50 protein-coding genes and 1 tRNA gene (1 of these 51 running past the window's edge) are annotated in these 57,671 nt (G+C 45.9%); 17 read left to right on the top strand and 34 right to left on the bottom strand.

All coding sequences use genetic code 11. The annotated features are described in order from the left end of the window. Positions 1 to 439 carry the start of a hypothetical protein gene (locus tag ACQY2W_RS02760; RefSeq protein ID WP_428049137.1) on the bottom strand. Its footprint begins 455 nt before the window's first position, so only the first 439 of its 894 coding nucleotides appear in the window; the start codon lies at positions 437 to 439; its stop codon lies beyond the left edge, outside the window. A 26-nt stretch (positions 440 to 465) separates the two neighbouring features. Beyond that, positions 466 to 1,101 (bottom strand): methyltransferase domain-containing protein, encoded by a 636-nt coding sequence (locus ACQY2W_RS02755; RefSeq protein WP_428049135.1) that lies wholly within the window; start codon positions 1,099 to 1,101, stop codon positions 466 to 468. Between the two features lie 116 nt (positions 1,102 to 1,217). Here ACQY2W_RS02755 and ACQY2W_RS02750 point away from each other — a divergent pair, with 116 nt between their 5' ends. From ACQY2W_RS02750 to ACQY2W_RS02740, 3 genes are all read left to right on the top strand, one after another. Continuing rightward, complete coding sequence (locus ACQY2W_RS02750) at positions 1,218 to 2,432, top strand: RecB family exonuclease (protein WP_428049133.1); 1,215 nt, start codon at positions 1,218 to 1,220, stop codon at positions 2,430 to 2,432. Positions 2,433 to 2,454: 22 nt separating this feature from the next. Next, a complete protein-coding gene (locus ACQY2W_RS02745) occupies positions 2,455 to 3,894 on the top strand; it encodes an FGGY family carbohydrate kinase (RefSeq protein WP_428049131.1) in 1,440 nt (479 codons plus the stop codon). Between the two features lie 115 nt (positions 3,895 to 4,009). Further along, on the top strand, positions 4,010 to 4,678 hold the full coding sequence (locus tag ACQY2W_RS02740; protein ID WP_428049129.1) for a type II secretion system protein: 669 nt from the start codon (positions 4,010 to 4,012) through the stop codon (positions 4,676 to 4,678). Between the two features lie 57 nt (positions 4,679 to 4,735). Here the strand turns inward: ACQY2W_RS02740 and ACQY2W_RS02735 are convergent, their stop codons facing one another. The 3 genes from ACQY2W_RS02735 to ACQY2W_RS02725 form a co-directional block, all read right to left on the bottom strand. Beyond that, positions 4,736 to 6,589, bottom strand: a complete 1,854-nt coding sequence (locus ACQY2W_RS02735) for an ankyrin repeat domain-containing protein (RefSeq protein ID WP_428049127.1) — start codon at positions 6,587 to 6,589, stop codon at positions 4,736 to 4,738. 280 nt (positions 6,590 to 6,869) lie between these two features. After that, positions 6,870 to 8,018 carry a hypothetical protein gene (locus ACQY2W_RS02730; RefSeq protein ID WP_428049125.1) on the bottom strand — a complete coding sequence of 383 codons (1,149 nt, stop codon included), beginning with the start codon at positions 8,016 to 8,018 and terminating at the stop codon, positions 6,870 to 6,872. A gap of 153 nt (positions 8,019 to 8,171) precedes the next feature. Next, on the bottom strand, positions 8,172 to 8,342 hold the full coding sequence (locus ACQY2W_RS02725) for an indolepyruvate ferredoxin oxidoreductase subunit alpha (protein WP_428049123.1): 171 nt from the start codon (positions 8,340 to 8,342) through the stop codon (positions 8,172 to 8,174). Positions 8,343 to 8,486: 144 nt separating this feature from the next. Between ACQY2W_RS02725 and ACQY2W_RS02720 the strand changes: the two genes are divergently transcribed. Next, the gene (locus ACQY2W_RS02720; RefSeq protein WP_428049121.1) at positions 8,487 to 10,421 is read left to right on the top strand and encodes a FeoB small GTPase domain-containing protein; all 1,935 of its coding nucleotides are present in this window, start codon (positions 8,487 to 8,489) and stop codon (positions 10,419 to 10,421) included. 67 nt (positions 10,422 to 10,488) lie between these two features. On the opposite strand, the gene ACQY2W_RS02715 is transcribed toward ACQY2W_RS02720, so the two are convergent. Next, positions 10,489 to 11,112, bottom strand: coding sequence for an ankyrin repeat domain-containing protein (locus ACQY2W_RS02715; protein WP_428049119.1), 624 nt, complete (start codon positions 11,110 to 11,112; stop codon positions 10,489 to 10,491). Between the two features lie 312 nt (positions 11,113 to 11,424). Then, positions 11,425 to 11,889, bottom strand: a complete 465-nt coding sequence (locus tag ACQY2W_RS02710; protein WP_428049117.1) for an LEA type 2 family protein — start codon at positions 11,887 to 11,889, stop codon at positions 11,425 to 11,427. Between the two features lie 67 nt (positions 11,890 to 11,956). Between ACQY2W_RS02710 and pepT the strand changes: the two genes are divergently transcribed. Next, positions 11,957 to 13,192, top strand: a complete 1,236-nt coding sequence (gene pepT / locus ACQY2W_RS02705) for a peptidase T (protein ID WP_428049115.1) — start codon at positions 11,957 to 11,959, stop codon at positions 13,190 to 13,192. A 65-nt stretch (positions 13,193 to 13,257) separates the two neighbouring features. Here the strand turns inward: pepT and ACQY2W_RS02700 are convergent, their stop codons facing one another. The 7 genes from ACQY2W_RS02700 to ACQY2W_RS02670 all read right to left on the bottom strand — a co-directional run bounded on the left by ACQY2W_RS02700 (position 13,258) and on the right by ACQY2W_RS02670 (position 21,579). Beyond that, positions 13,258 to 13,785 (bottom strand): type IV pilin protein, encoded by a 528-nt coding sequence (locus tag ACQY2W_RS02700; protein ID WP_428049113.1) that lies wholly within the window; start codon positions 13,783 to 13,785, stop codon positions 13,258 to 13,260. A 231-nt stretch (positions 13,786 to 14,016) separates the two neighbouring features. Next, entirely contained in the window at positions 14,017 to 16,680 is a 2,664-nt protein-coding gene (locus ACQY2W_RS02695; RefSeq protein ID WP_428049111.1) for a hypothetical protein, read from the bottom strand. 89 nt (positions 16,681 to 16,769) lie between these two features. Next, a complete protein-coding gene (locus ACQY2W_RS02690) occupies positions 16,770 to 18,332 on the bottom strand; it encodes a hypothetical protein (RefSeq protein WP_428049109.1) in 1,563 nt (520 codons plus the stop codon). Positions 18,333 to 18,341: 9 nt separating this feature from the next. Further along, positions 18,342 to 18,911 (bottom strand): cyclodeaminase/cyclohydrolase family protein, encoded by a 570-nt coding sequence (locus tag ACQY2W_RS02685; RefSeq protein ID WP_428049107.1) that lies wholly within the window; start codon positions 18,909 to 18,911, stop codon positions 18,342 to 18,344. Between the two features lie 11 nt (positions 18,912 to 18,922). Beyond that, entirely contained in the window at positions 18,923 to 19,777 is an 855-nt protein-coding gene (locus tag ACQY2W_RS02680) for an HAD family hydrolase (RefSeq protein ID WP_428049105.1), read from the bottom strand. After that, the gene (locus tag ACQY2W_RS02675) at positions 19,774 to 20,661 is read right to left on the bottom strand and encodes a DMT family transporter (RefSeq protein WP_428049103.1); all 888 of its coding nucleotides are present in this window, start codon (positions 20,659 to 20,661) and stop codon (positions 19,774 to 19,776) included. Before ACQY2W_RS02675 ends, ACQY2W_RS02680 begins: the two co-directional genes overlap by 4 nt. A gap of 39 nt (positions 20,662 to 20,700) precedes the next feature. Next, positions 20,701 to 21,579 (bottom strand): DMT family transporter, encoded by an 879-nt coding sequence (locus ACQY2W_RS02670; RefSeq protein WP_428049101.1) that lies wholly within the window; start codon positions 21,577 to 21,579, stop codon positions 20,701 to 20,703. 146 nt (positions 21,580 to 21,725) lie between these two features. On the opposite strand from ACQY2W_RS02670, the gene ACQY2W_RS02665 reads away from it, so the two are divergent. From ACQY2W_RS02665 to ACQY2W_RS02655, 3 genes are all read left to right on the top strand, one after another. After that, entirely contained in the window at positions 21,726 to 22,994 is a 1,269-nt protein-coding gene (locus ACQY2W_RS02665; protein ID WP_428049099.1) for a hypothetical protein, read from the top strand. Positions 22,995 to 23,015: 21 nt separating this feature from the next. After that, positions 23,016 to 24,284: a hypothetical protein gene (locus ACQY2W_RS02660; RefSeq protein WP_428049097.1), complete on the top strand. Its 1,269-nt coding sequence runs from the start codon at positions 23,016 to 23,018 to the stop codon at positions 24,282 to 24,284. Between the two features lie 138 nt (positions 24,285 to 24,422). After that, positions 24,423 to 24,504 (top strand) — tRNA-Leu (locus ACQY2W_RS02655). 290 nt (positions 24,505 to 24,794) lie between these two features. Here ACQY2W_RS02655 and secG read toward each other — a convergent pair. Continuing rightward, positions 24,795 to 25,118 carry a preprotein translocase subunit SecG gene (gene secG, locus ACQY2W_RS02650; RefSeq protein WP_428049095.1) on the bottom strand — a complete coding sequence of 108 codons (324 nt, stop codon included), beginning with the start codon at positions 25,116 to 25,118 and terminating at the stop codon, positions 24,795 to 24,797. 121 nt (positions 25,119 to 25,239) lie between these two features. On the opposite strand from secG, the gene ACQY2W_RS02645 reads away from it, so the two are divergent. After that, positions 25,240 to 25,737 (top strand): type IV pilin protein, encoded by a 498-nt coding sequence (locus ACQY2W_RS02645; protein ID WP_428049093.1) that lies wholly within the window; start codon positions 25,240 to 25,242, stop codon positions 25,735 to 25,737. Between the two features lie 316 nt (positions 25,738 to 26,053). On the opposite strand, the gene ACQY2W_RS02640 is transcribed toward ACQY2W_RS02645, so the two are convergent. From ACQY2W_RS02640 to ACQY2W_RS02625, 4 genes are all read right to left on the bottom strand, one after another. Beyond that, positions 26,054 to 27,247: a phosphoglycerate kinase gene (locus ACQY2W_RS02640; RefSeq protein ID WP_428049091.1), complete on the bottom strand. Its 1,194-nt coding sequence runs from the start codon at positions 27,245 to 27,247 to the stop codon at positions 26,054 to 26,056. 64 nt (positions 27,248 to 27,311) lie between these two features. Further along, the gene (locus ACQY2W_RS02635; RefSeq protein ID WP_428049089.1) at positions 27,312 to 28,109 is read right to left on the bottom strand and encodes a Bax inhibitor-1/YccA family protein; all 798 of its coding nucleotides are present in this window, start codon (positions 28,107 to 28,109) and stop codon (positions 27,312 to 27,314) included. A 123-nt stretch (positions 28,110 to 28,232) separates the two neighbouring features. Next, entirely contained in the window at positions 28,233 to 29,192 is a 960-nt protein-coding gene (locus ACQY2W_RS02630) for a hypothetical protein (protein ID WP_428049087.1), read from the bottom strand. 138 nt (positions 29,193 to 29,330) lie between these two features. Further along, entirely contained in the window at positions 29,331 to 30,218 is an 888-nt protein-coding gene (locus ACQY2W_RS02625) for a hypothetical protein (RefSeq protein WP_428049085.1), read from the bottom strand. A 198-nt stretch (positions 30,219 to 30,416) separates the two neighbouring features. Here ACQY2W_RS02625 and ACQY2W_RS02620 point away from each other — a divergent pair, with 198 nt between their 5' ends. Further along, positions 30,417 to 30,959, top strand: coding sequence for a type IV pilin protein (locus tag ACQY2W_RS02620; RefSeq protein ID WP_428049083.1), 543 nt, complete (start codon positions 30,417 to 30,419; stop codon positions 30,957 to 30,959). Between the two features lie 140 nt (positions 30,960 to 31,099). On the opposite strand, the gene groL is transcribed toward ACQY2W_RS02620, so the two are convergent. The 4 genes from groL to ACQY2W_RS02600 all read right to left on the bottom strand — a co-directional run bounded on the left by groL (position 31,100) and on the right by ACQY2W_RS02600 (position 36,331). After that, complete coding sequence (groL, locus tag ACQY2W_RS02615) at positions 31,100 to 32,737, bottom strand: chaperonin GroEL (RefSeq protein WP_428049081.1); 1,638 nt, start codon at positions 32,735 to 32,737, stop codon at positions 31,100 to 31,102. 17 nt (positions 32,738 to 32,754) lie between these two features. Then, positions 32,755 to 33,048, bottom strand: a complete 294-nt coding sequence (locus ACQY2W_RS02610; protein ID WP_428049079.1) for a co-chaperone GroES — start codon at positions 33,046 to 33,048, stop codon at positions 32,755 to 32,757. A 164-nt stretch (positions 33,049 to 33,212) separates the two neighbouring features. After that, on the bottom strand, positions 33,213 to 34,037 hold the full coding sequence (locus ACQY2W_RS02605) for a Stp1/IreP family PP2C-type Ser/Thr phosphatase (protein WP_428049077.1): 825 nt from the start codon (positions 34,035 to 34,037) through the stop codon (positions 33,213 to 33,215). Continuing rightward, positions 34,034 to 36,331 (bottom strand): serine/threonine protein kinase, encoded by a 2,298-nt coding sequence (locus ACQY2W_RS02600; protein ID WP_428049075.1) that lies wholly within the window; start codon positions 36,329 to 36,331, stop codon positions 34,034 to 34,036. Before ACQY2W_RS02600 ends, ACQY2W_RS02605 begins: the two co-directional genes overlap by 4 nt. Positions 36,332 to 36,481: 150 nt before the next feature. Here ACQY2W_RS02600 and ACQY2W_RS02595 point away from each other — a divergent pair, with 150 nt between their 5' ends. Next, a complete protein-coding gene (locus tag ACQY2W_RS02595) occupies positions 36,482 to 36,943 on the top strand; it encodes a transcriptional coactivator p15/PC4 family protein (protein WP_428049073.1) in 462 nt (153 codons plus the stop codon). A 171-nt stretch (positions 36,944 to 37,114) separates the two neighbouring features. Beyond that, the gene (locus ACQY2W_RS02590; protein ID WP_428049071.1) at positions 37,115 to 37,786 is read left to right on the top strand and encodes a type IV pilin protein; all 672 of its coding nucleotides are present in this window, start codon (positions 37,115 to 37,117) and stop codon (positions 37,784 to 37,786) included. Between the two features lie 84 nt (positions 37,787 to 37,870). Here ACQY2W_RS02590 and waaF read toward each other — a convergent pair whose 3' ends face one another. The 8 genes from waaF to ACQY2W_RS02550 form a co-directional block, all read right to left on the bottom strand. Continuing rightward, complete coding sequence (gene waaF, locus ACQY2W_RS02585; RefSeq protein ID WP_428049069.1) at positions 37,871 to 39,430, bottom strand: lipopolysaccharide heptosyltransferase II; 1,560 nt, start codon at positions 39,428 to 39,430, stop codon at positions 37,871 to 37,873. After that, positions 39,411 to 40,691 carry a 3-deoxy-D-manno-octulosonic acid transferase gene (locus tag ACQY2W_RS02580; protein ID WP_428049067.1) on the bottom strand — a complete coding sequence of 427 codons (1,281 nt, stop codon included), beginning with the start codon at positions 40,689 to 40,691 and terminating at the stop codon, positions 39,411 to 39,413. The genes waaF and ACQY2W_RS02580 overlap by 20 nt, the downstream gene beginning before the upstream one ends. A 48-nt stretch (positions 40,692 to 40,739) precedes the next feature. Then, positions 40,740 to 43,400 (bottom strand): hypothetical protein, encoded by a 2,661-nt coding sequence (locus ACQY2W_RS02575; RefSeq protein ID WP_428049065.1) that lies wholly within the window; start codon positions 43,398 to 43,400, stop codon positions 40,740 to 40,742. A gap of 108 nt (positions 43,401 to 43,508) precedes the next feature. Then, positions 43,509 to 45,716: an AsmA family protein gene (locus tag ACQY2W_RS02570; RefSeq protein ID WP_428049063.1), complete on the bottom strand. Its 2,208-nt coding sequence runs from the start codon at positions 45,714 to 45,716 to the stop codon at positions 43,509 to 43,511. Further along, entirely contained in the window at positions 45,713 to 46,045 is a 333-nt protein-coding gene (locus ACQY2W_RS02565; protein ID WP_428049061.1) for a YkvA family protein, read from the bottom strand. Before ACQY2W_RS02565 ends, ACQY2W_RS02570 begins: the two co-directional genes overlap by 4 nt. Continuing rightward, positions 46,042 to 47,787 carry a Na/Pi cotransporter family protein gene (locus ACQY2W_RS02560; RefSeq protein ID WP_428049059.1) on the bottom strand — a complete coding sequence of 582 codons (1,746 nt, stop codon included), beginning with the start codon at positions 47,785 to 47,787 and terminating at the stop codon, positions 46,042 to 46,044. The genes ACQY2W_RS02565 and ACQY2W_RS02560 overlap by 4 nt, the downstream gene beginning before the upstream one ends. 44 nt (positions 47,788 to 47,831) lie before the next feature. Beyond that, entirely contained in the window at positions 47,832 to 48,947 is a 1,116-nt protein-coding gene (locus ACQY2W_RS02555) for a hypothetical protein (RefSeq protein ID WP_428049057.1), read from the bottom strand. Positions 48,948 to 49,013: 66 nt separating this feature from the next. Continuing rightward, positions 49,014 to 50,183 (bottom strand): NAD(P)/FAD-dependent oxidoreductase, encoded by a 1,170-nt coding sequence (locus ACQY2W_RS02550; RefSeq protein ID WP_428049055.1) that lies wholly within the window; start codon positions 50,181 to 50,183, stop codon positions 49,014 to 49,016. A gap of 77 nt (positions 50,184 to 50,260) precedes the next feature. Between ACQY2W_RS02550 and ACQY2W_RS02545 the strand changes: the two genes are divergently transcribed. The 3 genes from ACQY2W_RS02545 (at position 50,261) to ACQY2W_RS02535 (ending at position 52,218) form a co-directional block, all read left to right on the top strand. Continuing rightward, on the top strand, positions 50,261 to 50,710 hold the full coding sequence (locus ACQY2W_RS02545) for a Fur family transcriptional regulator (protein ID WP_428049053.1): 450 nt from the start codon (positions 50,261 to 50,263) through the stop codon (positions 50,708 to 50,710). A 35-nt stretch (positions 50,711 to 50,745) separates the two neighbouring features. Then, positions 50,746 to 51,285 (top strand): rubrerythrin, encoded by a 540-nt coding sequence (gene rbr, locus ACQY2W_RS02540; RefSeq protein WP_428049051.1) that lies wholly within the window; start codon positions 50,746 to 50,748, stop codon positions 51,283 to 51,285. Between the two features lie 393 nt (positions 51,286 to 51,678). Continuing rightward, the gene (locus ACQY2W_RS02535; protein ID WP_428049049.1) at positions 51,679 to 52,218 is read left to right on the top strand and encodes a type IV pilin protein; all 540 of its coding nucleotides are present in this window, start codon (positions 51,679 to 51,681) and stop codon (positions 52,216 to 52,218) included. 169 nt (positions 52,219 to 52,387) lie between these two features. On the opposite strand, the gene rfbA is transcribed toward ACQY2W_RS02535, so the two are convergent. From rfbA to ACQY2W_RS02520, 3 genes are all read right to left on the bottom strand, one after another. Beyond that, positions 52,388 to 53,257, bottom strand: coding sequence for a glucose-1-phosphate thymidylyltransferase RfbA (rfbA, locus tag ACQY2W_RS02530; RefSeq protein ID WP_428049047.1), 870 nt, complete (start codon positions 53,255 to 53,257; stop codon positions 52,388 to 52,390). 8 nt (positions 53,258 to 53,265) lie between these two features. Continuing rightward, positions 53,266 to 54,348, bottom strand: coding sequence for a hypothetical protein (locus ACQY2W_RS02525; protein ID WP_428049045.1), 1,083 nt, complete (start codon positions 54,346 to 54,348; stop codon positions 53,266 to 53,268). 103 nt (positions 54,349 to 54,451) lie between these two features. Continuing rightward, positions 54,452 to 55,834, bottom strand: a complete 1,383-nt coding sequence (locus tag ACQY2W_RS02520; protein WP_428049043.1) for an MFS transporter — start codon at positions 55,832 to 55,834, stop codon at positions 54,452 to 54,454. Positions 55,835 to 55,954: 120 nt separating this feature from the next. Here ACQY2W_RS02520 and ACQY2W_RS02515 point away from each other — a divergent pair, with 120 nt between their 5' ends. Then, entirely contained in the window at positions 55,955 to 56,215 is a 261-nt protein-coding gene (locus ACQY2W_RS02515; protein WP_428049041.1) for a phosphopantetheine-binding protein, read from the top strand. A gap of 2 nt (positions 56,216 to 56,217) precedes the next feature. Continuing rightward, the gene (locus ACQY2W_RS02510) at positions 56,218 to 57,351 is read left to right on the top strand and encodes an AMP-binding enzyme (RefSeq protein WP_428049039.1); all 1,134 of its coding nucleotides are present in this window, start codon (positions 56,218 to 56,220) and stop codon (positions 57,349 to 57,351) included. The last annotated feature ends 320 nt before the right edge of the window (positions 57,352 to 57,671 follow it).

Raw genomic sequence — 57,671 nt, 5'->3', positions numbered from 1 at the left:
GATGGTGTCGGCGTACAAAATTATAACCCTCTAATTTGTAAAAAACTTGAGGAGTATTATCAGATGTTTTTACTGATTTGATAACATGAAGGAACTCTTCCCCTTCGGGAGAATCGTTTTCTGTATAAAAATCTGGGTCTGAAAAGAAATGGTAATTTGTATGCAGTTTAGGGAAATCTGGATGGCGTGGGAGTTGATTGACAGTAAAAACAATTTCGTTTTTAAGAGTAGAAAAGTCCACTTGTTTTAAAGAGGGGCCATTCCCCAGTATGAAACAACGTTTTCCAACATGACAATTGTAAAATTTTTTGTTTTCTTTAAGTAAATAGGAAATACGCCGATGACGTATAGTGTTGCGAGAGTTCCACAAGAATCGTTGAGCCATGGGAATGGTATTTAAATAACTGTCTATTTTTTGTATAGCTTCTCGTATTTTCATAAACTTTCTCTTAGCTGATCCAAGTATCAATACCCCCATTTAAGTAATTTGCGTAGTTTATGATAAAACATTCTGACCAGCTCCTTTATGGCTTCTTTAGAATTTTTTGACACTAAAATTTCTGCTTCATAACGATGAAATAAACTAGTGGGAATTGGAAAGGTTAACACGATGCTTAGCCATGGCCGTTTACCGGGAAGCACGGTTATATTCCTCCAATAGTTTTCAAATAAATGGTAATACCAAAAAATAGGTTTTACGGTGCAGTGTGCGTTTTGTCCATTTGGTAGGTAATTATACGCTAAAGCATGATGTAGGACAAAAAATACTTTATCAGAAAGGGAACGTATTTGTTCTAAGACCATAGGTAACTCTTGCTCTGGTATATGTTCTAATACGTCTGTGTTTATTATCAGATCAGCTTTTTTGACGGGAAGGTGGGCTTTGTCCGGTATGGCAGGATCATAACCATAAAATATAATGTCTGGATATTTAGATTGTAACAAGTCTATTAAGGAATTCTTTCCGCAACCAAAATCGAGCACAATTTTAGGTCTAAGATAGTCTATAACCAAACACACAGTATCACAATATTCGTAACCCGATGCTCCGTAAGAAGGGTTTTGTTTGTGGAGTTGTTTGTACAAGTCAATATAACTCATGGATATTTTCTCCCCAATCTGTTTCTCTATTCTACCATTTTTATCTATATACTAAAAGATTTTTCCCCATTCTAAAATGCTACAATAAGAAATACCTTGGTATCGGGGAGTAAGTCATGGCTAAAAATTTGTCGTTTTCATATTCCAAAATGGGGATGTATAAGGAATGTCCGCAAAAGTACAAGTTCCGCTACGTCCACATGTTGCCCGAGCAACCCAAATACTACTTTGCGTTTGGCTCGGCCCTGCACGCCGTGATGGAATTTATCTACAACCCCGCCAAGCCCGCTTTCCCCACGTTAGAAGAGGCACTCGCTTTTTTTGATACCACGTGGAACAAAACTTCCTTTGAACAAAAGGGCTACGCTAGCGTAGATAAAGAACTGGAAGGATACGCTGAGGGCCGCCGCATTTTGGAAACATATTACGCCGCCAATGCGGACAATTTCAAACATCCTCTTTCCGTAGAGACCAAAAGCACGTTAGATATTGACGGGCTAAGCTTAATCAGCATTTTGGACCGCATGGATTATTTGGGCGACGGAAAAATTAAAATTTTAGATTATAAAACGGGCAAAACCGTCCAACGCGAGCCGGACCAACTGTACATGTACCAAAAAGTAGTGGAAAACTCCCCCGTCATCAAAGCTATCGTGCAGGCCAAAGATCCGTCAGTAAAAACCGTACAAGTAGGCGAGTTAAGTTTCTATCACTTGCCTACGCTAACGGAACTGAAATTTGAGCGCGCGCCCGATAAAGAAATTTTTGAATTTTGGCAAGGCGTATTGCAAATTGCCGACAAAATCCGCGCCGGACAATTTTCCCCCACCCCCGGCGAAAACCAATGCCGCTGGTGCGATTACCGCAATATCTGCCCGGTGTTTACGGGCAAAGAGTACGACGGCCCGAGTGGTTATGGTGCGCGTAATTTAGCGGCTCCAAAACCCGTTTCACAACCGGCCGCGTTACCTAAAAGCGAGCCGGAATTGCTTGCCGAAAAAATTGACCGCTTGGGCGAAATTACCCAAGAACAACAAACATTGGAACAAGAAATTTTGGCCCTTTTGCAAAAAAATAAATTTGAGCGGCACTTTGGCAAACAATATAAAGCGGAACTTGTTTCCGACGATAAAATCACGCTAACCGATCCGGCCAAAGTCGTTGCTTTATTGCAAAAATTAAATTTGCTTAACAAAACGCTCGCGCCCACTAAAACCACCATTGCCCGTTTATTAACGGACGACAGCGTTTCGCCGCAAGATAAAGCACAGTTGCAAAAATTAGTACAAGTGGTCAAAGCGTGGCGCGTGCGTGTAGAAAAATCGTTGTAAATTTTCAAGGGAACAGCACCGTATGAAAAAAGAATATATTGTTTCGCTGGATATGGGCACATCGGGCTGTCGTGCGGCGGCGGTGCGGGCCGACGGTACGATTGGGGCGCAACATTATTTTCCGCTCGTTCCCGCGCGTCCCGCGCCCGGGCTGTCCGAATATAACGCCGAAGATTTATGGCACGCGGCCGAGCAATCACTTCGTGCGGTGCTGGATAAAATCGGCCCGCAAAACGCCGCCGCGCTCGCGGTAGCGTCCCAGCGTTCTACCGTGGTGTTGTGGGACACAAAAACGGGTGAGTCCGTTGGCCCGGTGCTTACGTGGGAAGACGGGCGTGCGCAAACACAAGTGCAAGATGCTACGGTCAGCCAAGAAGAAATCCATTTGAAAACAGGCCTTTATAAAACACCGTTTTTTTCCGCCCCTAAGATTACGTGGAGTTTACAAACCGTCCCACAAGCGATTAGCTTGCTTGCGCAAGGCCGTTTGGCGGCGGGACCGGTAGCGTCGTATATTATTTGGAAATTAACAGGGGCTCAGAAATTTGCTACCGATTATTCGCTGGCCCAACGCACACTCCTTTTAGATGTCCATTTGTTATCTTGGAGTGAAACGCTGTGCAAGGCGTTTAGTATCCCGCACGAGATTTTACCGTCGTTGCAAGCGTCCGCGGCCGATTACGGTTCGTATACATATCAAGGTGTTTCTATCCCGGTTTGTGCGTGTGTGGGCGACCAACAAGCCGCGGCGGTTTATTTTAAACTCGCTAAAAATAAAAGTTTAATCAATTACGGCACAGGTGCATTTTGGCTGTATAATACCGGTGATAGACCCGTTTTTTTGCCGGGCATGCTTACCTCGCTTTCGGCCGGTACGCAACCTCACACCAGCGATTATTTGTTGGAAGGTCCTGTCAATTCCGCCGCCAGCGCGCTGTTGTGGCTCAAAGCGCAAGGTATTTTGTTTGAAGACGGCGAAGTGGACGGACTCTGCGCGCAAGCCAACCGGCCGGTGTGGTTTTTGCCTGCCTTTGGGGGCCTAGGTGCGCCGTATTGGGACTTCCAAACGCCGACGGCGGTACAAGGTTTATCCCCCCATACCCGCAAGCCCGATTGGGTGGCCGGAGTGTTACGCGCGGTGGCCTTTTTGTTAGCCGATATTGCGGCTTATTTGCGTGCCAACGGTTGCGAGATAAAAGGCCCGGTACAAGTTTCGGGTGGACTCTCACACAGTAATTATTTGACTTCTTTTCAAGCAGATGTGTTGCAACTGCCGCTAGAAGTTTCTCATCAGGCCGATGCTACGCTACTGGGAGCGGCGATGCTGGCGGCTGAGCACATCGGGCAACCGGTTACGTGTGCGCCGGCCTACACAAAAGTTTCCCCCACCCTGACAGCTGTGCAAGCGGGCGAATTATACGCCGCGTGGCAACAGTTTGTTTCCAACGTACGTAAAAAATAAATAAAGTATTACTTCACTAATCTTTCCGATTTTTTCGTCGGTAAAAATTGCCTATTGACATCGTTTTTTTTTTTGATACCATTTAGTGAAACATAAACTAAATGGAGGTTCTTTTATGGAAAAAGGAAATCAAATAAGTTTGTCATGCCGGAAAGTTTTTATCCGGCATCTTCGTATTTTTGTTTCTGATGGGATGGTTAAGGGGCGAAAAAAAATCGGAAGATCCCGGATTACAAATTTCCGGGATGACAGACCTTTATGTTATAACGGCGACAACGGCGGCTTTACCCTTATTGAGCTTTTAGTAGTTGTTCTTATCATCGGTATTTTGGCGGCGGTGGCACTGCCGCAGTATGAAAAAGCGGTGTGGAAGGCGCGCTATTCCCAGTTAGTGACGGTGGCAAATTCGCTGGCCCAAGCCGCGGAAGTGTATTATTTGGCAAACGGACAAAACCCAACGGATATGGAAGAATTGTCTGTCAGTATGAATTGCGAGCGGGTATTAACCGGCGGCCGTTGGAAATGCGAAGACTTTTATTGTGATTTTAGAGCTAATAATACCATTACCTGTATGAACGAGCAGTTATTAAAAAACGGGTATGGCATAAGTATCAATTTTGCCAATTCTTCTTCTAGGCAACGCTATTGCTTGGCTATGGAGGGTGAGCCATACAATCAATTTTGTAAGACTCAAACAGGTAAAACAAATCATGCGTTTACCTACAGTATTTTGGACGGCAGCGGAGGGCTGTCATACAAAACAACTTACTGGTATGCTTATTAACCGGATCATAAAAACACCCCGGTAATAAACCGGGGTGTTTTATGTGTCATATACTTTTTAATTCAACAGCGGCGCGGTGGCTTGCGAAACCGTCTTTTGGGTGGAAACCGCTTGCGTCTTTACGGTTGTTTGTGTTTTTTTGACGGTTTGTTTAGCCCGGTTTGCCTTGTTGGCCGCTTTTGCTTGCGTTTGTTTGGCTTGCTTTTGGGCGGCCGTTTTGGTTTCCTGCGCTTGCTTTACTGCCGTATTTTTGGCGGCGGTGGCGCGGCCCATTTGCTCGTCCACTTTTTGGTCAATTTGTGCTTGTAAGTCGGCGGCTTTTTGGGCTTTAGCTTGTTCTAATTGTTGTTGTAAGCGTTGGATTTCCGGGTCTTCTTCCAAGGCCGCTTTTTGCGCTTGATATTCTTGGGTAACTTGTTCGCGGATAGCCGCTTCTTTTTGTTCGGCAGCCGCTTTAAGTTGGGCGGCTTGCTCCTCTTTTAATTCAAAAATAACAGCTTCTTCTTGCGCCAGTTGTTCTTCCAGTGCGCGTACCGCGGCTAGTTTTTGTTCTTCTACTTGCAGGGCTTGTTGTTCAATGGCTTGGCGTTTTACGTTAAGCACTCCCGCCGTAGCTGAGCTAGGCAAGAATTTATCCGTTAATGTAAACACGGTTTCGCCCGCTTGGTTGACGGAGGTTAAATCAGCCCCTTGTTGAATCAAATACACGGCCGTGCGGTCTTTTTTAGCTTTAATAGCGTTCATCAGCGGCGTATTGCCTTTGGCATCGGCGGTGTTGATATCGGCCTTGGCTTTGACCAATGCTTGTGTCGAAGCAACGTCCTCTGCGTACACCGCGTAGGCGACTACACTGCGTCCCAAATTATCCTGTGCGTTGACTTCAATGCCTTTTTGGCCCAGTAACATTTTTTGGATATCTTGTTTGTTTTTCGCTGACGCACGCATCAAAGGCGAAACACCCGCGTGATCTTTGGCATTGGGGTTGGCCCCGTTAGCAAGTAGGAAACGCAACGTTTCAACTTGGTCTTTTTCTAAGGCATAGAAAAGCGGGGTACGTCCGGCGGTGTCGGGCAGGTTGACGTCGGCATGTCCGTTTTTAACGAGGTATTTTACAACCGGCAAATGTCCTTCCGCCGCGGCCGCTGAAAGTGCGCTAAGCCCCGTAGCCGGATTGCGGTAATTAACGTTTGCGCCGTTGGCGAGTAACACTTTTACGTTTTCCAAATAACCGCGTTGGGCCGAATAGATAAGCGGTGTGTTACCGACGGCATCGGGGATATTCAGCGACGTTTTATCCAAGGAGGTTAAATCGGCTAATGTTTTGGCATCATCAAAGTTAGCCGCATAAATAAGAGCGGTTTTTCCCATATCATCTTTGACGGTAGAATCAGCCCCGTGTTTGATTAAGTAAGTAACGGCTTCGCCTTGTCCGGCCGCGGCGGCGGCAATTAACGGTGTAACGCCGTAGCTGGATTTATCATTTACATTGGCTTTGCCGTCTTCTACTAACATACGCAAAATTTCCATATTGCCTTTTTCCCCGGCAATGGTTAAGGGTGTAATACCGGCGTAGTTTTTTTCGTTGACGTCGGCATGTGCGTATAAAAGGGTGCGTACGCGGTCGGTATCGTTGATTTTAATAGCGCGAATGAGCGAAGTATCATATACTAATTTTGATTTTGCTTTCTCGCGAGCGCCGAGCACATCGCTGTGATATTTTTTTTGTTCAGCCCCAAAGACCGTACCGCGGTAAATGTCGCCGGGCTCGGTGGTGGCCTGCTGGGTAACGGCACTTGTTACCGAGCGGGAATTTGTTCCTAAGACCAAATCATTTTTTTGTGCGGGGGCTCCGAGGAGCGGTAGTGAAGTAAGTGATAAAGCTAACGTAATCGGTAATTTTGTGATTTTCATACGACCTCCTGTATGGATATATTATAGCAATACGCAACGTGTTTGCACGCATTTTTTTATATAATTCAAAATAATTAGCTGAAAATAAACCTTTATTTTAGTATAAAAAACTTGCAATTTTGGGGTCGTACAATGTATCATAAAAAATAAGGAAGTTGCAAATTTTATCCCCCCAGAACCTTCGATTTACCCCCCGAACGGTTCTGAAAAAAGAGTTGGGCTTACGCCCAACTCTTTTTCTTTAGGTGCAAAAACGCCCCGTCGGTTGACGGGGGATTGGTTAATGAAAATGTAAGCTTCTGTAAAAATTTATGACTTGTTGGAGTTGCTCTTTTCTGTAATTGGATAGGAAGGAGACGTTTTTTGCAGATAATGCCGCAGCGCACGGAGTGCGTTCGTTTCCCCAAACATCACGTGCAGTAACCCGTGGATTGGCTCCCAATTCTACTAAAAATTTTGTTTTTTCTAGGTTGGTTATCACTTCATGTAAGAGGGAACCCTCATGTCCGTTTGTGTTCAAATCGGCACCATATTTTTTGAGAATAGGGAGATACGTTGCCCATTTATCTGATAAGAGGAGTGTAGCAGCGGGTATAGGTCCCTCAAAACCGCGCACTGTTTGAATACGAAAATTGGGGTCGGATCCGTTTTCAAGCAAAAAGAGGACCGTTTCCATGTTGTCCGCTTCAATGTTTTCCCACAGGAGATTATTCTGTTGATTGATAGGATCTAAGGGGTGAGTGGCATTTAAATTTAGGTCTGGAAGCAATACTTTGGCTACCTCGAATTGTTTCATTTCCAACGCCAATTTAAACATATCTATTTTGGTTTCATAAGGAATATTTGATTTTTTCCGTAGCAGAGAGACCGTTTCACTGTAGCCGTTTCTAACAGCAGTCATATAGACAGCGTTGTCTTTAACAGTTGCCCCTCTATCCAAAGCGGATTTTACAATGGAAGGATACGCCAGATACTCGGCTAATACGTCGGACGGATTTGCCCCGTTTTTCATAAAGTAAGGTACGATATTAACTAGCCCGTGTTGGGCCGATTGCCGCAGAATTTCCCGCGGAATATTCTCCTCCCCGTATTGGGCCAAAATCTCGCGGGCGGTTTGCTCGGTGCGGGCTTGCATTTGGGCATACACATCCATTTGTTTTAATAGCGCGCTCACTTGCTCGCCCGCCGTGGCGGTGGGGGCAATTTGTTGATTTGTGAGTTGGTATACTTCGCGCAAAGACGCTACGTTAGCCCGTCTTAATTCAGCCACGTGACGCGTGACGGCTTGTTCTATTCCTTTAGGGACACCTGCCATTATGTCGCGGGGTTTTAATATAAGGGTTGCCGCTTTTTTGGCAGCCGGAAGTTGTGCAAAAGCGGTAGTGGTCGTAATAAGCCCGATACATAATAATGTCAATTTTTTTAGCATACATTCTCCTTGTGAGGCAATTAGTTTATCATACTGTAATAAAAAACCGCGCAATATCACAAGGGCCTTTGGACCCAAAATCATCTGGGCCTTTGGGGTATAAAAACGCCCCGCCTAATGCCGGGGCGTTAAATATTTGTTTGTGTTACCTTGTTACAGAGCAATCGCGCTGACCGGGCAGGTGCCGGCGCAAGCGCCGCACTCAATGCATTTGGAGGCATCAATGCAGCGTTTGCCGTCTTTCTCGCAAATAGCGGTTACGGGGCAGGCAGATTCGCAAGCACCGCAGTTAATGCAAACTTCCGGATTTACTTTATAAGCCATAGTATTTTCTCCTATAAATAAGATATTGAGTTACTTTTAAATTATACAAAAAAATCACACCCCGGGCCGGGACCGTCGGATAAAAGCCCTTGCCGAAAAAGGGTTAGAATGATACAATATAAAAGTAAGGAAAAACTAACTTTTATGGAAAAAAATAATTCTCGTTCTCTCTATCAATTAAAACCCGGGCAATCTGCCCAAGTCAAAGAAATTCAAACCGACGCCCACATGGCTGACAAACTAGCCGCTATGGGTATTGTGCGCGGACAGTTTGTCAAACGTCAGCCGGGCAACAGCCCCGTCGTTGTTAGTGTATCTGGCACGGACGTGGCGATCGGGCGCGAAACCGCCAAAAAAATTATTGTCACCTCTAAAAAAAATACCTTTTTGCTCGCCGGAAACCCCAATGTGGGCAAGAGTTTGATTTTCTCGCGCTTAACGGGAGTGGGTGTAATTTCGTCCAATTTCCCCGGCACCACCGTGGGGCTCAACTACGGCACCACCCAGTTTAATGGCGAATCGTATGATATTATTGATATTCCGGGTTTGTACCGCTTGGAAGAAGAATGGCAAATGGAAGGAAAAAAACACCATTTGTTTAAAGAATTAGAATATGATTTTATCGTCTGTGTGGCGGATGCTTCGCACTTAGAGCGTAACTTGTATTTTTTGCTTGAATTGCTGTCGTTAAATAAACCCGCGGTGCTGATGCTCAATAAGTTTGACGAAGCCAAACGCAAAGGTATTTTTATTGACGTGAAAAAATTATCTAAACTCTTGGGTTTGCCCGTAATTCCCACCGTAGCCACCACGGGCGAAGGGTTAAAAGAACTGGCTAATACGGTAGGCGAGTTGGACGCCAACACGCCGCAAATTTCTATTCCTAAAACCGACGAGGAAAAATGGCAAACGATCGGTAAAATTATCGGACAAGTGCAAGAGGTTAAACACAAACACCCGTCGTTTTGGGAACATCTGCAAGCGTGGGCGACCACGCCGCTAACCGGGTTGCCGATTGCACTGCTGGTGCTGATTATTTCGTTTTTTGTAGTACGTTTTGTGGGCGAGAGCATTATTAACTTTGTGGACCCACTGTATGAAAATTATTATTTTCCGTTTATGGAAAAATTGCTCGGCGCGTGGCGTGATAATTGGTTGGGTATGCTCTTAGTAGGCGACGGCGGCGAAGCGTATTTTGGTGTGCTTACCGACGGCCTTAAAATTGCACTTGTGGATGTGATGAGCTACGTGCTTGCGTTTTATGCGCTCTTTGGTTTTTTGGGCGATATCGGTTATTTGCCGCGTTTGGCTATTTTGCTAGACGGTATTTTGCATAAAATCGGCTTGCACGGCTACGGAGCTATCCCCATTATGCTCGGCTTTGGGTGCAAAGTGCCCGCGGTAATGGGCGCGCGTGTGCTAGAGACGCGGCGCGAGCGCGTGATTGCACTGGCGCTTGTGTTGGTGCTTGCGCCGTGTATTTCGCAAACGGCGATGATTATTTCCATTTTATCCCCCCACGGCTTAAAATATATGCTTTTGGTATTTGGGGTGCTTGTCATCAACGGAATTTTGGCGGGGAGTATTTTAAACCGTTTGTTAAAGGGCGAGGCGCCGGAACTGTTTATGGAAATTCCGTCTTGGCAAATTCCCAGTTTCCGCGCACTTGGGCGCAAATTGTGGTTACGCATGAAAGAATATTTGTGCGATGCGTTGCCGCTTATTTTGTGCGGGGTACTGTTTGTTGATTTAATGCAAATGTCCGGCGTGACAGATTTAATTACAAAAATCTCGCGCTATCCGGTGGAGTATATTTTAGGGTTGCCCGCCGATACGACGTCGCTGCTGATTTTAGGGTTCCTGCGCAAAGATGTGGCGATTGCACTATTAGAGCCGTTTAATCTTTCGGCGCAAATGCTTGTCGTGGCGTGCGTGTTTATGACGATGTACTTGCCGTGTATCGCTACGTTTTTTGTGATGTTGCGTGAGAACGGTTGGAAAGATACGTTGCGTGTGGTGGGCCTGACGCTGGGCCTTGCCTTGCTGACGGGTTTTATCCTACGGCTGATTTTGTTGTAAACATAAACACCGGGCTGAGAAAATTTCCTCAGCCCGGTTTTACTACACAACAAATTTGTTAATCAGTCTACATCCGACTTTCCATAATAGTATGGTATGCTTCATATATTTGTTGCTCTTCATCAATGAGGGTTTTGCTTAATGTCTTGACGGATGATGAATTGTCGGAGTTGACTTTTTCAAGCCATCCAAGGTGTGCTTCACGGAATGCTTCCTTGATTTTAGCTGTGCTGTCCGTGGGAAGTACACCGAGTAATTGATAGGCCTTGCTTACGCTCATAGTTTTTTCCGTATCGGGTTGCTGTTGGGGCAACGAGTTATCTTCCGTTCCGTTATCAGCCGTTACAACCTCGGTTTCTGACTCTCTGTTTAATATGGCTATTGTCGCTTGGGCACGTATTTGGGCATAATCGGCGGCTGTTTTACCCAGGTTATCTTGTATATCTTTATCTGCTCCTTTGGCTAACAGAAGTCGGATGATACTAAAACGCGCTCCTGTTACGGTGGCGACCATAAGGGGTGTCATGCCGGACGATGCTTCTCTCAAGTTGGGGTCAACGCCTCGTTCTAATAGGGCGGCAAGAGCTTCCTTATCATTGTTTGCAATAATTTGACGGAACTGGTTAAATACGGCGGTCGGGTCCGCTAATTGGCTATCAGCCGGGATAGCATGAGACACTAGCTTTCTCATTAGGGGTGTTTGTTGTACACTATCTGATTGTAGAACGGATGGTTGTTTGGGTTGTAGAGTACGTCTTTTTTGTCCCAAGACCGATTGCGGCAGTAACGCAATGGCCAGTAGTACACTGGCAGCGGTGAAAAACTTTTTCATACATTTATCTCCTTGATAATACTAACTTTATCTTTCTTTAATAGTTTAGTTGTTTTGTTTTCTTCTATCAAGTGGCATTTTGTGCCTAGCATTAAACTAGGGCTTTAGACCCATAAAAAAACCGGGCTGAGAAAATTCCCTCAGCCCGATATTCTCTATTAAATACTGAATTTATTTTCCGCTACCTAAACGGCCGATGTCCACCGGCACGGGTATTTCCACCCCCAACGGCCCTTCAAAATACATCGTACCCGTTAAGTGATAATCTAACGTAGCACTCTTCATGCTGAGTAGTCCTACCAATTTATTACTAAATGTCTGTAACGGGACAACAAATTTTGCTTTGGCGTTTTTGGTGGAGTCCGGCTCAATGTAAACATCTTTTAAAGTTACGTTAGCCATGTGTTCTTCGTTGACGGTCAGTTCCCCCTCAAAGCGTTTTAGTTTGGCCGCTTGTTTTTTATTCATATTCGTAATAGCTATAATGACCGTAAACCCAAGCGAATTTAAATTATAGTCCGTGAGTTCCACATTACGCAAAGCATATTTGCAATTTGCCAGATTTTGCGCTTGCTGTACGCCGGCGCACGCGCTTAGTAAAACGAGCCCTACTAAACCTGCCAGTATTTTTTTCATAGTCCCTCCGAAGAAATAAGCCCTCAAATAATTGTATAATAAAAAAAGAACAAATAGGAGAAAACTTATGAATCCGTTACAACAAAAAATTTATGACCGCTTTGTGCGTTACGTGGCCGTGGAAACGACCAGTGACCCGGAAAGCACCGCCGTTCCGACGACCTCTTCTCAAATTTCTTTCGCTCACAGCTTGGCGGCGGAAATGAAACAAATCGGTTTCCAAGACGTAGAAGTGGACGAATATGGTTTTGTAACGGGGCTGATCCCTGCTAATACCGATCAAAAAGCACCCACCATTGGACTCTTTGCCCACATGGATACCGTGTGTGATTACAACGGAAAAAATATCCGCCCCGTGTTGCACGAAAATTACGACGGCGGCACGCTCGTTATTAACGAAGAAAAAAAGATGTTTTTATCCCCCCAAACCGCGCCGAATTTGAAATTGTGCGTAGGGGATGATATCGTTACGGCTGACGGAAATACCCTGCTTGGCGCGGATGACAAAATCGGTATTGCGGTCATTATGACGCTAGCAGAGCATTTTATTTCCCACCCCGAAATTAAACACGGCCCTTTAAAAGCCGCGTTTACTATTGACGAGGAAACAGGCACGGGTATCGGATATTTTGACGTAGATCATTTTGCCGCTGATTTTGCCTACACGGTGGACGGTGCGCTACTGGGCGATATTGACTGCGGTAACTTTAACGCCGATTCGTTTGTGCTTAAAATTACCGGTAAATCGTGCCACCCCGGATCTGCCAAAGGATTTATGGCTAACCCGGTGCGTATTGCAGCAGACATTATTTCTTCGTGGCCGTCGGATAAACTGCCCGAAACGACCGACGGCGAGGACGGATTTATCTTGTTTAAAGATATTACCGGCGGGCTGGAAAAAGCCGAGATACAGGGTATTGTGCGCGAACACGATATCAATAAGTTTGAGCAATTTAAAAAAGATTTGGTGGCTTTGGTAAACGCCAAACGCGCCAAATATCCGGCGGCAACCATGGAGGTTATTTTTAAGAAACAATACCGCAATATGCGTGATGTCTTGCGCGATAAACCGCAAGCTATGGAGCTGTTAGAGGGCGCACTCAAAGAAAATAATGTGCAGTACCGCCTCACCCAAGCGCGCGGCGGCACCGACGGGGCGCAACTGTCCTTGCGCGGTCTGCCGACTCCGAACATTTTTGCCGGGTACGAAAATCCGCACGGTCCGTATGAGTGGCTGAGCATGAATTGGGCGGAGAAAGCATTTCATATTTTAGAAACGATTGCCCGCAACGCTGTGAAATAATTCTTATACGTAAGACGAAAACACCCCCGCATATTTTTTGCGGGGGTGTTTTACGTGTGGGGCAATTATTGAAATTGTTGTTGTAACCAATTACAAAGTTTTTGTCCGCGTGATGTGTTGTTGAATGTGCAGTTGGTAAGCACGCCGTCTTTTAATTGAAAAAGTGCCCTCATGATTCGGGTTGACGAACTATCCGATCCGCAGGTGGTACCGTCGGGACAATAAGACAGCGCAACCCATGGCTCATCTCCGTCGTTAAATACGATTACGTGACAAGGGTTTCCCCCTGCGTTTATATTGATTCCAAAACCGCCCGGGCAGTTATACAGTTCGTTGTGGCAAGCACCACTATTGGTGCGGCAAATTTTGGTTAAATCAATATCCAAGGCGGTAAAATCGGGTTGATAGTCTCCATTGGCCATTTTGTAAATTTGTTGGGCTTTAACAAGTTGTTGTATGTTTTGTACATATCCCATAACGCGTGTTTTATCTACGGCAAATTGATATTGCGGCAGGGCCACCGCCGCTAAAATTCCGATGATTAGCACGACGACTAACAGTTCAATAAGTGTAAATGCTTTTTGGTTGTTCATATTGTTTGCTCCTTAATACTATATTGTCATTCCAAACTTGATTTGGAATCTCACCTCTTTCTAAACCAGAAACAAGGTGAGATGCTGAATCAAGTTCAGCATGACGTCTTTATTTGATTTGTTTTTTCCATCCCTTTATTATTGTTTTTTTTTTTGATTTGTCAAGTGCTTTTTATCGGGTATAAAAAAACACCCGGACGGTTTGTCCGGGTGTTTTCTACTTAAAACCGCTTATTGGGCGGGCGCAGGTTGCGGCTGTTGTTGTTGCGGTTGGGCCGAGTCCAATAAGTTTTTGGCGTCAGAGATCGTTGGGTCTAACGCTTTGGTTACCGCGTTGTAATTAAAGCGGTAAGAGATTTTAAAGCTTTGCGGATTCTCCGGCGGTACTTTAACGAGGATAGAGTAATTATCCGGGTCAACCGCGGTGGAAATTTCCCACGTGATCAACTCCGTAGCGGCCGGGTGTTTGGACTCCACAAACGCTTTAAGCGTCATCCCGTTGGGAAGCATATAGTTTTTTACTTCTTCTAAAATAGCTTCTTGTGTGTTTTCCACGGCAACGGGTGTGTTTTCGTCTACGGTTTGCACCGGGAGTTGTTCTTCCGTCGGGCCGAGCATTTCATTTAACTGTTCTTCTTGTTGAGCGGCCACGGCGGCTTGTTTCTTGCCGGGCAATACGTTAAATTGCGGCGGAATTAAATCCATCCACGCCAACATACCGTAAATTGCTCCTGCCAGCAACGCCAATACCACCAGCCATACCGCGGCTTTGGCTTTCTTGCCGGCGGGCTCCACATCGGCACTTTTCAAATCGTGTTGGGCGTTAATGTCGTCCATCCCTTCCACTTGTAAGCGGTCGGAATCGGCCGGCTCGGGTACCATGGGTACCGTGCGAATATCTAACGCCGCACCGCGTTTGGCTTTAATCGTGTTTTCTAACACGATTTGCGATACCGTTACGTCCGGTGCGCCTTCTTCTTTTTTGTTACCTTGTTCTTGGTTATCAGAAGAAGACGGGACCATTTCTTCTAAGCCGGAATCATCCCCTTCGTTTTTACCGCCTTCGGAGGTAAGGGCTTGGCCCGGATCTGCATTGGGATTGGAAGCCGGAGGCACAAAGTCCGAAATTAAATAGGTAGACCCCGCCGTTAATTGTACTTCCGTCATATCGTTGGGGTTGCTGTTTTGGGCAGTTTGCTGCGATTGGGCCGACGTTTCGTTTGTTTGATCTAACGACGGCAAAATGTTTTCTTCCGGTTTGGACGGATCGGCTTGTTCGGCTGCAGCAACGGCGGACACAGCCGCTCCGGCACTGGCTAAACCGAATAATTGTTCCACCGATTTATCTTCTTGGTTTTTGTGTTCTGCAAACGCATCTTTTAAATCGGCATCGGTAATGATATCTTCCGGTTTATCTGCTTGTGCATTGGGTACTAATTCTTCCGGCGATTCATTATCAACTTGTTCTTGTTGGACGTCGGCCGCCGGAGCTTCAGACGCTTCTAACGAAGGCAGCGTTTCCGGAGCGAAGGGCTCGCCTTGCAGTTGCGCTTGTGTGTCGGCAAGCTCATCCTCGGTTTGTGCCGGTTCTTGCGCCTCGGCCGGGAACGGTTGCGGCTCTTCGGCAGAGATTTCTTGCACCGGGGCGGGTTCTTCTTGTGCAGCGGGTTCTGCTTCTTGTGAAGTTTCCGGTGTCGTACCCGCAACGGTTAAAGCCGGGGCATCTTCCATAGGTTGGTCAAACTCCAACGACGGTTTTTCTTCTGCCTTCGGTTCTTCGGCCGGGGCCGGCTCTTCGGCAGATTTTGTTTCCAACACGGGTAAATCTTGCTCGGAGGACACTTGCACTTTTTCTTCCGCTTTGTTGCTGTCGGCTTTTTTCTTCAAACCAACCAAAGCGGCCGCGCCCGACAAAATGCGCATCGTCATAGATTTTTTGTGTTCATCTTCTTCTTTTTCTTTGATGAGCTGGTCTACAACGTCTTCTTGTTTCTGATCGGTTAATTCAGCCAAAACTTCTTCTTTTTTATCTTCGGCTTTCGGCGTTGCCTCCGGTTGTTTCTCCTGTGCTTCTTTGGCTAAGGTTTGGGCTTGGGCCGGGGTCAATAAATCTTGGAACGTATCTTCTTTGTCGTCTTTGGACTGTAAAGGACCATGTACTTTGCTGTGTAACGAATCTAATGCCGAGCTCAACACAACATCGTCCCCTTCTTTGGTGCTTAACAGGTCATCTTCTGCCGCCGATGTGTTTTCTTCTGTCTTTTCCGCGGTGTCTTGCGCCGGTTCTTGTGCATCGGGTGTTTGAGTGGACGGCGTAAGATCTTCCGGTTGAGAAGATTGGGTTGTTTCTTGCAACGCCGGCTCAATGACTTGGTCGGTAGCCGGAATGGTGTGTTCCAAATCGTCTACTTGTTCGTCTAGGTTTTCGGTGGGAATATCCGTGACGGCTTTGGGTAACTGAGAAGCCAAATCGTGCTGGGTGGCCGCTAAGAAATTAAATTGTTCCGTCAACGCTTCGGCGCGTTCGGCAGATTCTTGCGCGGCTTTTTCTTGAGAGGAAATAGACTCATCTAATTTGGTTTGCATTCCCTCTAATTTAGACTGCATGCCGTTTAATTGAACGGTTAACGCGTCAATTTTAGCTAACAACATCGCTGTGAGCGCATCGTTACCGGCGTTAGCCGCAGGGGCAGCTGCCGCCGCAGCGGGAGCCGGCGCGGGCGCGGGTTGTTCAAATTCAAAAACGTTAGACGCTTTGACCCACTCTTGGTTGCCGCTATTGGCAGCATCTTCCGAGCAGATTAACGTGTCCGGGGTAAAGCCGTTAAGCGTTACCAGTTTGTCGGCTGTGAAAGGCCCTGTTACTTTGTCATTAAGATAGACCCAATATTTCATGATATTTCACCCTTAGCACATAAATATAAAACAGTATGATAACAGCATACCAAATTATGACCTGTTTTAACAGTATTTTTTTACTGTTTTTAAGATTTGGAAGATACCCGGGCTTGCTTATACAACTCAAGTAATTTATCCAGCTCTTCTTTGCTGGCCTTGCGGGTTTGGATATTGCTTAGCATATCCGTCATTAACTCTAACGACGAGCCGTTTTCTAACATATCCAATACAAATTGGGAAATTTGACGGTTGTAATCGCCGTTTAATTCCCCCACCAGCACGCGTAAAATAAACGCATGTTTATCACGATCGGATTTCCAAAATGTGTACGGAGCAAGCGTATCTTCAAAGAATTTCAAAATCTCATCAGCCGGTTTTGTTCCTAAATAACTTTTCATCAGCTCCGGGGCTAACCCTTGCGTAAGCGATTTGGCTTTCAAGTCCCGCAAGTATTGGGCTTGTTTGGCGGCTTCTTCGGGGCTGAGTGTACCGAGGAGTACTTTACAGGCCAGTTCTTTATTTTCGGTTTTATCTACGCAAAAAGGTAAATTTTTAAGCGTATCTTGCAACGAGTTGTCCAGTTGGGCGGCCGATTGTTTGCCGCCGAATTTATCGGATAAGTCATATTCATAGCCGGCGTATAAATCGTTTTTGGATAGCTCGCGGCGCAGAATTTCCCGCTCTTGGCGAAGTGTAGCCAAACGTACCGCGCGTTCAAAACTCTCAGATGTGCCGTCTAAAAAGACACGTACCGCCAACCCCAAATTCTCGGCAACATTATCTACATGCGGCAATTTGCTTAACACGGCATTAAAGGTGTTTACAATATCGGTAGGTGTTTTTGCTTTTAAATAACGGCAAGCGATGATACGCAAATCTTCTTCCACAATTTGCTCATTTAATAATTTAGAAACAAGTGCGGTATCTTGCGCATCTTTGGAAGTCATACGGCCCATCATTACTTGAGCCGCCAGGGAAGCACACAACCGTTCGTTGGGATTTTGCGTGAGCAATAACTGGAGCAAGCGTGTCATTTCCGGTTCAAAAGCAATGCTGCCCGGTTGCGTGTACAAACGTTGTAGAATGGAAGTAGTTTGGATCGGCAAATGGTATTTATCCGCCAATGTAAAAATAGATTGTTTGTTTTCTTTAATGACGGGGGCTTGTTGGGCCAGCCACCTATCTGCCGACTTAATTAAGCAACCTACGGCATATTGGGCTTTTTGGGTATCGGTTAATTTTTTGCCTTTGGGGAGTGTTTTTAAAGCGGAGGCAAATTCTTGGTCAAAATATTTGCGCGACGAAAAAGACGCATACACATCTAGCATTTTTTGGGTTTCTTCGTTAGACATATCCAGCGACTGGCACAATTCTGAAATAGACATGGCGTTGTTATAGATGCGAAGTTGCCGAAGAGCCGCGGGCAAGGTGATTTCATCTAACAGCATTTGGGCTACTAACGTATCGGCGGCGGGAGAATCGGAGTTGAGCTGGGCGGCGGTGTCGGCAATTTCCTGTTCCAGTTGGTCAATTGTTTTTTTATCTTCTAAGGTGTAGACCAAACGGGCGGCGTAATTGTCGTCAATAGCCGGCAGCATCGTGTAGATGGTATTTAACATGCCGCTGCGTAATGTAGATTTTTCGGTCATAATTTCTCCCTAGCACGATTTTAGAAAAACTGCGATTTGTTTTTCAAATGAATTTTTCAAATCTTCATTTTGGATAAATGTTTCGTTGGCTTTTATGTTTTCTACCGCACAACGAATGGCCGCCTGCAATAAATGTTTGGCGCAATACATATCGGACAAAATAATCGGGGCAATACCCGGTTTAAGAGTATCTGTTTCTTTAAGCACTTCTACGGCGGTAGTTGCTACGTCTGCCGGGACGCGTGCCGCAAATACAAGGGCCTGTTCTAAGGCCTGCGCGCGGGCCGGATCTTCTTTAGGCAGTTTTTTGGCGGTTAAATAAGCACTGTATGCTTGAGCGTCTTTTTGGACGTACGCGTCTAACTGGTTTTTAAGAGCGGTTAATTTACGTAGCGATTTTTCCAACCGGGGTTTTACTTCTGCCGGAGTGGTTTTGCGTTTAAGCGTGGTGCCGGCAGACATGATAACAAGGGCACATCCCATGGCCGCCGTATGTGCAGCAGCTGCCCCCCCGCCCGGTGTCGGGTCAGGCGAGGCCAAAGCGGCCGTAAATCGTTCGGCGGCGGTAAACCATTCCATAGTTGACTCCTTTACATAATTGTACCGGATTCTAAATCTTCGTATTTCTTAATACGTAGCATTTTTAGGCGGTCTTCATCAATACCGGTCCGGCTGAAAAATACGTGTTCAATGGCAGTGGCCGGCATAATATAACTGCCGCGCTTGACGCCTTTGGGGTCTTTTTTCACGCACAGCCAAATGCAAAACAACGCAAAATCTTTGGTAAAGTTTTTAGCTTCCAACTCGGCGGCGGCACGCTGTATTTTTTGTGCTTCGCCAAAGCCGGTGGTTATTACTGCGTTATGAAAACCGCAGTTTTTGGCGGCTATAATGTCGCGGTGCGTGTCACCGATGACAAATACGTGATCCGGCGTGATTTTGGTTTTAAACTTTTTTTCGGCGCGTTTGACAGCGGCTTGTAACATTTCTTCGCGCGTGTGTCCGTCCTCGCCGTAACCGCCTACGCTAAAGAATTTGGTTAGTCCGCTGGGAGCTAGTTTTACTTTAGCACCTTCTTCTAAATTCCCCGTGCCTAAACCTAAAATAATATCTTTGTCTTTGCTTAAAAATTCCAAGAATTTTTTAATGCCGGTTATCAATTTGTATTTTTTGTTTTTGACGCAAGTGTTTACTTCCTGCGGCAACATTTCCAAGTATTTGGCTTTCATTTTTTTCATTTCGCCGGCAGACGGTTTTTTGCCGTTGTGCAACAGCCCGTAAACGATTGTAAAATTATCTAAATCCGTCCGTCCCGAAGTAAGGGTAAGTTCCAATTTAGGTGTTTTTCCGTACAGTTCTTTGGCCGCGTGTTCCAACGCGCGCCGACCGCAACCGCAAGCATCCACTAAAGTTCCGTCTAGGTCAAATAAAACGAGTTTTTTCATGCGTTAGCTCCTTGTTTTTTTGCACTGCTGGTTACCATATAGGCCCCGCCGACGGCTAAAGCCATGCCCAACAGTTTGTATAAAGAAATCGTGTCTTGCCCCAGTAATACCGAGAGAATAAACGTAAATACCGGGTAACATAAAATAATGGCGGTAGCTTTGCTTAGGTCCATATTGCGTATGGCGTGATACCACAGAATATTTCCCACCACATAGTTAATAACGGCACTGCCGATGAGCGTTCCCCATAAAACGGCGGTGCTGTCAAACAATAACGGCCCTTGAATAAAATACAACGCCACAAGCAATAGTGCCAACGCCGGCAGTGCGTAAAACGCACGGGCGGCGGCAATTTGCGGGGCGGTTAAATCGGCCGGTAATTTTTTAGCAAAAATATGGCTGACTTGAAACATCCATAAACTGCCTAAGATTAAGAAGTCCCCTTTGGCTTGCGTGTATCCGCCTTTAATAACAATTAAAATGACGCCCAGCAAAATAAACAGCGATCCGCCGATTTGTTTGGCCGTCGGACGTTCTTTTAAGATTAAGGCCGATAAAATAAGCGAGTAGATAATTTCAAACTGGTTATCAATAGCACTGTTGACGGGAGTCGTATAGTTCAAGGCGACCATAAATACCGTCATGGTTAAGGCGGTACCGAAGGTGCCCATGCCAAGCCCTTTCCAACGGACATCGGCAGATAAAATACGTTTCCAACCGTTCTGCCCGAGGTAACCGGACAATACGATACAAGCGGTTGCACATGCTACGAATAAAAACAAGGCGGAGGTAACAAACGGCGTAGCCATTTTGGAAATGACTACGTTGGTGGCTGTGCAGATACAAGACAACCAAATAGCAACTAAAGGAGATAATTTCGTCATATATTCTATTGTACTTAATTATAGACGGTAATGGAAAGCTTAATGTCCTTCTTTTTTCACAGTTAAACTAACCCAATAAGCGCCCGCACACGTAACCAGTAAACCGGCCAGTTGGTGTACGGTAGGCGTTTCCATGCCCAACACGGCCGATAACAATAACGAGAGTACCGGATACGATAAATAAATAGCCGTTACTTTGCTTAAATCTAATGCACGTATAGCTTTGTACCACACGACCATGGCAAGACCATATTTGAAAAGTCCCGTATATCCTAACACGCTAAACATTTTAAGGGTAGGTTGGAGCGTAAATGGCTCGTTGAGAAAATACATAACCGCCAAAATAATGATAAGAGCCGGCAAGGCAAATAAATTGCGCGCCATACCGATCACGCGGTAATCTAAGTGTTTGGGCAGTTTTTTGGCTACGGTAGATCCAGCTTGCAACATCCACGTACTGCCTACGATTAACAGGTCGCCTGTCCAACGGGGAGTAAAAGGTTCTTTGAGTAAAATAATCAGCACCCCGCTTACGATTAAAGCGCACGCGGCTAATTGGCTTTTGGTGGGGATTTCGCGTAAGAAAATGGCGGCAATCAGTAGCGAATAAAACAGTTCCGATTGTTGTAAAATAGCGGCGTTGCCCGGCGTAGTATAATGAAGGGCAATCAGCGAAATAGTAAACGGCAAGGCCGTGCCGAACGTGCCGATAAATAAAAATTTCCAATACGTTTGACGGTTGAGTAATTCCCCCCATTTATGATGACGGGTAATCCAAGGGGTAAAATACAAAACGCCGATAAGTGTGCCTAAAAATACGAGTAACGCCGGGCTAATCAGCCCGACGGCGAGTTTTCCGGCAATCGGTGAAAAACCGACAATCGCCCAACACACCCACGCCGCTATCAACGGGGACATATTGCCTCCTTTTTTGAGAAGATATATACTATTATATCAATTTGGCAGGCACCGAAAGACCTACCTGTTTTCTGGGTCCAAAGACACTTGTAGTTTCTGGCTGTAATTAGCTAGATTATTAAAAATAGTTTTAGTTTGGAGAGCAAATGAAAAAATACATTGCGCTTAGTATGTGTTGTTTAGGGGCTTTGCCCTGTTTTGCGCAAAAAGGCGAAATTGCCTCGCGTGTGTGGAAAACACTTTTACATAGAGAGTTGGAGGTGCCGGCAGTAGTTTTTTCCTCACTGCCCAAGGTGCGCTATCAACCGTTAAGTGTGATAAATACGCATCATTATTTATCGGCGGCAGATGGGTTTTTAGAACAAGCGTTAGAGGTGGCGGCGCCTTCCCCCCTTGAAAATATGCGTTTATTGGGTGTGCGGGGCCCGGTAACCGAAGTGGAACGGCTCAGCCGTATCAAAAAAGTGCCGATAGACTCTCCTTTCCCTTATTTTCAAATAGAACGTGAGACGATAGAAACCCCCCGCTACGCGTTGCCCCGGGCGGGCGAGGCGTTGGCCGGTAAAGAAAATTCTCTTATCATTGACCGCGCCGCGCAAAACCACCAACTGCAAAATTTACTGGCGGCAAACACCGCTGAAATAGAAACCGAAATCGGGCGCGCATTTAAACTTTCCCACCACGGCGCAGCCGCTGAGTGGGCATTTGACAATGTATTTAACCGCGGAGCGGGTATAATCGGTATCGGACAAGATTACGGTTTTTATTCCCACCAGGGAGTACGTGTTATCCGGTCTTTATTAGGATATGCACAGGTCTTTTTGCCGCATCGGCCGATTATTTTAATTACTCCGTTTGCTTCGGGTATTAACCCAACGGCGCGCGAAGATCATTTTGTAGCACAAGGAATTGCCAAACAAGCCGTTAATGACGTGTTAGATCTGACCCGCACGCATAACATTGCGGTTGTAGGAACAGCTATTTCCTCACATGCAGATTTTTCCGAGCTTAATACGGTTGCCTATGCCAATTCCCGCCCAAGGTACGATTCTCACTTTGCTACTACGGCGTTAGGACAAGCGGAACAACAACACTATTTGTCGCGCGTGATTGAACAATACCGCCGTGATAATCCGACGGCTTTGCTAATTATCTGGGCACCTAGCAACTACATTTTATATAACGGGTTTAACTCCGTGATTGCGCCGCTTGCCCAACAAGGCGAAGTGACCAGCGTGCTACAATTATCCAGTAAGTCCGCACCGACCCGTGTGGAAGGTTTGCTTCCCGTTTCGTTGCAAGAGAAAGTCAATTCGTTATACGGTTTTTCGTGGCAACCGGGAACGAATATGCCGGACTTGTTCGGCGCAGACGTTTTGCTCAAAGTGCCGGGCAACATTAGTTTAGAAAATTAAATTAGGGAGAAAAAATAAAAAATGAATGTAAAGAAATATGTAATACTTTGTGCAATATGTGCAAGTGCGTTTCCGTCGTTTGCCCAACAGGGTAGCATTGCCGGCAAAGTAATTCGGAGCATTGCTTCCAAACGGGCCATTGTTCCGCAAGTAAAAATTGTTTCGTTGCCATCGGTCCGTCCGTTGGTTTTAACGGAAGAATTGGCAACGCCTTATTTGTTTATGGCGGATGATTTATATAAGAAAGCGTCTTTTGCTAAACGCTTTACGCCGCAGACTAATTTGGTAACGCTTGGGGTGCGCGGCCCCGTTACTGCTATGGAGCGGTTTGTGCATCAAGATATCGCAATTCCCGATCCCAACGATCCGTTTGGCGAAGAATTTTTATTTGATGTAGAAACAAGCCCGCGGTACAAAATGGACGGTACACGCGATGTGTTAGCCGGTTGGGAAAATGTAAATATCATTAGACGTAACCGCCAAAACAAAACATTGAGTGCCCAACTGAAGGAAGCCCGACCGAATATTTTGGCGGAACTTTCTCAAGGACAAGTGAATGTAGGGATGCACGGCGTTTTTAATAGAATTGCCACGGAAGTCCCCTCGTTAGATGTCATTGCTATCGGGCAGTTACCTTATTTCCGTACACTTCCCAAACTTGCCGATGAAATGAAAACGTTTGTGGATCGTATCCGCCAATATGCCCCGCAACGGCCTATTGTGCTCATTACGCCGTTTTTGGCTAAAGGCGTAGTGCTGACGGACAGCGCGGCTGATGTAGGCCCGTTGGAGCCCTCGGCTCCGATCCGGGAAATGAAAGTGCTTGAAACGGCCGTAGCCAATAAAATTACCGTAGTGGGGACGGGGCTTTTCTCCCGCTATGCCGAGGAAGATTTTGTGTTTTATGACGGGGAAACCAAAAGCATGCCCGGGTTTGAAGACACGGCTATGGGGCAATTAGAGCAACAAAATTTCTTAACGGACGTATTGAAAAAATACCGGGAAGAAAATCCCTCCGCGCTGATTATTTTGTGGGCTCCCACGGAGTTTGTAGCGTACAACGGGTTTAATTCCGTCACGGCTGATTTAAAACAAGCTAACCAAAAAGTAAAAGTCGTGCAAATTACCGGAACGGATAATGCCGTTACCCGTTTTGAAAAGTTGCTGCCCGCACAAGCGCGCGAAGAATTTTCCACGTATCCCGGTCTTACGTGGCCGGAGGAGTCCGGGATGTGGCGTTTATCAGGTGCGGATGCTTTTATCCGCGTGCCGGGTAAAATACAACCGTAAAAATTGTGCTATTTCCAACTAAAAAATTCCCCCGGTTTTTATCGGGGGAATTTTTTACAAAAAGAAAACAGGAAATAAAATTTTAACTTGCTAGGAAATTATATTTTTGCTAAAATAAATAAAGAAGATAAATTTTTCGCGCAGGTGGCGGAATTGGTATACGCGTGCGTTTGAGGGGCGCATGCCGCAAGGCTTGAGGGTTCGAGTCCCTCTCTGCGCAAATTTGAAACCGAGCATTGGCTCGGTTTTTTTTGATACAGTGCGCAGAAGCGGGCAAACTGCTTTGCCCGCGGGAGGGACTCGAAGCCCGGAGCGATGTATGAGTTTTGCCAAAGGCAAAGGCGAATACCGCGAGGGCGGGTCCGGGCGAAATTTCCGTTAGGAAATTTACGCAGGACGAAAGTGGTACCCCTCTCTGCGCAAATTTGAAACCGAGCATTGGCTCGGTTTTTTTGATATGAAAACACCCACTCGTAAAATAACGAGTGGGTGTAGTTGTTTATAAAAGCTTTATTTCCCTGCATTAGCCGGAGCGGACGCGGGGATAGATACTCTGTCCATAACCGACGAGGATGCCTTTTTATTGGAAATAATCGTCAACACAATGGACGTTGCCATAAGCACCGCGGCTAAAATAGCGGTAAATTTATTTACAGCGTTAAACGCCGTCGGGCTGGCAAACAAGTTATCTGCTCCGGACGCACCGAAAATACCGGCGGCCGAGCCCTTTCCGCTTTGTAACAAAACGAGCAAAATTAACAAAACACAAACGATAAAATGCAACGTCAAAATAAGTCCGTACATGAAAAATAATCTCCTTTCTAGTGATACCATATTATACCAATTTTTTAGGTAGTGGAATTGTTTTTTAGACCGTTACTTAAAAAGGGGGTTGACATCGTTTTTTTTTTTGCTACATTTTATTTGTTGATAAGAATTATCAAAGGAGAATAATATGAAAAACAAACAAGCATTCACGCTTATTGAACTTTTAGTTGTTGTGCTCATCATTGGCATATTGGCGGCGGTAGCTGTGCCGCAATATCAATTTGCCGTAGATAAAGCGCGTGTGATGACGCACTTTCAAAATGTGCAAGCTATTATTAAAACAGAACAAATTTATAAAATGGCTAACGGAAATTACACGGGTGATTTTACGGCGTTGGATGTAGATTGGACGAAAACGTGCACGTTGGGCGGGCATCAATATAGCGAATTGATGCATTGCCCCGGCGGGTTTAGTTTCCAAATGGCAAATTCCGACACGGTCCCCTCGCAAATTTGGTTGCGTTATTGTAATCAAAAGAGTTGTTATAGCAACACAACCAACTATCATTTTTTAATGATTCTTTCCACGACGGATGGCCATATCATTTCGTGCAGTAGTAAAACAACCCGCGGGCAAAAATTGTGTAATTATTTTACGCAACAATTTGGCAATTCTGCCCAGTAAAATTCTGCCCCGCTCGCGTCATCCCGCAGTGTTTCTATGCGGGATATAGCGGGGCAAAAGAAAAGCTCTCTCTTTTATATCCCGTATAAAAACCTTACGGGATGACGAAAAGAGAGAGCGTTCTTATAATAGACCGGGCCCAAACAACGGGCCCGGTTTGTGTTAGCTAAATTTCTTGCTGTGTCAAAAAGAGCCGTGTTTATTTCGCTAACGCGACTAAACCCGGAAGCTCCTTTTTAGAAAAAATTCTGCCCTGCTAAACAACGCAGGGCAGGTTTGTGTCATACGACAAATTTTCTAAAAAGAACTTGCCGGCCTACTTCGCTAACGCTACGAGTCCGGGCAGTTCTTTCCCTTCCACAAACTCCATGCTCGCACCACCGCCGGTGGATACATGCGAAAATTCTTTGGAGTTGATTTTGCCTTTTTTCAGCACGTTTACACTGTCGCCGCCGCCGATAATGGAAATCGCACCGTTCTTGGTGGCTTCAATCATGGCATTAGCAATAGCAAAACTGCCTTTGGCAAAGTTCGGAAATTCAAAAACGCCCATCGGGCCGTTCCAGAAAATCGTTTTGCATTTTAAAAGTTCGTCTGCAAATAATTTTTCGGTTTTCGGGCCGATGTCCATGGCTTCCATATCCGCCGGGATAACGTCCACTTCCGTAGCGGTAGCTGTTTCGGAAAATTCTTTGGCTACGCGGAAATCTACCGGCATCAACATTTTAACGCCTTTGGCCGCGGCTTTTTCCATGACTTGTTTGGCTTCGTCAATTTTCGTTTCGTCCAAGAGCGATTTGCCGACTTCAATTCCTTTGGCTTTTAAGAACGTATACGCCATACCGCCGCCGATAATTAAGACGTTTACTTTATCTAACAAATTGTTCAAAAGCAAAATCTTGTCAGACACTTTCGCGCCGCCGATAACAGCCGCAAACGGACGGGCCGGGTTTTCTAACGCTTTACCCAAAAATTCTACTTCTTTTTGTACGAGGTATCCCGCCCCGCTGGGTAACAAATGCGCTACGGCACTGGTGGAGGCGTGGGCGCGGTGTACCGTGCCAAACGCTTCTTGCACAAATACTTCGCCGTGTTTAGCCAGTTGCTTGGCAAATTCGGCGTCGTTCTTTTCTTCTTCGGGGTGGAAACGCAAGTTTTCTAATAATGCAATTTCGCCGTTTTTCGTTTCGGCTACAACTTTGTCGGCTTCCGGCCCGACGCAGTCTTTAGCAAAGTGTACCGGCACACCAAACAATTTTTCCACTTCCGCGGCCACGGGAGCCAAGCTAAATTCCGGGCAGACTTTGCCTTTCGGGCGGCCCAAGTGGGCAATTAACACGACGCGGCAGTTGTTATCTAACAAATGTTTAATCGTTTTTTCCGTCGCCACGATGCGTTTGGTGTTATCTACTTTGCCGTCTTTAAGCGGCACGTTGTAGTCCACACGCACGAGGACTTTTTTGTTTTTAAGGTCCATATCTTGCATTTTTTTAATGCTGTTAAAATTCATAACCTGACTCCTTTTTTTAAGTTTCGGCTCTTCGCAGAACCGCTACAATTATATTTTACAAAATTTAGCGGCGTTTAGATTTGGCCAGTAGCTTTAGAATTTCAATGTAAAGCCACACGATGGTAACGAGTAACCCAAACCCACCGTACCACTCCATAAATTTCGGTGCGTCCCCGCGGCTACTCATCACCGAAATAAATTGAAAATCTAACATCAAATTGAGTGCGGCCACTATGCAAATTACCACACTAATACCGATAGAAAGCGGCGAAGAGGAAGTTAAATATCCGATGTTCCCCCCAAACAGCGAGAATATCCACGAGCCCAAATACATAATAGCAATCGCCGCCGTGGCTGAAACAACGGCGGTAGCAAACCCTTGCGTTACTTTCAAAATTCCGGTTTTGTAGATAAATAACATCACCGCAAATACTAACACCGTAACCACCACCGCTTGTAACACGATACCTTGATATTGCGCGTTATATGCGGCGGAAATCATACCCAAAAGCACCCCTTCCGCTAACGCATAAATGGGCGATGTAATGGGCGACACGGACGGCTTAAAGCTGGTCCAAATGGCTAGTATAAAGGCACCGATCAGTAAAATCATTAGTAGCGCAGGCGACATCGCGGCTGACTTTACCCAACCGATATATCCCCCCGCCACGCATAACGCCAACAAAGCAAACGTTTTATTGATCGTGCCTTGCAATGTCATCACTTGTGAACTGGTTGCTCGGTAGCGCGGGATAAAACCTTCCGCGCGCAAATTTTCGTCTTGAGTTTGGGCGGTTGGACGGGCTTGCTGTTGTTTGGCCCGTTCAAACGCAGCTTCGTTAAACATCGGGTTGTTAGCCATAGTTTTCTCCTCAAAATAAGTTTCCTATATTGTATAAAATTGATACGGTTTTACGGGGATGTTTTTTGATTATAAAAAATGTCCGCCCCTTTGCGGGCGGACGTAAGATGAAACGTGGAAAGATTAGTCAAAACACGGTTTTTCTAAGTTGTTATAGAATAACCGCGTTTTAATGCGTTGCCAATCTTGCGGGCGGTTTTTTTGCACCGTATCTTTGATAAATACTAAATCAACATAAGACAAACTATACCATTTGTCGCTAGTTGTTTGATAGAACTGCACCGCGTCATTGTATCCGGCTAAAAATTCATTTTTCACAGCGTTAATTAAAAACAGCGGGTCCGTATACGTGCCGGACAACTCATACCAACTTTCATCCAGTGAAAATTTATTTTCCGAGATCGTCCCGTATTTTACGGTGCGGGTATAAGTATTGTTAGTTCCAAACCGGGCGGTATGAATTTTCAGTTGGTTGTTTTTTTCTTGCAAAAAGGCAAGCCAATAAGGCGACGCTATCGCCAGCACATTGACAAACGGAGCGCGGTATTTGGGCGAATCGTTCCAAATAAGCATTACATGATTGTTGTTGGCTGTGTGCGTTTTGATATCGTCAATAAGACCTTTTTCGGTGATAAGCCCAATGGTGCGTTCCGAAAAAAATCCTTCGCTTAGTTGAATTTCAAAGGCCTCTCTATCTCCGTAGATGTTGTGCCACTTCGTTCGCAAGTTATTTTGGATAGCTTGCATGCAAGTACCGGCCAGGATGAGCCAATGTTCGTCTAGGGCGTATGCTTTGCACGAAACAGAAGACGAGACGGTTACTTGTTCAACAGAATCGTCTTCGGTGTGTTTGCTGTTATTGGTTATAGGGTGCCGCTCCAGCTTTCCGCCACGCAAGGTAAAAGAGGCGGTGATGTTTTTTTCTAAGGCGTTGGAGTTAGAAGAAAATTTTTCTTGGGCTTGCCGAGCCGTATGGAAAACGTTTCTTTGTAGATTCGTATGCGATACCTGTGCCCCCGCAGCGGCACTCAGTGTGGCTAGCAAAATAAAGCCCATTAAGACAGATAAAAATAACTTTCTCATACGTTTATTATAGACAATAACGAGCGAAGAAACGAGGGTCAAAGGACCCAAACCGGTTTATCAAAAGGACCTACACACAAAACGCCCGCACGTGGGTAAACGCGCGGACGTTTTTAAAGAGAATTGTTAGCTGTTTTTTTACTTAAAATACGACTCATCTACTTGCTTGTTTTTAACAATTTTATACGAGGCCTCATCCAATTCGGCTTGTAAAAAGAGCATCAATTCCCGGGTAAAATAATTGGCATCTCCTTTTTTGGCTGAGGTATAAACTACCAACTCGCTGCCAAAACCCAACAGGAATTCTTCGTTTTTAGTGGCAGACACACCAAATACCGGTTGTCCGCTGAGAATATCCGGCGAGATATCAAACCGCTTATTTTTGAGATCCACGGCCTCAATTTCCCGGTCTGCATCTGCTTCGCCGAAAATCCGTTGTTTTTTAGCCGTTACTTGAGAGAAAAACGAAGTTTTGTCCTCAGAAAACAACAGAGACTTCGGATTGTTGGGAATAAACAAGTTGGGAATAGGTAGCGGAGCTACTTTTTGTTTGATTGCCTTTCCCTCTTTGTCATTTCCCAGTTTGATCAATATAACACGGTTGCCCCAGCTGGGCACTACGTACGACTTGCTACCGCTGTATTTTTGATAGACGGTATGGCCGAACAAGGAAACGGAGGCAATTTCGTGCTTGTCTAACTTGGTCTGCCCGTAGTGTTCCCGATAGCCCGATTCGCGTGAACCCGCACAAGCCGCTCCGGCCAATAAATAATCCGGCGCGATGCGAACGGCGGTGCACGGTTTGGTTACCACGTTCTCTTTTTGCGTGCCTACAAAACTGGACACGACCGTAACATCCATGGGGATAACCCCACGCAAATAAGACCCGGCTGAAGAAGCGGGCCGTCCGTCCTGCGCTTGCAACAGGGCTTTTTGAGCGGCGGCTTCAATGGTTTGTTCAAAAAGCGTAGTGGCAAAGGCCGAACTGGTAAAACACAAACACAACAGAAGTAATAACTTTTTCATAACAATTCTCCTTTTATAACTGCATACTTGTAGGATACGGGTTTATGTAAAAATTTCAAGGGGTCTAAAGGCCTATTTTTTTTCTGGGTCCTCAATTTGGGTTTTGAAAAAAATTATTTTCTCCGTCGGTAAAAAATAAAGCTTGACATCGTTTTTTTTTTTGCTACATTTTATTTAATGATATAAAGAGGAGGTAGTATGAAAAACAAACAAGCATTTACGCTAATTGAATTATTAGTGGTAGTTTTAATTATCGGTATTTTAGCGGCGGTGGCGTTGCCGCAATATACGCAAGCGGTGGAAAAGAGCCGTTTTGCCACGTATCGCACGCTAGCCGATAGTATGGCGCAAGCGGCCGACGTGTTTTATTTGGCTAACGGCACATGGCCGACTTCGCTGGATGAATTGGATATGGAATTTCCGGCAGATATGAGTACGGAAAATACTATATCCAATGGGGTGTGCCGCAAAAACAATAAAATGTTTTGTTGTTTAATGTGGCCCAATATCGGTAGTAGTAATGGTGTTGTAAAATGTGGGGATAATGATTATCACTTAATGTATGTGCGCGAATATGTGGACTTTGCCGGAAAACCACGCAATAGCATGTCTTGTCATGCGAAAGATGAAAAATACAAAGCAATTTGTAAGGCAATTAGCGGCAACGGCTCTCCAAGCCCTACTGCTTCCGCCACCCCAGACGGTTATAAAAACGGCTATTTTTATTATACGTTTAATTAGTAAAAATGTAGGTCGGACGTAAGTCCGACGATACGGTTGAAAATGTCGGATTTACATCCGACCTACAAACTATTCCATAAACAAACCCCCGCGTTAATTACGCGGGGGTTTTACAATAGCTATTTTTGCGTCTGTCGCACTTACATCATCGGCATTCCGCCACCCATGCCGCCCATCGCCGGGCCGCCGTGGTTGTGTTCTTTTTCCGGCGCATCAGCAACGAGCGCTTCGGTTAAGAGCACCGTACCGGTAATAGAGGCCGCATTTTCCAAAGCGGTGCGGACTACTTTGGCCGGGTCTACTACGCCCGCTTTTAACAGGTCGCAGTATTCATCTTTTTCGGCATCGTAACCGTCGGCCGCGCCTTTCATGGAGAGCACTTTGTCTACTACTACGGCACCGTCTAATCCGGCATTGACCGCAATTTGTTTCAAAGGAGCGGTTAACGCTTTGCGTACGATGTTGATACCGGTGCGAACGTCGTCGTTATCGGCTTTCAAACCGTCTAACGCCGCTTGGCAGCGGGCTAAAGCCACACCGCCGCCGGGCACGATACCTTCTTCCACGCCGGCCTTGGTGGCGTTTTTAGCGTCTTCCACTTTGGCTTTTTTGGCCTTAAGTTCGGTTTCGGTAGCCGCACCTACACTGATAACGGCCACACCGCCGGACAATTTTGCCAAGCGTTCTTGGAGTTTTTCCTTATCGTACTCGCTCTTGGAGTTTTCAATTTGGCTGCGGATTTGGTTGGCGCGTTGGGCAATGGCTTCTTTGCTGCCTTTTCCGCTGACGATTGTTGTATTTTCTTTGTCAATTACGACGCGGGCGCATTGACCGAGCATAGCCAGTTCGGCTTTGTCCAACTTAATACCGCGTTCTTCGCTGATCACGTCGCCGCCTGTCAAAATAGCGATATCTTCTAACATTTCTTTGCGGCGGTCGCCAAAGCCGGGGGCTTTTACGGCGCAACCTTTTAACGTACCGCGCAATTTGTTGACCACTAAAGTCGCCAACGCTTCACCGTCAACGTCTTCGGCTACGATTAAGAATTGTTTACCGCTTTGTACGATTTTTTCCAGCACGGGGAGCAGTTCGTTCATAGACGAAATTTTCTTATCCGTGATGATAATGTACGGGTTTTCCAACACACATTCCATGCGTTCGGAATCGGTTACAAAATAAGGCGAAATGTAACCGCGGTCAAATTGCATACCTTCCACCACATCTAATTGAGTGGTAGCGGTTTTGCCTTCTTCTACCGTGATAACGCCTTCGGCGCCGACTTTTTCAATCGCTTCGGCAATCATGTTTCCGATTTCGCGGTCATTGGAAGAAATGGTGGCGATTTGCGCTTTTTCTTCTTTGGTTTTGACCGGTTTGTGCATTTTGTTAAGTTGTTCTTTGGTGGCTTCTACGGCCATTTCAATACCTTTCTTAACAAGCGTCGGGTTGGCTCCGGCGGTGATGTTTTTAATGCCTTCGGTCAGCATGGCGTTGGCCAAAACGGTGGCTGAAGTCGTACCGTCACCGGCGACGTCATTGGTTTTGGACGCTACTTCACGGATGAGTTGAGCACCCATGTTTTCAAATTTATCTTCTAACTCAATATCTTTGGCAATCGTTACACCGTCGTCAATAATAAGCGGAGAACCGAATTTTTTTTCCAATACTACGCTGCGCCCCTTAGGCCCGAGCGTAACTTTTACAGCATTTGCTACTTTTTCAATACCCGATTTCATTTTGGCGCGGGCTTCATCGCCGTATACAATTTGTTTTGCCATTTTATTTACCTCTTAACTTACCCCAAAATACCCAAGATTTCGTCTTGGTGAATAATCAAATACGTTTCGTCGTCTAATTTGACTTCCGTGCCGGAGTATTTGCCATAAAGCACGCGGTCGCCTTTTTTTACGTCCATCGCGGCGCGTTCGCCTTTGTCATTTAATTTGCCCGGCCCGACGGCCAATACTTCGCCTTCCATCGGTTTTTCTTTGGCGGTGTCAGGAATAATAATTCCCCCTTTCATCGTCTCTCTTTCAATGGGTTTGACAATTACGCGGTCACCCAACGGTTTAATTTTTACTTCTGCCATATTCCATACACTCCTTTTTTATCGGAATTTAAAGTTGAGGTGCTTGGCGGTTTGTTTTTAGCACTCGCCTAAGCATAATGCTAATTTAGCATATCTGAACATAATTGTCAACCCCTTTTTGTGAGTGCTAAAAAAGAGGACAAAGTCCGAGCATCGTGCGTTATTTATTTTGTGGTAAAAAACCGTTTAACCCGCTGTTTAAATGAGAGCGGTTTGGGCGGTAAAATTTTGATAAGTACAGCCGAGATGTTATCTTGCCCGTCTTTTTCATTAGAGATGTGTACCAACTGTTTGCACAGTTTAACGATAGACATTTCTTTCCCGTTACGCAAAATATCAGCCATATCACTTTCGCGCAGCCCTTTATACAGGCCGTCTGAGCAGAGCAAGATTTCGTCCCCGGGTTTGACCGGGAATTTAAGCAAGTCAAATTCAATATTCTTTTTAATACCCATGGCCCGCGTTAAAATGTTTTGGATTTTGGAGCGGTCGGCCTCCGCGCGGGTCAGTAAACCGCGGCGAACTTGTTCGTTCGCCAGCGAATGGTCGGTGGTGATTTGTACCATTTTATTGTCGCGGAATAAATACAGGCGGGAATCTCCCACGTGCACAGTAATCGCATAATCACGGTCAAAAATCACACCGGTGAGCGTGGTGCCCATCATTTTATATAAATCGGACGATTGGGCCGTAGAATAAATGGCGATGTTCGCTAAGTTGGCCGCCATAAGCATTTTGCGCTCGGTATTATCTAGTTTAGGTAAAAAAGAATCGGGGATTTTAAGTTGACCGTTGTTTACTTTGCGCACTGTTTCTGCCAGAACAGACACGGCGATGTTGCTGGCTACTTCGCCGGCACTATGCCCCCCCATGCCGTCAGCCACGATACCTAAACTAAGGTTGGACGAAATAAGCACATTGTCTTCATTTTTCTCACGGATTTTACCAATATCGGTTACGGCCGCAAATTCAATATCAAACCGGCTCATAAGGTATCCTCCGTTATAAAGGTGCTCGCACATCCCAACAAACAGAAACAATACAACATGGCCATTAAGAAGAAATACGCATCGTTTTCTTTGGCATTTTTATTAAAGTGGTAAATCGGATACGTTAAGGCAAATCCCCACACGGCCAGTTTCATGGGTTGCTCGCCTCCTTGATAATAAGGAGCCATCAGACGGGCAAAAAGCATACGGGTTTGGTCGTTAAACACACCGGGGGTTGCTTTCTCAATGCGTGGGGCTAATTTCTCGGATACTTCACTTAAGGTAAGATGAGTAAATTCGTTAGATTGGTCCACTTCTTTGAGTCCGCTATTGGGCGTCAATTCCAATTCATCTTGCAAATTGGACGATACCGGCCGCGGTTTGCGGGTGTCTACTTCTACATGGGCAATGAGTGCTTCTACGGTATTTTCCACCGAAGCGGCCAACCCGGAAACCGTATAGGCCCACATCCCAAATACAGCAACTAAAAAGAGGAAGAACGGTAGTAAGATAGCGTCTTTATAGGTACGGGAAATTAAGTAGTAAATAGCACATATTCCGCAGAATATGGAAAGGTAAAATAACGCGGTTAATAAGGCATTTTGGCTATTCGGGGCGATAGATAAATGGGCCGCTGCGTGTGCCAAACTCATACAGAAGATAACAAGAGCGGCTCCCAATATCCCTTGCGCCAAGGAGCGGTTAATGGTCCAACACAGTGAAAGCCCCCACGATAACGCCAGTACTAAATAACACAAATAATACTCCGGCGAGAACAAAAACTGAGTCATTTTGCTCATTTCCATAAACGGAACTTCCGGCGTAAATAACCCCGCCACATACGACGAGCCGGCCAGAAATAACAACAGCGTGGTAGAGTGGGCATACGCACGGATAGCAGACGAAGCAAAGATACAAGCCAGCACGACGGCACAAACAATCGTCATGGTCAGTTGGTTGGGCGCGTACGGGGAAGAAAAGAACGGGCCTATGATATTATCCCACATCCCCGCTTGGGGCGAGACATGTACCGAGCAAATATGGCCTAAACTGTAAAACACATACGCAATAATTCCGGCAAACACCGCAAACAGCGGCACCCATAACAAAAACGACAACACTTTGCGTTGCGTGGCCGACATAAAACGCGGGCCGCTATTTTGCTTTTTGGTAAAAGAAGTATCCGGCTTGGCGGCATCGGTTTTTAACATCTGCACGGACGGAACGCTGGCGGCTAATTTGCGGCGGGCCAGTTCGGTTTGGTATTTTTCCGGAGACATATTTTCGTTAATCTGCGGCATGATTAGGTTGTTTACCGTATGCTGCGTGGGCTTGGAGTATAAGTCCCGCTGGGTACGCAAGGTTTGGGTGGGGTGGCGTTCTTCTTTAACAACCATCATGGATTCTTCGCCGCCCAAATCTACGGCTTTTCCCCCGCTGCCCGATTCAAAACGTAATTGATCTTCGGCGCGCATTTTGCGGAAGTATAAATAGGTTTCTTTAGCGGTTTGGAAACGATCGTCCGGATTTTTACTCATCAATTTCTGGATAGCCGGGCCCAACCAGGCGGGCAAATCCCGGCGCAGTTCAGCCGGATTAGGTACGGGATTATTGATGTGTTTTTGGATAATTTCAATTGTGTTTTTCCCGTTATACGGAAACTGTCCCGTCAGAACGTAGTACAGACTGGCACCGAGAGCATACAAATCGGCCCGGGTATCTAAGTTTTGGCCCAACGCCTGCTCCGGCGCGATGAAATAAGCGGTTCCGGCCAGTTCGCTGGTTTTGGTAGAGCCGTCTTTTTCCATTTTTTTGGCGATACCGAAGTCCACCAGTTTGGCTTGTCCTTGTAAATTGATTAAAATGTTAGACGGTTTAATGTCGCGGTGAATAATGCCTTTGGCATGAGCGGCTTCCAACCCTTGTAGCACGCCGTCAAATAAATCCAATACTTTTTTGACGGGCAATACTTTATTCTTTTTAAGTAAGGAAGACAGCGTTTGCCCTTCAATAAAGGACATCACGATAAAATAAAACCCATGTTCTTTACCCACGTTATATACGTTAACGATGTTGGGATGGTCCAGTTCTGCAATAGCGCGGGCTTCGGTTAAAAAGAGTTCCACCGCTTTTTTGTCGTTAGACAAAGCCGGACTTAAAATTTTTACACATACGATGCGGTTTAAAGCGCGGTGTTTGGCACGGTAAACGGCTCCCATACCGCCTTCGGCTGTTTTTTCTAAAATCTCACAACCGGATATTATCTTCCCCACTAAAGAAGGTGTCGTACTCATAAATTTCCTTAGAAAAAAGTTTAAATCGGTTTAATTACAAAAAAACTTGATTTTATGCCAATCAGGCATTACAATATAACTAGTAACATCATATCATATTTTCGGGTTTGATAATAGAGGCAATTTAAATTTTTGTCCGGCGGGGTGTTTATGTCAGAAAGTAGCTTTACAGTATTACGGGAGATCGGCTCGTTGCCGGCGGCGAACGGTAGCGAAGTCCGCTTTAGTATTGACGTGTACCGCAATTACCGGTACGTTTCTATCCGCCGGTACGTCAATATGGACGGCTTGTGGGCTCCGACGCGCGACGGGCTGACCCTTACGCCGGAAATCGTGCGCGTTCTTGCACCGAAAATAAATGCGCTGTCCGACGTTCCCAAAGAAATTGCCAACGGACCACTTGGAAAATTTGCCAAGCGGCCCGGTATTTGCGTGGTGGTAGAAGTCGGATCGTTTCGTAATGAACGCGGCCTCGCGCTTCGTCAATGGGAAGAAACGGGCGGTTGGACCAAAAAGGGTATTTGGTTGCCGCTTGAAAAAATCAAAGAAATTAAAGTGCTATTTAAAGCCACGCACGAGGCCATAGACGAACAGCCCGAAGATGATTTTTGATATTTAGGTTGTGCACAACATAACATAAACAGCTAACTCAGGTTGGCTGTTTTTTTTGTATTGAAAAGTTGCCTATTGACATCGTTTTTTTTTTTTGATTTAATTTTATTATACCTAAATCAAATGGAGGAGTTTTTATGAAAGAAGAAAATGTAGTTTTGTCCTCGCCCCTTGCGGGACAAAAGTGAGGGGTATATAAAGGAAAATACTTATTTAAACCCCCTCATCGGTTTTGAGTGCTACCGCACACAAAACCACTTCCCCCGCCGGGGTGGAAGTCAAACGGCTGGTGGTTTCACCCTCATTGAATTATTAGTCGTTGTTCTCATCATCGGTATATTGGCGGCGGTGGCTCTGCCGCAATATCAAAAAGCGGTAGAAAAAAGTAAAGCCGCACAAGCCATTACGTTGCTCAAATCAGTATATCAAGCTCAATTGGCTTATTACCTAGCCAACGGAGAATTGGCCAGACATTTTGATGAATTAGCCATAGACCTAGATTGGACAGGAAACACGAAGTGGGAAATCAACGACGCTAATACAGACAATCGTTCTAACGGGGAGTGGTCTATGCAAATGAATCCGCATAACAACCTCTATACCGGACCGCACATTCAAATCGGACGAATTTCAGGTCCGTATAGAGGAGCCGGTTTTCTCATGTTCTTTAATGTATCACATAGCGCTTTAGACAATTATTCGTTATTTTGCGGCGAATATGGCGCACACGGAGGACGTGGTGAAACCGGTTTTCAAAAGAATAGCGGAGATTATTGTATAAAATTAATGAAAGTTAAAGATACTTCTCCATACTCCGGATCTATCACTACTTGGAAAATGTAATATAACAAGATCCTTAAATAAATTCAACAGGTCCATATAAAAACACCCCGCGTTTAGGCGGGGTGTTTTCTTGTAAAACTTTTTTTATTTCTTTACCGGAAGAACGCCGGCTTTCTCCAACATTTCTTTGGCGTTGTCAAACACGGTGTCCGGCGAAATGTCGCGCATACATTTGAAATGTTTTTTCGGACATTTCTTCCCCCCGTGTAAAGCACACGGGCGGCACGGCAAATTTTCCACTTCCATAACACGGTGCCCTTCCCCGTACGGGAAGAAACCGAGTTCGCGTGTCGTCGGCCCGAAGATAGCCAACGTCGGCACGCCAAAGGCGGTAGCGATGTGCATGGGGCCCGAGTCGTTGGTAATAAACAATTTGAAGTGTTGCATAAGAGCCATCAAATCGGCCAAGCTCGTTTTACCGCACAAGCTGGCGGCGTGGCCGGTGGCAAGTTGACAGATTTTTTCGCCCAGGTCGGTGTCTTTTTTACCGCCGCCCACGAGCACAGCTTGCACGCCCAGTTCGGTTTGTAAGCGGCTGATGAGTTTGACAAAATATTCCATAGGCCAGCATTTGGTCGGCCATGCGCTACCCGCGTGGATACCAATAAGCACTTTGCCTTCCAAATTAAAATCTTTGATTAAGCGTTCCACGTTTTCTTCGGCGGACGGGGCGTAATTCATGTTTAATTTTTCAGCGGTGAAATTTTCTTTGGCGATTCCTTGCAACAGCGACAGGTTGCGCTCGGCATCGTGAATCATCCAAGAGAACGGTACGGTTTTAGTATAGAAAAACCACCCTTCGCTAGACGTAAACCCAATACGTATCGGCACGCGCGAAAGCCACGCAATCAGCGCACTTCTGAAACTGCGGTGCGGCACGAGCAAAATGTCAGCGTGCGTATCGCGGATGGCTTTGGCGGTTTTCCACACGCCGGCAATTTTGTTCCATCCTTTCTTATCGTTTAAGATAATTTGCGATACTTCTTTAAGCGGGCGGAAAATATCTTGCGTTTGCGGGCGGGTGATGACCACAATTTTAGCATCCGGGAACAGTTTAGCTGTTTTTTTAATAAGCGGAGTTGTCAGTACGCTGTCGCCGATAAACGAGGTTTGGAAAATGGCAATCGTATTGATTTTTTTGCCACTGCCTTCCACATTTTTATAGGCCCAGTCGCCCAGTTGCAATTCGCGGTATTTTATCGGAATGTTCCACGCTTTTAACGCGGCGAGGTATTTGTCCAAATTGTGGCTGTCTTTCAGTAGCGGTGAGGTCTTGCGGAAGTGCACAAATAACCGGCGGTCCAGCGAATTTTTGTCGTAACGGATACGATTAGGCACGTGGCTAAAGAAACTAAGTAAAATCGTCTTAGACGTTACGTGCAAATCAAGCAGGTGTGTGAAATTACCCGCACGGATTTGGCGCACGTTAGCCCATAAGCCCTTTTTGGCAACCATAATTTCGTCAATGTACGGATTGCCTGCTAACACTTGGGCAAATTGCGGTTTGACCATCAGCGTAATGCGTGCGTTGGGCCAAGCGGCCTTGATGTTTTTATAGACGGGTGCCGAAAGCACAATGTCGCCTAAAGACGACAAACGAAGCACGAGGATATTAGGGTTTGTTTCAGTTTGTTTTTCGTTCATAGTTTTGTACCACTTGATTGATTTTTGTGGTTGCTCCTTTAAAACTTAAAGCGGTGTTGCGGGCTTTTTGGGCCATATTTTCCAGTTGTTCCGGGTCTTCTACCAAACGCAGAACGGTAGATTTAAATGTATATTCGTTTACTAAAATTCCCCCACCCGTTTCCAATAACGCTTGGGCGGTAAGCGGGGCATTGAAAAAGTGTTTTCCGAATAATACCGTTTTAGCCAAAATAGCCGGCTCCAGTAAGTTGTGTGCCCCACGCGGCGCGACAGATCCGCCCACAAACGTCAGCGTGGCGCGGGCATATAAAGAGGGTAACAAACCCATGACATCGGCACAAACAATATCGGCATTTTTAGATAAATCGTTATCGCTCATAAAAGCGTGTGCTAAGCCGCTCTGGCGCAGAGTGTCGCGAATTTCGGCCCGTCGTTCCAAGTGGCGCGGGGCAAAAATAATTTTGATACCTTTTTTAATAAAATCGGGCGCGGCGCGCAGTAACATCGTTTCTTCTTGCGGGTGTGTACTGCCTAACACCAAAAGCGGTTTTCCTTGCCAATTTAACGCACTAAGCAGTTGGTCCACTTCGGCGGTACGGGTGGGGTTTTCGTTTAAAGAGTCATATTTTACGTTGCCGCAGATGTGGCATCGGTCGGCGGGCAGACCTAACGAACAATAGCGTTTGGCGTCGTCTTCTGTTTGCAACGCCGCAAACGTCAAGTGGGTTAAGAGCCGTTTGAATAAAGGTTTAATGAGCGTGTAGGCCCGGGCAGATTTGGCCGAAATGCGCCCGTTTAATATAGCGGTAGGAACGCCGGCTTGATACGCGGCTTCTAACAAGTTGGGCCAAATTTCGCGCTCTATTACAAACAAGCGGTACGGCTTAGCCAAACGGATAAAACGTCGGCACGACGGGTAAAAATCAAGCGGCACGAGTACGGCTTGTTTAACAAGCGGGTTTTTAAGGGCGGTTTCTTTGCCGGCTTGGGTAGAGGTAGTAATTAAGATATCGCGCTGGTAAAAATCGTGCAGTTGGGCAATAAGCTCTTTAATGGATAAAACTTCCCCTACGCTGGCGCAATGCAACCAAACGGCTCCTTGGATAAGAGTTCCCTCTTTTTCCAAGCCGAACCGTTCTTGCAGTTCTTGCCACAAATGCTTGAGCACGCCCCGGCGGCCGGAAAACAAAAAGCCAAAAAGGACGCCCAACGCTCCCAACGGGAAAATTAAATTTGTAAGTCCTAATAAAAACAAACCCATATAACTTATTATATGAAATTTATACGGGTTCGTTTATAGTAAGTGAATTTATAAGTTAATATTTTCGTCTTTTACCATGCGGTCAAATGCGTCGCCAAAGAAGAGGTGGCCTAATTGCAACGCGGAATTGAACACCGGGCGCAGGTAGGTTTCTTTATCTGCTTTAAATTTCTTCTGCATTTCTTCCAAGTTTTTCAGCACGAACGGCCCGGACGGCCCGGCGGATGTTTGGTCTAAGCCGACGCCATATAACAGCTCCATCTCAAAAGAGGTCGGTTCCTGTGTGTGTATTAAATGGGTCATAGGCAAGAAAGGTTTTCCGTTGATGTAAGCTCCGGCAAGAATTTTCCCTTCCGCGATGTTGCGTAAAAGTACACCCGTCAGATTTAGGGCAATAGAATTGTTTTCGTTGCCGCGTGAACGGGCCGCCAATGTTTCTTTATCAAAGTAATTATAGTTATGGGTTCCGGCCAGTACAAACAGGTTGATGCCCTCGCGTTCTTGGGCGGGCAACTGGGCAAATTCTATCAGACAAGAGCCGCCTAAACACGAGTCTAACTGGACATTCACTTCCGGCGCGCCCGTTTGCGTGCGTAAACGCTGTACGGCCGCAATCAGCTCTTGCGTAGAGACGGTTGCTTTTTGCAACCCTAAACGAAACCGGCCCGCTTGATCCACGTTGCCGTGAGCCGCTACTTGTACGAAAATGGGCTTATCCGTGGGGGCGGCATTTTTAAAAGCTTGAGTTACTTCCGTCAGCGAGCAACCGTTCTTTGGATCCCCGATAACGGTGGGAATATATCCTTCTTCCTCGGATAAATCTTCCCATTCAGCTGATTGTTGTTTTTTGTACAAATGTTCGTATTGATACCCTTGAATATAATACGCATATTCCGTGGCAGTTGGCGAGCGTAACACGGCCGCGTGTTGGCGAAATTGTGCAGAGAGTTGAACTTCAAAACGGACCGCTTCGTCCAATGGGAGAGAACGGAAATAATTTTCCGCATTTTGAACACGTTGGCGTTGATCCGGAGTCAATGTAGCGGCCGATTTAATGAGTTCCAAATCCTTTGAAACTTGCACCAATTGTTGGTGTGCGGGTGTTAATTGATTGACGGATAAGGACGGCAGCCCCCATTGTTCACCGAGTGACTCGTATAAAGGTTTGCCATGCAGCATTTTTTGTCCGGTCGCGCGCACGTAGTTGACAATGTCTTGTTCCAACCCGGCAAAGAGGCACTGGGTATCAAACCCGTCTCCCGCAAAGCTAGGCCACCAACTGCCGTGCCCGTCAAATTGGTATTCCAATAGCACACTTTTGGTTTCTTTGACGGTTGCGGCGTTTTGCACGCGGAGTAATGGATCTAGTTGTGCATATAAGGGGCTATTTTCCATTTGGGCACGTTTGACGGCTTGTTCCAAGGGGTTGAAAGCGTGTCCGTTTACATATCCGCGTACGAAAATGTTGCCGTTTTTACCCATGTGCTGTAACAAATAAGATAACTGTTGGTTTTTCGCGGTTTGTTTGACGTCGCGCACGCGGTTGAAAAGTTCTTCCCCCTGATTATTTACTTGCATGCGTCCGCCCGCGAGCACGAACACGTTGATCCCTTGGCGTACATTTTCGGGCAGGGCCATAAATTCATCTAAAAACTGTCCGGCATGGCAAGCATCGGTTTGAAAGTTAATTTCCGGAGCACCGGTTACGTTGCGCAGTAATTGCAAATCTTGCACCACTTGTTTGGTGTAAATGCGGTTAGTTGACCCCGGGTCCCCCAGTAGAAAATAGAAATTCCCCGCCGGGTCAATTTCACCGTGGGTGGTCCATTTGACAAAGATAGGTTGGTCGGTTCTTTCGGCAACCAGGAACGCATTGCGGATGTTTTGATACGGCAAATCACCGGTTGCATTTCCGATAAAAGTGGGAATATATCCTTTTTCTTGCGGTACTTCGTCAAAACTGTAACTTTCTTTATACATGTCTTGTTCAATAAAAAATGCCTGTTCGGTAGCCAACGGCGAGCGTAACACCGCGGCATGTTGGCGAAACTCCGCAGACATCCACACTTTTTTATCGGATACCTCTTTGTAGGTAAGCGAGCGGAAATAAATGGCAGCGGCTTGAACGCGTGAGAATTGTTGCGGGGAAAGTTGGGTCCCTTGCGCTAGTGCGTTTTGGATGTTTTCCAAATTATCGGAAATCTCAAACAGACGGCCGTCAAATTTTTCCAGCTCGCTGATGAAAAGTTTATTAAGCCCCCAAATTTCGGATAACGGGCGGTCATCTTCCGGGAAGTCCAACGTCTGCAACGTGTTTGCCGGAGGCATGGGCGGTACGTAGTTATTGGCACCCGCGGCAGGACCGATACGTTTTTGTGTTTCAACGGCGTTAATGCGTTGTTGCACGCCGTGTTGCAATTGTTGCGACGGAAAGGCCGCGGTAGGGGCTTGCCACGTATGCGGCGTTAGCGGGACAGGGGACTGAACCGGGGCAGAAGTTCCTTGCGCACGGACAGCTCCCCGGACGCTTGGGTTAGAAACAGAAACGGACGGTTGGAAAGAGGGTCTTGCGGATGCCGGTTGAGACACCTTAACGGTCGGTTTAAACGAGGACGGACGCGCCACGCGAAACTTCCCTTGCGCCGCGGCATAGGGAGCAAGGGTGAAAAGCACCGCACAGACCAACCATAAAGTAAACCGTTTTTGCATAGCGTTAACCTCTTCTAACAGTATAAGGGAAAAATACGTATGTAACAAGGGACAAAAGGCCCAGATTTTCTCTGGGCCTTTTGTCGTATCTGATGAACAGCGAAAGGTTTATTTGGCGGATGTTTCTTCGGCGGAGGGTTCGCTTTTCTTAAATAAATTGCCGATGGCTTTAACGGTAGCTTTGGCCGCTTGAGCGGTATCTTTGGCGGCAACGGAAACGCCCTTGGCTGTTTCCGTCGCCACAGTAGATACTCCTTCGGCAGCAGAGGTAGCGGCTCCCGCGGTGCCTGTTGCGGCCGATTTGGCGGTTTGGTAACTTAAAATGCCCCCCACTACCGAAGTAACCGTGTGCAGTACGTCTAATTTCCCCGTTGGGTTATCCATCGTTCCGCCGATTTTAATAACAACGGGCGTTTGTTTCGTCAGCAAGGTGGCCGAGGCCTTCATGTTGAGTGCGTTTGTGTTAAAATCAGCCGTGCCGCTTGCGTTTAAATTGGTAAGGGAAGACTCAAATGTGGTTGTATCAATGTTCATAACGCCGTTAGTAAACGTATATTTCCCCTCGGCTTTGGTCATGGCAATTTCGCCTTTTTTGGCTTGGTTTTCGGCCTCAAAGAGATTTAAATTTAATTTTTTACCCACTTTGTTAAGTAACCCCAGCGGCAGTAAAATGATACGCACGGCTTTGCTTTGCTTGAGTAAATTTTCTATATCCGTAATGGCCCCGGGCTGAAGTGCAAAAGAAACCGTACCGTTTGCTTTTTGCATATCCGCGCTGACGTTTGTAAGAGCCGATTGTATGGTAACGCCGTCGGTGCGGAAGTACGGTACGCTGACGGGACCAATAGCCAAATCGGCCTTGATGTTCATGTATGTTTGTTCGGCAGCGGCCGAATCCGGAGTAACCGTTTGTGTGCCGGATGAAATAGTATCTTCGGCAGGTTGGTCAAACGACGGGAATTGCGTGAGTGTCAATTTATCCAAATTTAATTTTAAGGTTAAATCTAATACATCTTTGATGTTTTTGTACGCAAACGAGCCCGTAAACTTTTCGTTGTTCAGAAGTCCGGTTAAAGAAGCACAGGAAATATCGTCTAAAGAGTTGATTTTGATGATTCCGTTAGTGTTTGTCAATGTAAAAGGCGGGTAAAGTGCGCTGACATTTTTGAGTGTTACCGAGCCGCTGACATCTTGCCCGTCGTTTTTCTCGGTAGCGGTAAAAGTGCCGCTGAGCGTGCCTTTGGGGTCAAAGCCGGTGTCGTCGGTCATTTTGACGATTTGGGCGATGTCGGCCTGCAATTTTCCGCTTAGGCGGTACGTAACATTTTCTCCCCCCCATCCGATAATACCGTTGGTACTTAGTGCACTGTCCAAAATGCGCAGCGCGGCATTGTGAACGGTGGCGGAAGATTTATCCAAATCGGCATCGGCCTTGAGCAGTATGTGCAAGGCGGGTAACGTAAAATTAGGCAGATCGGGCAAAAAATCTTTGAACGAGAAATTGTCTATCCCGGTAATAGTTCCCGCAATGTCTACGTGCGGGTTTTCCAAATTTTCTGCTTTCCCCTGTAACGATAGTTTAATGTGATTGTACTGGGCTTGTGCGTTGGAAATTTCCACATATGCTTGGGGCATTTCCAAGTTGGCTAAAAACACGTTAAGCGCAATGTTGACCGGTATGGAAACTGATAAGCCCGTCTTATCTTTGGTTTTGCTGGTAAACGAAATCGTCACTGGGAACGGTTTATCTAACGCCACATTGGCCAGCTGGATATCCAAATCTTCCAGCGCACTGGATAAGCCGGTTTGCAAATCTTTATAGTAAAAATCGCAATCGCGAATTTTAATTAACTGAGCCGTTATCTTCAGAGGTCCGGCCGCAGGTTCGTCCGCGGGTTGTTCGGGATCGGTAGGTGTTTCCCCGTTGGAAGAAAAACTGTCAAAGTTAAAAGAGCCGTCTTTATTTTTTTGGATAAATACGTCTAACCCGTCTATGCGCACGGCGGCAATTTCTATCCGTTTTCTAAGTAACGGCCACAAAGCGGCTTTGGCTTCTACGCGGTCAGCTTTTACAAAAGTGCCTTGTGCAAACGAATTTTCCTCGGACATCGCAAAATTGGTTAGCGTAACGCCGATTAAATTAAAAGAAACGGAGTCAAATTTTATTTCACGGTGGAGCGTGTTTTGCGCGTAGGTTAACGTCATCTGTTTAATTTTTTCCGGCGGGAACATCAGCCGCAACGTAATTAACCCCATCACGCACAGCACGGCTAGCGACAAGAAAAGGATACTGGCTAATTTAATAAGTTTTTTCATAATTTTTTTGAAACAGAATTATTTTTTTCTGTTTTAATAACCTCGGCTTCTAAGATAACCGCCGATGTGGCGGCTTGTTGTTGGCGAAATGCCACTAAATCTTTATGCAGTAACGTAAGCACCCAAATTACAAAAGCACCGTCATCGGTAATGCCCAACAACGGCAGGACGTCAGGCAATGCATCAATCGGGCTGATTAAATATACGACACAAACAAATGCCCATACAAGTGTGCTCCACGGCATTTTATATTTGCCGCGTAAAATGGCCCACAGCATGGGGAAAAAAGTTTTTACGTCCGTCCAAAGTATACCGGGTTTAAAATTCATACGGTTTTCTCCTTGGTATAGCGGCTGAGCAAATTTTCATCAATACGCAATGCATAGTCGCCGATGCGTTCAAAATTATTTAAGATATCCGCGTATGCGGTAATCGCGTCGGGCGATACGGTTTGTCCGGCTAAAATACGCTCGCGCCGATCGCGCAAGAGTTGCTTGCGTAGGTTATTTAAATGGGTTTCGTCTGCTAACGCTTGGGCCAAATTTGCTTGGGCTTGCTTACGCCAGGCAAGCGTATCTTGCGGAAAATCTATCAGTATTTTACGGGTAAGCTTGGTAACTTGTTTTGTCAGCCGGGCGATGCGTTGCAAATCGTCAATATCACTGGCGGAAAAAGGTTCTTGCGTGTGGAATTTTTCCAAAATGCGGGCAATTTTTTCGCCGCAATCGCCCATGCGTTCAATACTGTTAAGTATGTCTAAGAGCGAAAATGCTTGCGCTACGGCATGGCGGGACATGTTCCCGTGAATCAACTTAGCTAGGTATAAATTGATTTTATGTTCCAATACGTCGGTGGCCTGTTCCGATTCTTTCACATCGGCAATGAGTTGGGTAAACATCTGCGGATCTTCTACTTTGACGGCATGGATCAATTTGTCTGTCATTTGGGTAATCAACCGCATCATGTGTTCAATTTCTTTACGCACCGCGATAAGGGCTAATTCCGGCGTTTGCATAAACCCGGTGGCCAAGAATTGCAAATCATATTCGTTTTTATCCTCCCGTTTGGTTTTGGGGATAAACAGCAATGTCAAGCGGGCCAGCGGCTTAAGTAGCGGCAACATCAGTAACGTATTTAAACAGTTAAATAGCGTATGAAACGCAGAAATATGATACGGCAATATGGCGGTAAGCACGGCTGTTTCTTGTGCATAGGGCGAACCGGGCACGAAGGAGTCAACCAACCGGATAAATTGCGGGAACAGCAAGGTTACCCAGCATACGCCGATAAAGTTAAATAAAAAGTGTCCTAAGGCCGCACGTTTAGCGTTGTTGCTTGCGCCTAAAGCGGCTAGGTTGGCTGTAATAGTAGTGCCGATGTTTTCCCCCAGTACGAGTGCACAAGCCGCCGGAAAATGAATAATGCCCGCCGCCGCGCACGTAAGCGTCATGGCCATAACGGCACTGGACGATTGTAAAATAACCGTCAGTACCGCCCCGCTTAGGATGAGCATAAGCAGATGAAAGAAACTGTCCGGGTTAAATTGCTTCAGCCAAGCGGCCAGTTGCGGGTGTTGGGCAAAATCGGCCGGGATAGCATTTTTCATCAGTTCCAGTCCCAAGAAAAGTAACCCAAATCCGACCAGTGTTTCGCCCAAACGGCGAACTAAAATCCGGTTAGAAATAAATTGTGCAAAAAAACCAATAGCAATTACCGGCAAAGCAAACAGCGAAATTTGTACTTTAAACCCGAATAAACTGACGATCCACGCGGTGGTAGTCGTGCCGATGTTGGCACCGAAGATGACCCCTAAGGCCTGATACAGCGTAAGTAAACCGGCACTGGTGAACCCTACTACCATGACGGTGGTGGCACTGGACGATTGCACAAGCCCCGTCATCACAGCTCCGGAAAGAGTAGCCGCTATACGGTTGGAAGTGGCTACGGCAAGCAAGTGGCGCAATTTCTCTCCGGCGGCTTTTTGCAAACCGTCGCTCATGATTTTCATGCCGAACAAAAATATCGCCAGCGCGCCTAATACATTAAAAATTTGCAAAAATAAGTTTTCCATGCTATTTCTATACAAAAAAGAGCGGACTTAGCCGCTCTAAAAAATTATTTAGATATTTTAATCGGAGAGTCGCCTTCGTTATGGTCGGCATTTCCCCGGTTATGCGATTTTGCTTTTTCTTGTTCCCATTTTTGGCGATTCAACTCCATTTGTTGGGCCATGTCGTCATCAAACAGGATGGTAGGCATACGGTCTTCTTCGGTATATTGCACCATATCTTCCTTCTTTGGTTGGTAAACTTGGTCTAAATGCTGGTCTAATAAATCTTCGGTCGCGTTAGATTTTACAGACGCTTTGGTAACTTGCATATCCTGATAGGTTTGGGCGGCCGGACCTGCTCCGGGCGGCAACACTTGCCCGGGTTGCGGCGTAATTTGCGCTTGGGGCAATTCGGGCGTTGCTAAACGGTTGTCTCGGTAGTCTAAGTTTAAAAAGACGAGCACATAATAGGCGGCCATGGCCAGTTGTATAAATAGAGCGATAAGCACAAGCACTACCCCTACCCCTATCCACGGAGCAGACAAGTGGGCTAAATTAAAACTGTCGGCAAAATAAAGCGGAATTGTTACGTACAAACCATACCCGATTGCCCCCATAATCACTGTGGGAGTTAAGGCCATAAGAATTAGGGTGGCTATTACGTAAAACACATGACGTTTGGACAACTGGAACCCGTACACAAGCGCGGCGATGGGGTTTTGTTCCCGTACGGCTACTACGAGCGGTGCAAAAAAAGTGCCTACGTAAAAAATGAAAGCTACTACACCCATAACGATACGTACCGGCAGAGAAGGATCTGTACCTATCACGCGTTGAACAAAGCCGACACACAGAGCGATGAAGCCTAATAACAGGAACAAAATAATCATGTATATCGTGGGTAATAACGAAGAAGCGGATAAATCCGGTAGCGACAAATTATCTTCTTCTGCTTTAGCGGCTAAGAGTTTAAAAAATACAACGGTCAAAAAGATAGAGTAAAACGCCAACAACAATGCCGTTACAAATTGGGGTACGGGAGTGAAGGTAAGCGCGACAATTAACCCGTAGCCGATAATAGCGGCTAGCGCAAAACCAAACAGCGCACCGAATGCGCGGTTAATAAGTTGAAAACTGGCAAAAAATAAAGCAATAAAAGAATGAGGTTCTCTGATATCCATAAATTAGTCCTGTTAATCTACTTTAATTATATCAAAATTCATCCGTTTACCGTTGGATAAATTTATTTAAAAACGTTGACGCAACGCTTGGGCGGCCGCAAAAGCACTGGCCCATGCCCAATGCAAATTGTAACCGCCTAGGTTGCCTGTTACGTCTAACGCTTCTCCGGTAACAAATAAGCCGGGTTCGCGGCGTACTTGCAATGTGGAGGAATCTATTTCGCGTGTATCTATGCCTCCGGCGGTAGTTTCGGCTTTGGTATATCCGGCGGTACTTGTGGCGGTAAACGAAAAATGGTGAAGGGTTTGTACGGCGGTGCGCAGTTGTTCGCGCGTGGCGGTAGCAAGCGGGCCATCGCAACTTGCTAATAAGGTTTTGGCTAGTTTATGCGGCAAGCCAAATACCGATGAAAGCGTATGCGTGGAGTTTTTATGTGCGACCAAAATTTCCGCGGCATTTTGATTCGGCAGGAAGTCAATCTCTACGGGCAAGTCCGGTTGCCAAAAAAGCGACAGTTGCAATACGGCGGGGCCGCTGATACCGTCGTGCGTAAAGAGCAGTTGCCCTTCAAAAATATGTTTGCCTTGCCGTATGCGTACAGGCAAACTGTTTCCGGTCAGTTGCGTGCATAACGGGCGTAAATTTTTAGGGAAAGTAAGCCCGCACAATACCGGGTGTTGCTCTATAAAATTCAGCTCAAATTGACGTGCGATTTTACCGGAAAAACTGTTCCCCCCCAAGGCAGGAAAAGACACGCCCCCACTGGCCAATACCACATGTTGGGCGCGTACCGGCCCGCTTGAGGTGAAAAGTACAAAGCCGGTGGTGTCTTTTTTTATGCTTAATACGCGTATGCCTAAAGCAATTTCGCTGTGGTGCGCTTGGGCGCGTTTGACTAAAAAGTGTACGATATCTTGGGCGTTTTTTGCAAAAAGTTGACCGTTGGCGCGTTCTTCCCACGGGACATGTTCTTCGTCTAATAAAGCAGTAAAATCGGTGGGTTTAAACGCGGCCAACGCACTTTTACAGAAGTGTTTGTTTTGGCTGGTGTAATTGGACGCGGAAATAAAACGGTTGGAAAAATTACACTTTCCTCCGCCTGACACACTTACTTTTAAGGCAGGTTTTGCATTGGCTTCCAATACAATTTTGGGAGCATCAAAGCTGCCCGCGCAAAACAGTCCGCTTGCGCCTGCTCCGATAATAGCGGTATGGTAATACGCATTATTTTTCATCTTACGTAAAGCATAGCAAAAAAATCACAGTTATCAAAATATGATATACTTACTTAGGAAAAATTACGGATAAGCTTATGCCTATTGCCACGCTTGCACCGGAAGAAATCGCCTCGCGCCTGGCGGTGTTTGAACAACATTGCCGTAAACGCGGGTTGCGCGTCACAAACCAACGCCGTGAGATTTTTAAAACGGTGGCTTCGTCGCGCAGTCATCCCAGCGCAGAAGATGTGTTTGAGCAAGTGCGCCATAAATTGTCCAATGTATCGTTGGATACGGTATACCGTACCCTTTCTTCGTTAGAGAAAATGGAACTTTTGATTCGCGTGGGGACACCCGCTAAAGAACGTTTTGACGGAGACTTGCGCCCGCACGCGCATTTTATTTGTTCACATTGCGGCGAAGTGTATGATATTTTTTATAACTTGGACCACATGATGCTCCCCCTCAAGGAAGCGTTTTTATGCGGGGACGTGCGTCAAATCAATTTGCAGTACAAAGGAATTTGCAAACGGTGTCGCAAATAGCGCGCTGTATGTTTGTAAAAAAATAGGAGAGAAAAATGGAACTCAAAGGATCTAAAACCGAAAAAAACCTGATGACCGCTTTTGCCGGTGAATCTCAGGCCCGCAACAAATATACGTACTACGCATCTAAGGCGAAAAAAGAAGGGTTTGTTCAAATTGCAAAAATTTTTGAAGAAACCGCCAACAACGAAAAAGAACACGCTAAATTGTGGTTCAAGGCCTTGCATGATAACGATATTCCCACCACGACCGTTAACTTGTTAGATGCCGCCAACGGCGAAAATTATGAGTGGACCGATATGTACGCCACCTTTGCTAAAGAAGCCAAAGAAGAAGGTTTTGACAAATTGGCCTTTATGTTTGAAGCCGTAGGCAAAATTGAAAAAATGCACGAAGAACGCTACCGCAAACTTTTAAAGAATGTGGAAACGAACGAAGTGTTTAAAAAAGCCGGTATTGTGATGTGGGAGTGTGCCAACTGCGGACACGTAGTCATTGGCGAAAAAGCCCCCGAAGTATGCCCCGTGTGTAATCACCCGCAAGCGTATTTTATGATCCGCCCGGAAAATTATTAGTAGATAACGACGGATGTTATCTTGCGTTTTGCGCACGAAACCTAAAACAAAATGTTTTAGGTTTCGTTGCTCTTTAGGGCCAACAATTTGCCACATTTGAGTATCTTTGCGCCGCCTTGCCCTTGACGTGATTACCACCACGCCTATACGGGCAACTAGCGGCGCAAATCTATCTCAAATCTGACAAATCAGGCAATCTTCTACAATGTCATTCTTTGGGGCGGCGGGCCGTCCCTTTCGCTGTTTCCCCTTGTTTCTCATCCCGCCATGTTTCTGCGCGAAATATAACGAGGGTATTTTTTGTTTTTTCGCCTAAGAAAAATAAAGCTTGACATCGTTTTTTTTTTTGCTACATTTTATTTGTTGGTAACAGCTATTAAAAAGGAGCAGAATATGAAAAATAAACAGGCATTTACACTCATTGAATTATTAGTTGTTGTGTTAATCATCGGTATTTTAGCGGCGGTGGCGTTGCCGCAATATCAAAAAGTTGTAGAAAAAAGCAAAGCCACGCAGGGAATTACTCTTGTTAAAGCCGTAGCCCAAGCCGCGCAAGCGTATTATATGGCCAGCGGCGAATATGCCCGGACCTTTGATGAGTTGGACCTTGATATAGCGTGGAGCGGAAACACTAAAATTATATCCTATGCGACCGATGCCCGCTCTAACGAAGATTGGTCTATACAATTATATAACAGCGATACCAATGAAATCTATGCGACCCGTTTGAGAGGATCTTATGCCGGGGCCGGTTTTATTTTCAATCTTTCCAGCAATAATCCCCACTGGCAAAAAAATATGCTTTATTGCGCGGAGTGGAAATCAAATACGACGCTTACGTTTGAAAAAACGACGGGTGATTATTGCCAAAAAATAATGCGTGGTACACTTGTCTATGAACCGGCCTATGTGAATATTTTTTCGTTACCGTAGAAATTGAAAGTAACATAAAAAAAGCCGCCCAAACGGGCGGCTTTAAAAATTAAAGATGTCATTCCCGAGGAATGTTGTCGGGAATCTCAACCTTATTGCCGTTTCAGAAAGAGGAACAGATCCCCGAACCCTGCGGGCCGCCAAACATTCGGGGATGACAAATGTTTTTTTATTTCTCTTTGACAAGCCGCCGTACAAAGTTGTAATACACGTTGTCGGGCCGTTCCATGAGTTGCACTTTTAATTCTTGCGGTGTAATAAACCCGTGTTGCAAGGCAATTTCTTCCAAACACGCAATTTCTACGCCTTGGTTAAATTGCATACTGCGCACGAAGTTGGCGGCTTCCAACACGCTCTCGTGCGTGCCGGTGTCTAACCAGGCAAAGCCGCGCTCTAACGTGGTAACATGCAAATTGTTGGCTTGCAAGTATAGTTTATTTAGGTCGGTAATTTCCAACTCGCCGCGTGCGGACGGCTTTAATGTTTTGGCATATTCTACGACGTGATTATCGTAAAAATACAACCCCGTTACCGCAAAATTACTTTTGGGTTCGTTTGGTTTTTCTTCCAGCGATACGGCCCGTCCGTCCTTGTCAAATTCCACTACGCCAAAGCGTTGCGGGTCGGCTACTTCGTATGCAAATACGGTGGCTCCCGTTTTGCGCAAACACGCCGCTTTTAACAACCGCTCAAAGCCGTTTCCGTAGAATAAGTTGTCGCCTAAAATTAGCGCGCAACTATCCGAGCCGATAAATTCTTCGCCCAGTAAAAACGCATCGGCAATACCGCGTTTAATGGGTTGTGTTTTGTAGGAGAGTTTTAACCCCCAGTAACTGCCGTCGCCGAGTAACTTTTTAAAGTTAGCATCGTCTTCCGGGTTAGTGATGATTAAAATCTCGCGTATGCCCGCTTGCATGAGCACCGACAGCGGATAGTAAATCATCGGTTTATCGTACACCGGCAACAAAATTTTAGAAATTGCATACGAGGCCGGATATAACCGGGTGCCGGCCCCACCTGCTAAAATAATGCCTTTCATAAATACTCCTAGTTAAGACAATGTTTGAGAATCATTTCCTTGATTTGTTCTTTCGTGCTACGTTGGAGTAATTGCAACGCTTCTTCTTTCAACGTCGGTTGTTTAGGACCTTCTTGCCTAGCTTCCGTCACAACTTCTTCATAAGCCGGGTCTTTGTAAGCGATGTTGGCCGCTTTCTTTTCCACATCTAAATCGTGTTTAACACGGCGCATGGCATATTCCAACCGCGGGAGGTGGACGTCGCGTTCTTTGCCCGGGTCCAAATCGCCTTTTGCCTCATAGATATACATTTTTTCGGCAAATTCGGCTAATTTTTCCCACGTATGCAGAGCGTCCCCGTCACCCATTTTGGCAATTTTAATAAGTTGCTCGGTATTCGTGTCATAGCCGTGTTGTTCGTATCCGTTTTCCATATATACGGCACGATACGCAAAAAACTTATACATATTATTCATCAAAGATTCAATAGCAGATGCTTTATCCGGTTGTAACCGTTTATCTAAATTGATTAACTCGTTATATTGGCCCTCGTCCACAAAAAGTAGCAGGAACGGTTTATCGGTTAAAATGGCGTAGCGCAAGCCGATTAAAGAGAGTTCAATGGCTCTATCAAATGTCGTGGCCGTCGCGTAATCTTGCAGAACGGTTATCAGTTCATCTTCCATATCTGCCAGTTGGTTTTCCAAGTCCGGGTATACGGCACTTACGCTCATGCGGTAAGGCCGCGTATACTCCATGACACCGGTAAAAATAATTTTCAACCGGCGGAAAAATCCGGCATCACGTAACGTGAGGTTAAACCCCGTTTTCCAGTTTACGTCGCGCACATACGCGATCAGTTTGGCTTGGGCGAGATTGAAATCTTGCTCGGAAAACGTAAGCGGAACAAGCGGTTGACCCCCTTCTTCCCCAGGCAACGGGCTGGGCTTTTTATTCCCGAATAATGTTAGCAAACGCGTTGCATCGGCCGGGGTGGAAAGATTCATAATAATTTCCCCGTCGGGTTGTTGGTAAAACGTGGCCGCCTGCGCACTTAATGCGGCTATACTCAGTAGTATACTGAGGCAAAATAAACGCATGGTATTTTTCACAGTTAGGTCTCCTTTGCTACTTAAAATACTCCTATATTATAGCGCAAATGTAAAAAAAAGAAATGGGCATTTGGACCTATTTGTTCGGGTAATAAAGACCCATTTACCTTTTGGCCGATAAAATTCCCCCCGCCACCGAACACACGGCCCCAAAGAACATGGCCGCTTGGTATCCGCCGATAAAAGCCGGGTTGTGCGCTAGGCCGTGTCCTTGCAAATAATGTTGCACCAGTACACATATCGCTACGGACAACGCGATTCCGCCAATCATGCCGATATTACGTGAAAGCGCATTGACGCTGGCTACCACGCCCAATTTGCCTTTGGGTGCGGCACTGATGACTGTGTTATTGTTCGGCACTTGAAACGTGCCGCTACCGGCTCCCATGATCAGCTGCGCCAGTACAATATAAGATAAACTCGGTGCTTGGCCGATAAACGCAAACATCAGCGTAGAAATAAGTAGTAACACAAATCCCGCCGTTGTAATAATGCGTGCCGGCCACTTGGCACATAACGCACCGGATACCGCCGAGGTAATCGCCAATGTAATTGGGAAGGGTAAAATCAGCATGCCGATATGGATAGGATCCAAGTGCATAATGTCGGCTAAATAAAAAGGTAATAATACGGAGTTTGTAAAAAGTGCGGTGTAGCCCAATATCGCGACCAGACACCCGTACGAAATGGCCTTTATATTAAAAATAGACAGCCCGATAAACGGGTATTTGGCCGTACGTTCCCGCTTGAAAAATAACAAAAAGAAAATAAACGACGTTGCAAACGAGCCCAATATAAAAAGACTGCCCCACCCCTTTTCGGCGGCGGTATTTAGTGCATATAAAAAGGTAAAGCTGGTTAGCGTGTAATAAAATGCGCCGAGGTAATCCATTTTCAAGCGTTTGTTACCTTTAAAACGCGGAATTAAATAAATGCCCCGCCACACACCTAATATACAAATGGGAATTGTCAGCCAGAAAATAGACCGCCATCCCCACGCTTGAATAAGTGCTCCGCCGATGCCGGGCCCGGCCAGCGAACCGCACGCGACCACCGCGCCAATAGCCCCAAACGCTTTCCCGCGCGACGAGCCGTGAAACACTTGCGCAATTAACGCTTGGGAAGTGGCCATCATCGCTGACGAGCCGATACCTTGTACCGCCCGAGCCAGTAATATAGTTAGAAAAGAGTTGGCAATCGCCGCAAACAATGCCCCCGCTCCAAACACTATAAAGCCGCCTAAATACATCCATTTGCGGCTGTATAAGTCGCTGAGTTTACCAAATACGGGTAGCAAACACGTTAGCACGAGTAAATATAAGCTGACCACTAATTGGATACTGGCCAAAGATACATTAAACTGCTCGGACATTGTCGGCAGTGCGATATTTACAATGCCCGCCGATAACGTAGACATAAAAGTCCCGTTGGCGGTAACGGAAAAAATCATCCATTTTTTACTGATGCGGGGTGCTTTGACGTGCATAACTATACCTATATTTTATGTTTTTTAATAGTCGGTTGACAAATAGCCAATAAGCCGTGGACGAACGGACTTCATTTTTATAAAATATATGTATTCTGGTAGATTTGCGGAGAAATAAAGGTGCAACAAACGATTGACGAACTGAAAGAAATGATTGCGTCCTGCATTGATTTAAGCGGCGTAGATTTAAGCCGTTGCGGTGAGAGTACGCCCTTGTTTGCCGAACAAGGCCTCGGCTTAGACAGCTTGGATGCCGTGGAACTGATTATATCGTTGCAAAAACGCTACGGTATTGCATTTGAAAATATGCACCGGGTCCGTGAAATGTTCCAAACATTAGGTGCGTTGGCGCAGTACGTCAAAGAGCACCGGACGAAATAACTATGTTACAGCGAAAAGATATTTACCGCATTATCGGCGATTTGTTACGCACGGAGTTGGCCAGTCATCAGGCCGACGCGTTGGCTGTTTTTGATGACGATACCGAGGGACTTTGGGAAAATTTGCCGTCGGCTGTTAAAAAAATAGCGGAAGAAAAAGCCGCTACCATGTTTGGCTACATGTTGCGTTCCTTTTCCACCTTAGAGCGCATGACCGATTATGCGTATGCGTCGTTCCTTAAAAACCAGCAACTTGTCTTTTTAACTTCCGGCAGTATGGGACAACCTAAAGAGTGTGTGCATACCGTCAATATGATGTGGGAGGAAGCGCACGGGTTGGTCCGTTTGTTTGACGGAGTAACGCGGGTTGTTTCGTTGGTGCCGTCTAATCATCTATATGGGTTTACCTTTACCGTTATTTTACCGCATGCGTTACAAGTACCCGTTATTATCTTGCCGGCAATACCGACCCAATCGTGGCAAACGCTGTTGCAACCGGGCGATTTGGTGGTCGGGTTTCCGTCGTTTTGGAATTATTGGCTGCGTTGTGAAAATAAATTTCCGGCCGATGTGCATGTGCTTTCTTCCACGGCACTTTGCAAAGATGAAATTATTGCCGGTTTATTTGATGCCGGAGCGGCCCGGTTTACGGAAATTTACGGCTCCAGTGAAACAGGGGCCATTGCTTTTCGTACCCAAGCCGGTACCCCGTTTGAAATGTTGCCGTTTTGGGATATTTCCCGTAAAGAAAAAAATCCGCTTGTTAAACGTAGCGGCAACAATGCATGGCAACCGCTTCCCGACCAAGTGGTTATGAAAAACGAGCGTTTTTTATATCCGGTTTCCCGGTTGGATGAATGTGTGCAAGTAGCGGGCGAAAATGTTTCGCCCAAACGGGTGGAAACAGTCTTGTCCCAACATCCCGCCGTGAAACAATGCCGTGTGCGGCTCATGCGTCCGGACGAAGGAGAACGCCTCAAAGCGTTTATCGTGCTTAACGAAGGATACGGACCGGAACAAATGGCAGATATCCGTCATTTTCTTTCCCAACGTTTAACGGTGCATGAAGTTCCCCGCACGCTGACCTTCGGCGAAATGTTGCCTACTTCCGTGTTAGGGAAAGATGCCGATTGGTAAATTTTTACCTTGAAAAATCTTTTTTTTCCACTATACTTAAGTTGTACCTTTGACAGAAATAAGGGTCAAAAGGTCCTAGAAGAAAAATAGGTCTTTTGTCTCTTGTTTTTGTTCTTGTTTTGATTTAGAATAACAGTATCAGGATTGTAAAAAATAATATTTTTACGAGGATATTTATGAAAAAACTATTAGCTTTGTTACTCAGTTTTTCTTTATTGTTCAGCAGTGTTACGCCTTCGTTAGCGGGAGGGATCCCGGTAAGAGGCGTAACCCGCATTGTTCGTATCAAACCGGTAGAATTACGCCCTAACTCTTATAAA

Source organism: Candidatus Avelusimicrobium caledoniensis (genome assembly GCF_902756455.1).
GTDB lineage: Bacteria > Elusimicrobiota > Elusimicrobia > Elusimicrobiales > Elusimicrobiaceae > Avelusimicrobium > Avelusimicrobium caledoniense.
Note: the sequence above shows the minus strand (reverse complement) of the source record. Positions and strands in the feature narration are given on the sequence as shown.

Excerpts from the sequence above, each read along its gene's own strand:
- ACQY2W_RS02740 (WP_428049129.1), top strand. The coding sequence starts at position 4,010 with ATGGAAAAAGGAAATCAAATAAGTTTGTCATGCCGGAAAGTTTTTATC.
- ACQY2W_RS02595 (WP_428049073.1), top strand. The coding sequence starts at position 36,482 with ATGTCAGAAAGTAGCTTTACAGTATTACGGGAGATCGGCTCGTTGCCG.
- ACQY2W_RS02680 (WP_428049105.1), bottom strand. The coding sequence starts at position 19,777 with ATGAAAAAACTCGTTTTATTTGACCTAGACGGAACTTTAGTGGATGCT.
- ACQY2W_RS02510 (WP_428049039.1), top strand. The coding sequence starts at position 56,218 with ATGTTACAGCGAAAAGATATTTACCGCATTATCGGCGATTTGTTACGC.
- ACQY2W_RS02645 (WP_428049093.1), top strand. The coding sequence starts at position 25,240 with ATGAAAAACAAACAAGCATTCACGCTTATTGAACTTTTAGTTGTTGTG.
- ACQY2W_RS02725 (WP_428049123.1), bottom strand. The coding sequence starts at position 8,342 with ATGGCTTATAAAGTAAATCCGGAAGTTTGCATTAACTGCGGTGCTTGC.
- rbr (WP_428049051.1), top strand. The coding sequence starts at position 50,746 with ATGGAACTCAAAGGATCTAAAACCGAAAAAAACCTGATGACCGCTTTT.
- ACQY2W_RS02635 (WP_428049089.1), bottom strand. The coding sequence starts at position 28,109 with ATGGCTAACAACCCGATGTTTAACGAAGCTGCGTTTGAACGGGCCAAA.
- pepT (WP_428049115.1), top strand. The coding sequence starts at position 11,957 with ATGAATCCGTTACAACAAAAAATTTATGACCGCTTTGTGCGTTACGTG.
- ACQY2W_RS02535 (WP_428049049.1), top strand. The coding sequence starts at position 51,679 with ATGAAAAATAAACAGGCATTTACACTCATTGAATTATTAGTTGTTGTG.
- ACQY2W_RS02575 (WP_428049065.1), bottom strand. The coding sequence starts at position 43,400 with ATGCAAAAACGGTTTACTTTATGGTTGGTCTGTGCGGTGCTTTTCACC.
- ACQY2W_RS02670 (WP_428049101.1), bottom strand. The coding sequence starts at position 21,579 with ATGTCCCCGTTGATAGCGGCGTGGGTGTGTTGGGCGATTGTCGGTTTT.
- ACQY2W_RS02700 (WP_428049113.1), bottom strand. The coding sequence starts at position 13,785 with ATGAACAACCAAAAAGCATTTACACTTATTGAACTGTTAGTCGTCGTG.
- ACQY2W_RS02750 (WP_428049133.1), top strand. The coding sequence starts at position 1,218 with ATGGCTAAAAATTTGTCGTTTTCATATTCCAAAATGGGGATGTATAAG.
- ACQY2W_RS02565 (WP_428049061.1), bottom strand. The coding sequence starts at position 46,045 with ATGAATTTTAAACCCGGTATACTTTGGACGGACGTAAAAACTTTTTTC.
- ACQY2W_RS02675 (WP_428049103.1), bottom strand. The coding sequence starts at position 20,661 with ATGACGAAATTATCTCCTTTAGTTGCTATTTGGTTGTCTTGTATCTGC.
- ACQY2W_RS02755 (WP_428049135.1), bottom strand. The coding sequence starts at position 1,101 with ATGAGTTATATTGACTTGTACAAACAACTCCACAAACAAAACCCTTCT.
- ACQY2W_RS02685 (WP_428049107.1), bottom strand. The coding sequence starts at position 18,911 with ATGGAATGGTTTACCGCCGCCGAACGATTTACGGCCGCTTTGGCCTCG.
- ACQY2W_RS02520 (WP_428049043.1), bottom strand. The coding sequence starts at position 55,834 with ATGCACGTCAAAGCACCCCGCATCAGTAAAAAATGGATGATTTTTTCC.
- ACQY2W_RS02720 (WP_428049121.1), top strand. The coding sequence starts at position 8,487 with ATGGAAAAAAATAATTCTCGTTCTCTCTATCAATTAAAACCCGGGCAA.
- ACQY2W_RS02715 (WP_428049119.1), bottom strand. The coding sequence starts at position 11,112 with ATGAGAAAGCTAGTGTCTCATGCTATCCCGGCTGATAGCCAATTAGCG.
- ACQY2W_RS02745 (WP_428049131.1), top strand. The coding sequence starts at position 2,455 with ATGAAAAAAGAATATATTGTTTCGCTGGATATGGGCACATCGGGCTGT.
- ACQY2W_RS02605 (WP_428049077.1), bottom strand. The coding sequence starts at position 34,037 with ATGAGCCGGTTTGATATTGAATTTGCGGCCGTAACCGATATTGGTAAA.
- ACQY2W_RS02735 (WP_428049127.1), bottom strand. The coding sequence starts at position 6,589 with ATGAAAATCACAAAATTACCGATTACGTTAGCTTTATCACTTACTTCA.
- ACQY2W_RS02560 (WP_428049059.1), bottom strand. The coding sequence starts at position 47,787 with ATGGAAAACTTATTTTTGCAAATTTTTAATGTATTAGGCGCGCTGGCG.
- ACQY2W_RS02600 (WP_428049075.1), bottom strand. The coding sequence starts at position 36,331 with ATGAGTACGACACCTTCTTTAGTGGGGAAGATAATATCCGGTTGTGAG.
- ACQY2W_RS02555 (WP_428049057.1), bottom strand. The coding sequence starts at position 48,947 with ATGGATATCAGAGAACCTCATTCTTTTATTGCTTTATTTTTTGCCAGT.
- rfbA (WP_428049047.1), bottom strand. The coding sequence starts at position 53,257 with ATGAAAGGCATTATTTTAGCAGGTGGGGCCGGCACCCGGTTATATCCG.
- ACQY2W_RS02625 (WP_428049085.1), bottom strand. The coding sequence starts at position 30,218 with ATGAAAAAGTTATTACTTCTGTTGTGTTTGTGTTTTACCAGTTCGGCC.
- ACQY2W_RS02665 (WP_428049099.1), top strand. The coding sequence starts at position 21,726 with ATGAAAAAATACATTGCGCTTAGTATGTGTTGTTTAGGGGCTTTGCCC.
- ACQY2W_RS02630 (WP_428049087.1), bottom strand. The coding sequence starts at position 29,192 with ATGAGAAAGTTATTTTTATCTGTCTTAATGGGCTTTATTTTGCTAGCC.
- ACQY2W_RS02710 (WP_428049117.1), bottom strand. The coding sequence starts at position 11,889 with ATGAAAAAAATACTGGCAGGTTTAGTAGGGCTCGTTTTACTAAGCGCG.
- ACQY2W_RS02690 (WP_428049109.1), bottom strand. The coding sequence starts at position 18,332 with ATGACCGAAAAATCTACATTACGCAGCGGCATGTTAAATACCATCTAC.
- ACQY2W_RS02570 (WP_428049063.1), bottom strand. The coding sequence starts at position 45,716 with ATGAAAAAACTTATTAAATTAGCCAGTATCCTTTTCTTGTCGCTAGCC.
- ACQY2W_RS02550 (WP_428049055.1), bottom strand. The coding sequence starts at position 50,183 with ATGAAAAATAATGCGTATTACCATACCGCTATTATCGGAGCAGGCGCA.
- ACQY2W_RS02620 (WP_428049083.1), top strand. The coding sequence starts at position 30,417 with ATGAAAAACAAACAAGCATTTACGCTAATTGAATTATTAGTGGTAGTT.
- ACQY2W_RS02660 (WP_428049097.1), top strand. The coding sequence starts at position 23,016 with ATGAATGTAAAGAAATATGTAATACTTTGTGCAATATGTGCAAGTGCG.
- ACQY2W_RS02695 (WP_428049111.1), bottom strand. The coding sequence starts at position 16,680 with ATGAAATATTGGGTCTATCTTAATGACAAAGTAACAGGGCCTTTCACA.
- ACQY2W_RS02545 (WP_428049053.1), top strand. The coding sequence starts at position 50,261 with ATGCCTATTGCCACGCTTGCACCGGAAGAAATCGCCTCGCGCCTGGCG.
- ACQY2W_RS02580 (WP_428049067.1), bottom strand. The coding sequence starts at position 40,691 with ATGGGTTTGTTTTTATTAGGACTTACAAATTTAATTTTCCCGTTGGGA.
- groL (WP_428049081.1), bottom strand. The coding sequence starts at position 32,737 with ATGGCAAAACAAATTGTATACGGCGATGAAGCCCGCGCCAAAATGAAA.
- secG (WP_428049095.1), bottom strand. The coding sequence starts at position 25,118 with ATGGTATCACTAGAAAGGAGATTATTTTTCATGTACGGACTTATTTTG.
- ACQY2W_RS02640 (WP_428049091.1), bottom strand. The coding sequence starts at position 27,247 with ATGAATTTTAACAGCATTAAAAAAATGCAAGATATGGACCTTAAAAAC.
- ACQY2W_RS02730 (WP_428049125.1), bottom strand. The coding sequence starts at position 8,018 with ATGCTAAAAAAATTGACATTATTATGTATCGGGCTTATTACGACCACT.
- waaF (WP_428049069.1), bottom strand. The coding sequence starts at position 39,430 with ATGAACGAAAAACAAACTGAAACAAACCCTAATATCCTCGTGCTTCGT.
- ACQY2W_RS02610 (WP_428049079.1), bottom strand. The coding sequence starts at position 33,048 with ATGGCAGAAGTAAAAATTAAACCGTTGGGTGACCGCGTAATTGTCAAA.